Genomic DNA, 47585 nt, shown 5'->3' on the forward strand with positions numbered 1-47585 from the left:
ATCGTCGCTTAACCTGTTTCGCCTCTGCCTATGCTCTGGGCATAATGTCCATTGCCGCCACTAAAAAAGTGGATGGGAGATTATTATTCTCTTGACTGGTGACAACCATATCAGGTCGGATTAGGACGCCCTTTGTCCGTAATCCGACGTTAAGCCGAGTGCCTCCGGCGGGTCGCTTTTTGTAAAAAGCTCCGCAAAAACTTTATGGTTTTGTTAGTAGGCAAAAAACTGATAATTTTAGAGTTTTAAAAATGTTAAGCCCATGAACTTTCAAATGTTACTGAGAATTGAGCATAAGCACATTATCTTATAATTTATTAAAAATCATATTAGATCTGGAAGTATTAAAATAATTTCAATATTCTTTCAGCAGCATAAAACATACTAAGCCAATTCTGAACTCGAAGCAAATTCAACTATCAATTGAGCATTGGGTATAATCAAAATAAGCTAACAAGCCGCCGAAATATAACGATTCCACCAGTAAATTGCGGCGCAGCCTATCTACCGTAGTTTTATTAACACTCTAATATTCATAAGGAGCAATCCAAGATGATTTGGAAATATTTCTTGGATGCCTGCTTGTATTGATTGGCACAATTTGGCGTCTTCTTAGGTCAAGGGAGTACATCAGTGATACCGAATACTTGTATATGGGTATAGTTTTTTGTCTGGTTTTGCTATAATGATGCTTGCAGCGGTTTTGTTTAGAATAATCAAGTAATTGTCGGGCGAAATGCTTTTAGTACTATTCGATATAGGAGCGTAATCATGAAACAAATACGTTGTTTTATCATTTTTATATCTTTCATTTTATTGGTTCAGTTTCTTGTATCCTGCGCCCCTCCTATAGGGAGAGCTTACACAGGATCATCATTACCAAGGAACAACGTTGCATACTTAATCTCATCAATGTCTGGAAATTATGTTGAAAGCATTGATGGTGTCATCGTGTCGAAAATAGACGAAAGAAATGGAAATTCATGCGGAATATATGAGATTTCGGTTGGCAAACATACAATTAACGCATCTTTCTGGCAGCAAATGCGAGGTACCAGCGGATGGGACAAGACAACTGCTGGAGGTGACGAGGGGCTTCCACTCACTTTTGTTGCCGAGCCGAGGCACATATACAGGCTTGCCAACAAACCATCTTGCCCAGAAGGGAAGTGGTGCCCCTTTGTAAAAGACATAACCGACAAGGTTGATGTCCCCAGCAATTACGAGTACGTTTATCAAAAGGCACAGGAACAATAACTATGCATTATAAAGAGCTGGATCAAAAATCGAGGGGTTTATCTGTTTGGTAAAATCCAGCATAGTCCCACCCACTGGTTCTTGTTGATTCGGCCGCATCAAGGACAACCTCACCGCAGGCAGGGCAAAAGTCGCCGATCACTGTCGGAATAATAGTTGCTTCGCTCTTGCAGAGCGTATGATAAAAAGCATAAGCACAGCAATTTTTACACCAAGTTTTCTACACACAAGCCATCAACTCTTTCAAACTCACGAATGTTATTAGTTACAAGAATAAGTCCTTCGCTGCGTTCGTGCCCGGCTATATGAATCCGGCTCTCTTTTTCTGGCCGTTTTTTACGATTCATGGCAATCTTTTTTCAAGGCAAGTGAATCCGCTCACACGCCATGGCCAACCATGTCCTCTACTTCAAGGAATGCGGGTCAACATATCAGCCCAAAATCAGAAATGCTCTAAAATCGAATGATAGAGGAAAAGATTTCAAACCAGTCACAAACAAAAAAAGAAATATTGAGTTTTACTCCTGATTTCATGTATTCTACTTACAAGAAAATCAAATCTTAAAAGAATCATTCTACCAAGTCTTTCAAGTTGCTTCGTTCTAAACGCAATACAGTTCGATATTTTCAGCTCTGAAAATCCAAAATCTCCGTATGGAGTCCTTCATGAATAATAAAAACAATAATCTGCTAAAAAGAATAAAAGAACTTGAGAAAGAAAATCTGGAACTGAGATCCCAGCTTTCCAGGAATATAAATGCGGAATACGAATCAACGCAAATCGACCAGAAATTCATGGACTGCGAAGACAGATTTCAGGCCGTTGTGGATCACTCCCCGCTTGCCATTCTTTACACAGATAAAAATGGCATAATCACAACCTGCAACAGAAAAGCCGAAATCCTTTTGGGGACAACAAGGGAAAAGCTTGTTGGATTTTCATATAAAAACGTAGCTGATCTCAAAATCAAAGATTCAGTCAAAAAAGCTCTCGCAGGTGATCAAAACCATTTTGAGGATGAATATATTACTATCACAGGAAATAAGACCTTCAACATAAGCGCCATTTTCAGCCCGTCTTTTTCCCATGATGGTTCAGTATCCGGCGTAATAGGAATTTTTGATGACATTTCCGAACGCCTTCACATGGAAAAAGAAAGAAATCTGCTGATATGCGAACTCAGGTCATCCATTTCAAAGGTAAAATCCCTAAGCGGTCTTATTCCGATATGCGCTTCCTGCAAAAAAATAAGAGATGACAACGGATACTGGAATCAGCTTGAGGAATATATTCGCAAACATCCTGATGTAGAATTCACAAACGGGGTATGCCCTGAATGCATGAAAAAACTTTATCCCGGAGATTCAGGAAAATAGATTCTGCCCCATCCTTTCATCACGAAGATGCAATAAATGGAGTTAATATGAACAAAATAAGTCATTTAGTGATCATATCCCTGCTAATCATATCTGCACTTTTGTTTGCGGTGCCGCACGCATCATCAAAAGATCTTCAAGTGATATACCCGGCCAGGGAATCAGAATACGACACACGGGATGATGACCTTGTTGAGATTCTGAAGACTGCTCTTGACAAGACAATCCCGACAGACGGTCCATATACAATGAGGCCATCCATCCAGATGAATGAAGGCCGCTGCAGACAGGAGCTGAAATCAGGAGTTCTTGTCAATATCATCTGGTCTGTGGCAACAAAAGAGGCAGAAGCAGAATTCCTTTCCGTAAAAATACCATTAAGAAAGGGGATTCTGGGTTACAGGGTATTCCTGATAAGAAAACAGGATAAAGATAAATTTGCGGCAGTGAAAACACTGGATGATCTGAAAAAATTTTCTGTGGGTCAGGGGCATACATGGAATGATCTTGCCGTTTTCAAGGCGAATGGCATAGATACGGTGACAGGAAATGACTATGAAAGACTTTTTGAAATGCTTATGATTGGAAGATTCGACTATTTCTCAAGGGGTATAAATGAGGCCCCGGCAGAACTTGCAGACAGAAAGGACAAGTATCCGGATATGATGCTTGAGGAAAATCTCCTTCTTTATTATCCCTGGCCCAAATTCTTCTATGTTAACAAGCATGATAAAACCCTTGCTGACCGGGTTGAGAGAGGTCTCAAAATCATGATAAAAGACGGATCATTTGATGACCTTTTTAATAAATTCAATCAAAAACACATTGACGCTGTAAATCTTAAAAACAGACGGCTCATAAAACTTGACAATCCCATGCTGCCCTCATCTGTGCCGCTTGACAGGAAAGAACTGTGGTACGATCCTTTCAATAATTAGGTTTACCAGAAATATGGTCGAAAGCTTTTATGCCTGAAGGAAGATTTTCAAGCCTTTTTCCTGAAAATAATCCGCATTTTCCAACTTTGAAAGCTGATGGCAGATGCTTTTTTATTTCTCCAAAAACCTTTTCTTCGCAGCAAAAAAGAAGTTCGTAGTCTTCTCCGCCTTGAACAGCTTCTTTCAATGAATCAAGATTGTAAATATCGCAAAATATTTGCATTTCTTCATGAATCGGAAATCCTGAAGGATCAAGACTTATGGTTATCCCAGAAGCCTCGGCCATCCTGAAAACATCAGCTGCTATTCCATCGCTTATGTCCATCACGCAGTCCACATTGTATTTCTCAAGGACAGACGCGGCATCGAATCTGGCTCTGGGATTTCTGAACGCCGAATCAATAGATCCTCCATCAAAAAGGCCATTTACTTGATGGATGGAATTATAAAGAAGCCCACATCTTGAAAGGCCTGTAAATCCGGTTAAATATACCCCGTATCCAGGTTTTGCATTTGATCTTAAAGGGAAAATATCAGAGCCTTCACCAACCGCAAAAAGTTCAAGACTCAGAACCAAGCTTTTTGTGATATTGCCCCCTCCAAGCCCGCATCCGTATTTTTCCAGGGAATCCTGAATGCCGGAGTAAAGATCCCGCACCTTGGATTTTGTAAAACCTTCGGGAATTCCAAGATTAAGAAAAATGGCAAGAGGCCTTGCGTATGACGCAGCAAGATCGCTTAAACATACGGAAACTGCCTTTCTTCCTATTTCAAAGGGTGACTGCCATGAAAGCTTGAAATGGACATTTTCAATCTGGCTGTCAGTGCTGATTACAGGACGCATGATTTTATCAAGGAGGCAAGCGTCATCGCCGGGCTGAATCTTTATTATTCTGCTGAAATCCTCATGGCCGGGTGTCCTTTTCAGCACATCTTTCAGCAGTTCATTCTCATCAACATAAAACTCTTCACTGTTTCTGACAGTTCCGAGCGCAGAGCCAAACTCAAAAGCTGCTTTCAAAGGATCTTCGGCCCTTGATATGGCGCTTATCATGCAGACTCCGCAGGCTCCGTTTTCAATGCACTGTTTTGCCTTTTCAGGAGTAATTCCGCCTATGGCAACAACAGGCAAAGGAGAAACCTCGCAGATCGCGGCAAGGCCTGAACATCCGATGGCAGGACTGGCGTCAGTCTTGGTTCCTGTTGGGAATACTGGCCCTGCGCCAAGATAATCGCAATATTCTATTTCAGTCTTTTTATATTCCAGAAGCGAAGAAACAGAAATACCGATTATGGCATCTTCTCCCATGATTTCCCGGACGACATCAGGTGGATCGTCATTCTGTCCGATATGTACTCCGTCCGCGCCTACTGCCTTTGCGAGAAGAACATCATCATTAATTATAAAAAACACGCCTCTTTTTTTGCAGATAATTGCTGCTTCGAGGGCTTCTTTATATCTTGAAATAGCGCCGGATTTATTTCTGTACTGGATTATCGTTGCTCCGCCGTCAATGGCAGCTTTTATCTGATCAGCAACTGGAAGAGAGGCTGCTTCGTCAGTAATGAAATAAAATCTGAGGATTTCTTTATTAAATCTGCGAGGCATGGGATTCCCCAGAGAACATCAAATGCCATTGCCTGAACCGTTCGGCATTGTCAGCTCCGAATTTTGCCATTTCCTTCAAAACCTTATCATAGGATTCTTCCTGACCGAACTGCTTTGGATTTTTAGAAAAAAACTTATCTGAATAACAGATTATGATTTCTTCAATCGAAGTTGGCAGCATATCCCTATGTGGAATCGGCAGGTCATTTCTTATTATGTCATCTTTAGTAAGACCTGTTCCGGTGTGGTGCTCACTAACCAGGGCATGCCTGGGCAGACCTTCTTTTTCAAGAATTTCCCGGCCAAGATATCCGTGGCAGATATAAGGCATATCACCATGGCATCCTATATCAGGCGCGTGTGTCAGATAAACGCCTATGTCATGAAGCATGGATGCCTCGGCCACAAAGCCCACATCAACGTTTTTCATGGCTGAGGCTATTTTTACGGCCTTTCTGGTGACATCCTGACTGTGACGAAGAAGTATCTCAAATCCCAGACTTGAAGTGTCGTAGTACTTTTTCAGAATATTGTAGGCTTTTACTCTCAATTGAAAACCTTTTACTTAAATAAGCTGGAGCAATAATCAGCGATGACTCAGATTTTTTTGATATACTTCACATCGTCATAAATTGAACTCTTCTTTTAGATGAAAGGTCAAAGGCCGCTTTTTGAAAAAAGCTTGGCAAAAACTTTTCGGTTATGGATTCTTTTGCTTAAAAAACTTATGCTTCCAATCCGTAATAAAAAGCCATAAAAGTTCTGGGCAAGATCTGGAAAACCCTTTTTCAAAAGGGGTTTCCAGTAATAATGCAAAAACAGGCTGACTCATTTCAAATGCTCAGGCTATGACATTGATGAGTATATTAAGCTTTCCCAAGACAGCATTTTTTATATTTTTTCCCGCTTCCGCATGGGCAAAGATCATTTCTGCCGGTTTTATTGTCATTTCTTACGGACGCATTTTTTTTAGAAGAATTTCGATCTTTTTTGTTTTCTGGCTGATTAAAACAAGCCCAACCTCTTAATTCGCTGATCGTGTCGTCTATTGATCGGTATTTATAGGAATTTCTTTTTTCAAGGTCATAAAGAATCTCATCCTTACCCTTTCCTATGGCCTCCTGGATACTTTCAAAACCCATGAAAAATGGATCAACAAGACCTTCATCAAATGCTCTTTTTATTTCAGAAAACACTTCTTCAGGATACAGGCGGCAGCTGTAACTTGCCAGAGCATCCCATACATGGGAAGCATGTCTTTCGAGCTTAGTATTGAAAAGCTCTTTATAATAATCAATTATTTCCGAGCGGCTTTTTTGCCCTGTGGCAACCATAATTAAGAGACATTTGAGGCCTGCTGCCCTTACAAATTCGTTAGCATTACTGTTTTCTACCAGTGATTTTAAAGGTTCTATATCTCCGTGGCACACTGAGTAAAAAATCTTCCCAAGATCCTCGGTAACGACATCACCTGTAAAATCAAGGACTGAGTCCCCTGGAATCGAAAACAATCTTATGAGGAGGGGGTACGCCTTTTTCTCCCTGAACTGGGCAAGAAGATACATGGCATAAATATGTGCAAAATACGCGTCTTCCATAACCAGACGGTCAAAATTTTCAATGGAGTATTCAATAACGCCAAGCAGAAGAGGGATGGCCTCATCACGGTTATCGATGATCTCAATCAAAGCCCCACGCGGAAAAGCACCATCATTATTATAACTAAGTTTTTCCAACGCTTTCTGAATACTCATTGTGATCCCTGCAAATACTGCTTAATCATTTTAAATTTTTAGGTTGAAGCCTGTCAAAGATTTTGAACGAATTATTAATTTGGGGCGAACAATTCATGCCACCCCAAATGAATCATTATTAAGTCTTCATTGTTTTGTTGCCTTGGAGAGCAACACGCCTTCAATAAAAGGATCAAGATCCCCGTCAAGAACAGCCTGAACATTACCAACCTCAAGACTTATCCTGTGATCCTTTACAAGCTGGTAAGGATGCATCACATAGGATCTGATCTGGCTTCCCCATGCTATATCGTCCTTGCCGTCATGCATTGCCTGAATTTTTGCGTCCTGCTTCTGCTTCTCGTGCTGATAGAGCCTTGATTTAAGAACGCTCATGGCTATTTCACGGTTTCTGTGCTGGGAAGATTCCTGCTGACACTGAACAACAATGCCTGTGGGAAGATGTGTAATGCGGATCGCACTGCTGGTTTTGTTTACATGCTGACCACCTGCTCCGCTGGCTCTGAATACATCCACTCGCAGATCTTTTTCTTCAACATCCACGACTATTTCCTGATTAAGCTCAGGATAGACAAAAACCGAGGCAAAGGAAGTATGGCGCTTGCCTGCGGCATTGAATGGAGAGATTCTGACCAGTCTGTGAACTCCGGTTTCAGCTTTCAAATAACCAAAGGCATTATCTCCGCTTGCCATGAAAGTAACGCTCTTTATACCAGCCTCATCGCCAGGCTGATAATCGATGAGTGATTTTTTAAAGCCCTTGCGTTCAACCCATCTTGAATACATTCTAAAAAGTATTTCAGCCCAGTCCTGGGAATCTGTTCCGCCAGCGCCAGCGTTTATGGAAATTATGGCGTTGCTGTTGTCATCCGGATCATCCAGCATGAGTGACAGATAGAATTTATGGAGTTTGATCTCCATTTCAGAAACCTGGGACGATATTTCCGCAATGGAAGAAGCATCGTCTTCTTCAACGGAAAGTTCGAGAAGCTCGTCACAGTCCGTAATTTCTGTATGAAGACCTTTCCAGACATCAAGGATACCCATTATATGGGTTCTTTCCTTAAGAACAGGCTTTGCCTTTTCAGGATCATCCCAGAAATTTTTCTGGGAAATCATTGCTTCTATTTCTCGCAGTCTGTGACTCTTGCCTTCAAAGTCAAAGAAACTCCTTGAGCTGATTTGTTCTCTGCGCGATTTCCTTAATTTTCTGCTTTATTTCCGTAGACATAGCCATATCCTTTCTTTATTCAGCTTGGAAGAATCCTTGAAAACAGCCTTTTCACTATAAAAGGCATGGAGATTCTATTTTTTTGATAATCGTACTAACAATCCTGATGCAAAACACATGATCAAAGCCGCAAAACAGACAGCAATGAACAAATCGCCGTGTTCAGTATAAAAAGAAGCTTCCTTTAGAACCGGAACATCTCCGACTCTTATTGCATCTTCATAAAGGCCAGTTACAGAACGGACCTGACCAGATGGAAGCACAAAGCCTGTATATCCCGTATTTGCGCATCGTATCAGGGTTCTTCTGTTCTCTATTGCCCTGAAAGCACTGATTGCAAAATGCTGGGAAGGTGCGCCGGTTTTGCCGAACCAGGCATCATTGGTCACATTCACGATAAGATCTGCACCATTTTTTACCATTAGCCTTGAGAGTCTTGGAAAGATAACTTCATAGCATATCTGGGTACCAATTTTCAAGGAAGCGGTTTCAAGAATCCGTCCTGGATCACCAGTTGAAAAATCGCCCTCAAGCGGAACTATCTTCCCTATAAAAGGAATCCAGTCCTTTAGAGGTGTGTATTCTCCAAATGGAACGAGATGGGTTTTATCGTATCTGCCCTTTATTTTTCCTTCTTTATCCATTGAATACACGCTGTTGAAATATTCGGGCTCTTTGTTTTTGAAAATAACGTAAGGACTTCCAAAAACAAGATCAACACCGATATCTTTCACAGAATCGAGAAATGCCTTTGTGAGCGACTTGTCAAAAAGAAAATAAAAAGGTGCCGCCGTTTCGGGCCAGACAACAAAATCAGGCTTTTCCTCCGCAGCCCGTTTAGTCATGGCAACATATTTTTCAATTGTGAATATCTGAAAAGCAGGATCCCATTTTACTGACTGATCAATATTCCCCTGGATCATGGCAATTTTTGATCTGCCCGCATTCGATTCTTTTGCCGATATTTCTTGAAGTCTTGACTGTCCGTAATAAAAATAACCCGCAAAAAATATGGCAAAGAATAATAGAACACACGAGCCTGAAACTCCAAAAGCACGACATCCAATAGTTTTTGCTTTTGCGGCAAGGCTGATAGCCCAGTATATGAAACCATTAAACAAGACAATTCCGAAGGTCACGGCATAAACACCAGCGAGGTCAGCCACCTGTATCAAAGATAGCTTTTCATGCTGGGAATATCCAAGGAAGCCCCATGGAAATCCTGTGAAAATAATCCCCCTTGCATAGTCCGTGCAAACCCATACAAGAGCAAAAGCAAGAGCAGTCAGAAACGGCCTGCCCTTGAAAAATGACGCGGCAAAAACAGACAAAGAAGAATACAAAGCTATATAACTGGCAAGAAGAACAAGAACCGGAATACAGAATATATAAGGAAGAAACCCGTAGACATGCATTGTGTATACAATCCATGAAAACAGGGTCATGCTGTGAAAAAGCCCCATGACAAAACCCTTAAGGGCGGCCTGCCTGTGGCTGTCTTCTGATATGGAAAAAAGAACAGGAACCAGGGCTATCCATGCGACATAAGACATGAATCCGCCACTGAAAGCAGACGTAAGCATTATCCCGCTTAAAGCAGGCCAAAAATATTTGCGCAGACCTGTAACAATAATATTATTAAAGTGCATTAACTGCCTCGTTTATGGGTTATGCCTTTGTTTAATTTCATCTGTATGCCAAAAGCCTTTGGCACAGGCAATTTGAATGCCTTGTGGCCATAGGTTTGTCAATGGTTTTCACCTGTATTATATAATGAAGTTACATAACGAGTCCTTTACAGAAATTTTAGCGTATGTTATTTTTTGGAGTAAATTCAGTCCTTCTTTTTATTCCTGTTAAAGCCTTCGCAGCCATCATGACCATCCCAATAAATCCAAAAGGAGCTTTATATGAGCGATAAAGAATTAAAGATAGAAGCTACTCCCCAGATTATTTTCACAAAATACAGCCCTTACATGATCACTGATCTGAAGTCCCTGAAAGATGAAAAAGGCGATGCCCTTGAAACAGGTTCGGTTATTTCCCTTTGCAGATGTGGATATTCCGCATACAGGCCATATTGCGACGGTTCCCATGCCAAAGTTGTCTTTGTAGGTGAAAAGGCTGATGACAGAACCCCTAATAAATTAAAGGATTACAAAGGGAAGGACATTACAATACACGACAACAGAGGCGTCTGTTCCCATGACGGCAGCTGCATAAAGCTGCTTCCCTCTGTATTCAGAAGCAAGGAAAGACCATGGATCAACCCGGATGGAGCAGGCGTTGCTGAAATCATCAGCGCCATAGAAAAATGCCCTTCAGGTGCTCTCAGCTATACAATAGGAAGCAGAAGATACCAGGATCTGGATCAGATTCCATCCATAACTGCTCTTGATAACGGACCTTTAGTGGTAACCGGCGGCATAATAATAAAAGATGACATGGAATCGAAACCAGAATGCTCCGAACACTACACCCTTTGCGCCTGTGGCAAATCCAAAAACAAGCCATTCTGTGACGGTTCACACGAATAAAAATTTATCAGGAGCTCTTTTAAGCCTGGGGGCTAAGAGCTCCATGACTTTTCAAAGTCTTCTGCTATCTTTCAGTCTGACAAAGTCTCAAAAAATCCTATTCCTGTCATTCCGGCGCAGGCCGGAATCCAGAAGTGTCTGAAAATACAAAGATGCCGGATCAAGTGCGGCATAAAGATGACGACTTATTCTGACTTTTTGCGAATCCATCAATCTTAAACCATTGGATCATATAAAAACACATCAGACATAACTAATATTTATTCTTATATATTAAGGAGCATATTATTATAGACATGTGTTCACCTTCCACACAAAAATTTTTCATTAAAAATAAAATTTTCAGGAATAAATCGAGACTCTCGATATTTTGATTCTATTTTCTGCAAAATCATCAAGCACTGTTCGAATCCCTAATTTCCCACACATCATACTTTTGTATGACACTTAAAAATCCAGTAAAAAAACGGTCAATAGGCCGAAAAATATTTTATGATTCATTTTATAGAATATTAATAACAACTAAACAATTGACATTCCGAAACACCGATACTACAGCACCCATAACAGTGAACATGAGTTCACCATTTGAACCTGAAACAAGCAGAGGTTTTACGATTCAAAAAGTAATCGCAATATGAAGCTGATAACGGTTTTAGAAAACCGAAAATAGATAAATTCAAGGGGGAAAAGTGATTAAGAGAAGTTTTATTTTTACGATTATGGCGCTGTTGACCACGGTCAATGCCTCGTACGCAGGATGCGTACAGACATTTGGTGTCGGTTCTACGGCAAAAGGGCAGGCAGAAGCATTTACAGCAAAAGCAGATGACTATTCAGCCTGTTATTACAATCCTGCGGGCCTTACCCAGATCAAAAGCCCTACCCTTTCTGCGACTGTCAATTTTTATGATGCAGAAGCTAAAATTAAGAATTTCGAGATTAATTCAAGCATGACTGGCAACGCAAACCTTAACACATTTGGAGCATCAAGAATGCACTCCACTGGAGAGCCTCTTTTTACCCCAACCATGGGTTTTGCCATGCCGATAGACAATAACTGGAGTTTCGGTATTGCGGGATACTCACCATATGGTCTTCGTGTTCTCTGGGATCATAACCCGGCTAAAAACTCTACAGCTCTCTATGCATGGGAATCTACATACTACAGAACAGTAATCAACCCGACCGCAGCATACAAGGTTAACGAGACTCTTTCTCTTGGTTTTGGCGTCAGCATGGGCCACTCCGTAGCAGATGCGGGAAGAACTCTTCCTCTGAATCCTCTTACCGGCGCGCCAGGACTCACTGCAGTAAAACTTGAAACAGAAGATGACTTCAACTATTCGTTTAATGCAGGCGTTCTCTACAAACCGAACAAAGACCTTTCCATGGGACTCACATACAGAAGCGTCACAAACACGGATTTCGAGGGTGATTTCTATGTTGGAGGAAAAAGAGTTGCGCCTGCCGAGATGCAGTATGACCATCCTCAGTCAGTACAGGGTGGTATCCGCTACAACTTCACCAATACCCTCGCAGTTGAAACAGACCTTGTATGGACAAATTGGGACATAAACAGAATGCAGGTGGAAAAAACCCCAATGTCACCAACCGGAGCCATAGTATATGATCGCGACTGGGAAAATACGGTACAGTACAAAATAGGTACTGAATGGAAGGCGACAGAAGCGATCGCACTCCGCGCTGGTTACGCCTATGACCCCACTCCTGTTCCTGAAGAGACTTTTGATATTGGCTGGCCTGACACAGACAGAAGTATGTATACAATAGGTCTTGGCTGGACAATGTCAGAAAAATGGAGCCTTGACACAGCGCTTCAATACATCAGAAGTACACCGATGAGAAGCATAAGCGGAAGCTCGAACCTCAACCATGTGTACGGTTCTCTCATAGAAACTTATACAAAAATGAATCCGTCCATCCCGGATATTCCTGCTGACACAGTAAACACCACAATGAAAATGGAAGGGCTGATGGTTGCATACAGCCTAACCATGAACTATAAGTTCTAATAATACTAAATGTATAACTATAAAAACGGGGGGCTGCTGCCTCCCGTTTTTAATTTGAATCGGTCGACCATTTTTTTCATATAAAAAGCCGCTACCACCAAAAGCAAGCTCATTTCCAATTTTTTTATCAATCACAAATGCCGGGATCTATAGATGAATATCATTTTTCCTGAACCCCATATATTTGCCCTCAACAGATAATTCCAATTTAAAATCAAGAGCGCAATGATTTGGAAGGCCTTGTATGGTGTATTTGCCTTAAAAAAACCAATTCGGAGGTCGGATTAGAGCGTCCTTTGCTCGTAATCCGACATTGATCCGAATGCCTTGCGGTGCGCTTTTTGAAAAAAGCTCTGAAAAAACTTTCATGATACTGATCCACCAAAAAGCTATGAAGACAGCTCTTGAAAAACATGAAGTTTGGGGAGAGGTCTCTAACAACGTTTTTTCAATTAGATGTTTCCCGAAATAATATCTTAAATACAAACATTGATGGACTCGCAACAACTCAAAAAAGGCAGCGGCGTCATGCCGGACTTGATCCTGCATCTTTGTATTTTCAGATGCTTCTGGATTCCGGCCTGCGCCGGAATGACGGTAATCGGACTTTTTGCGACCTTGCCCAATATTGATCCTTTGGAATAGAAATGGAATAAGACATAAATCGATTCCTGAAACACAAAAATAACTCGTGAACAAGAAAAACAAAGATTTATAATAATTTAAAACCAGACAAACGGTTCATATTAGTAAAACAGTAAGTTCAAATCACACTCATTCATCCCAAGAACTTTTTTTCTCCCCAGCGACCATCGCCTTGCACACAAGCTAAATACAGGGCGATCTTTTCATTTTATAGTGGCTGAGAACAGTTCGATTATTAATCATAAAGACCTGTTATTTAAATATAAAATACTAAAATCAAAGAAAATAGGCCTCCCGGCCGAATCCATGAACATAAATTCATTTAATGAATATTTAATTCATATTAGTAATTGACATTACACAGACCCAATAATAAATCCGCCTTACTAACCGGTGTTTAGAGATTAAATCCCTACTTTTTTCAGGATTATCCGGTTCAGACAGCAAGCATTACCACGAGCTGATAACGGTTGTAAAAACCGGGAATACATAACAAGGAGGAGGACAAATGTTAAAGAAGAGCTTTGTTTTTTCACTACTGGCAGCACTTACTGCCGCCAACACCGCATATTCGGGATGTGTCCAGTCGTTCGGGACAGGCGCCGTGGCTAAGGGACAATCCGAGGCTGTCGTTGCCCAGGCCAATGACCCTTACGCAGTATATTACAATCCTGCCGGTCTCACCCAGATAGACAGCCCCATGCTGTCAACTTCGATAAATATTTATGATGCTGAAGCAAAAATCAAAAATTTTGAGATAAATTCAACAAAGACCGGGGACACGAACCTCAACACAATGGGGCCTTCGAGGATGCACTCAACTGGAGAGCCGCTTGTAACTCCAACCATGGGCTTTGCCATGCCAATAAATAATATCTGGAGTTTCGGCATAGCAGCTTACTCACCATACGGACTGAGGGTTTTGTGGGATCATGATCCGAACCAGAACTCAACTGCGCTTTACTCGTGGGAATCAACCTACTACAGGACTGTTGTCAGCCCAACCGCAGCATACAAAATAAGTGACAAGCTCTCTGCCGGGCTTGGAGTGAGTCTCGGACATTCAGTCTTCCACACAGGAAAGACTGTCCCTGCCAATCCGCTTACAGGAGCCCCTGGCCTGACCGCTCTGAAGCTTGAAGCTGAAGACGATTTCAATTATTCCTTCAACGTCGGAATTCTTTACAAACCAAACGACGATATATCCATGGGACTAACATACAGAAGCGTTACAAACACTGATTTTGAAGGAGACATTTACATTGCAGGCAAAAAAACCGCGCCTGTAAGCATAAAATATGACCATCCGCAATCTGTTCAGGGCGGGATACGCTATAATTTCCTGAGCGACCTTGCGATTGAAACAGACCTTGTCTGGACAAACTGGGATATTAACAGAAACCAGATAGAAAAAACCCCAATGGCTCCGGGCGGAGCTTTCCATCATGCCAGAGACTGGGAAAACACAGTCCAGTACAAGATAGGAGCTGAATGGCAGGCCACAGAATCAATTATCCTAAGATCAGGATATACCTATGACCCAAGTCCTGTTCCTGATGAAACCTTTGACATAGGCTGGCCAGACACTGACAGAAGTGTTTACAACATAGGCATGGGCTGGATGTTCAATCAGTCATGGAGCGTAGACAGCGCACTCATCTATGTAAGAAGCACACCGATGAGAAACGTCTCGGGCAGTTCTGAACTAAATCATGTTTATGGAACCCTGGTTGAAAAATATACCCAGGGAGCTGTTCCATCAGATACTGTAAATGTAAAACTCAAGGATGAAGGACTTCTTGTGGGTTACAGTCTCACAGTCAATTATAAATTCTGACAAGGCCACAAAAAAATACGGGAGGTTTCCAAGGAAGCCTCCCCACTTATCACGAAGGCTTATTTGAGCAAACGCTCAACGAGATCCCAGAAACCTTTATCCGAATCCTTTTTAGCATGCCTGAATTCCCAGGGAGGCAAAGGGTCAGAATCATTCCACAATCCTTTTTTGTCCCTTTTTGCTTCTTCTTCGAGGTCAATCCACTTTCTGCATTCAGATTTGGAGCAATATCTTCTGTAAACCCAAGCGTGGCCTTTTTTAACCATTTCTTCATTAATGGTCTTGTTGCCAAGATAGATTATTCCCACAGAGCGGCCATATTTATCTCCGGCTACTATTTCAATATCAACCTCTTTCCTGTTAATCATTCCTGAAAGAGCCTTTTTGGATTTTTGACCATAGGCCTGATTTTTTTCAGGAGCATCGATGCCGAAAAGCCTGACTTTAAGTGGTTGACCATCTTCTGTCACAGCAGTGACCGTATCTCCGTCCGCAACCTTTATTACCCTTGCGCTAAAAGGATATCCATATCCTGATGAAAGCATTAAAAATATGGATGTAATACTGACAAGCCTAACCAGATTTTGCCCCAGTTTTTTTACAATTCTATTCATTTTGTCTAAAACCTGAAAATAAAAAGGGGCGCACGGCTTAAAACCGCACGCCCCTTAAAAGTTAAAAATTATCTTATCCAGAAAGAAGCAGGCGAAATCTTCGTGTTCCTGCACCCTGGACATTTACCTGGCTTTGATGGTCTTGACCTGTCTTTAAAAATAAAACCGCAGATTCCGCACTGGGATGGGTTAATACGGAGTTTTTTGTTCTGGGTTTTCACACTGATGCTTATGTGTGAAAGATGATCCATAACATCTGTCTCACTGACATGAAGTGTTTTTGAGAGGTCACGCACAGTCATTTCCCGATCCTCAAGACACTCCACGATTCTCTGACGGACGGTTCCCATATTCCGGCCTCCATAAAAAGATTATATGTTCGCGATCAAAACTTTAAGTTTTAATCCGCCGTGAAATACATCATGTAATCTCATTTCTTTGAAAGGCAGTCTTACTGAGAAAAAATCTCCGGGAGCGATAATTGCGAGCTTCCATCCTTTAAAATCAAGTTTCAGTTTCCGGCATACATTGATAAAAAACTGTTTCCCCTGATAAATATTTCCTAAACGCTTACCATAGGGCGGATTCAGGACTATGAGTCCTTTCTCTCCGGAAAAATTTTTCCCGCTTATCTCGAAAAAATCCATCTGCACAGGCAAAACGATATCATAGAGATCTGATTTTTCAATATTTCTTTTAAAAAGATCAAGGCTCCTGGAATCCAGATCCGAAGCATAAATTATTTTTTTATCAGCAGGTATAATTCCTTCTCCGGCCCTTGAGCGCATATGCTCCCATCGCCTTTCCATGAAAGATGGCCAGTCAGTGAATGCAAAATCCCTGAAATAACCGGCTGGTATTCTTTTAGACATCATTGCCGCTTCTATGGAAAAAGTACCTGTCCCGCACATGGGATCCACAAGAGTCATCCCCTCAATATACCCGGCCATTGACAATACGCCTGCTGCAAGCGTTTCCCTGATCGGAGCCATGCCTGAGCCTTCCTTTAAACCTCTTTTATAAAGAGGCTCACCAGAAGTATTCAGGGAGATGACAAAATTATCGTTATTACCTCTTACAAAAATATGCTGCTTTTTTTTTGTTTCGTCCACAGGGCCAAGAATATCAGCAAGCCAGGAAGTTATTCTATCAGCCAGAGCATCTGAATGATATATTCTGCATTTTGAGCATTTCACAGACACTTCGGGCCTGCAACCAGACGCAAGATAAAGCTCCCACGGAATATTAAAAAATTCTTTTTCAAATTTTGAAAATGACTGGGCATCGAATTCATCTACACGCATCAAAATCCTTGTGGCTGTTCTGAGGTGAAGATTTGCGGCATAAATATCAGCAAGGCTCGCATCAAATTCTATCCCGCCGTTCTCAACTGACTTTATATCTATTGACTTCGCTTCTGGCGACCTCGTTTCTGGTGACCTAATGTCTATTTCAGCAGACAAGGCTTTCAGCTCGTCAACGCACAGTTCTTCGAGTCCAGGAGCGACTACGGCATAAAAGCTGTGAGGTTTCCCGACTATTCTTCTTTTTACCCTTTTTTCAAAGGCTGTTCTTGATATGTCAGACATGCTTAATGTTTATCAGTCGCGCCAAGAAAGGTTTTTGCAATATTTGATGTATAAACGATAATCTGGGTCATCAGATTCATAAGCTCCATATGGACTTCGTGGGTTTCCCTTGATTCAATTCTATTATTCATTATCCTGTCAAGGTGCTTTATTCTGTACTGGGACTCAAGGGAAAGATATTTTCTTTCCTTGGCCATGATAATGCCTGCCTTTTCGTAATCTCTTTCAGAAAATGCCTCTTTCAGGAGTCTTATCTGTTTGCACATTTTCTGATGGTATATCAGAAGCTCTTCCCTGCCTTCTGGTGAAAAATCTTTCTCAAGCGCTTTTTTCTTTGGAATAAGTGGTATCACATTCCTTGATATCAGATTGGCCACGCTTTCCATATCTTTTACTATTGAAATCATTGCATAGACATTCTTGCTTTCACTCTCTGAAAGAGTTTGCTTAGCCATTTTTATGAGATAATCACTTATGACATCTTCAAGATAGTCAACTTCCTTTCGCCTCATTTCTATACCATCGACAAGGGAAAGATGGGGGTATTCCTTATCTTTTTTCTCTTCATTCACAGCAAACGGAACGGCCGAAGCCTTTATCATCTTTTCAAGGGTGGCCGCCATTCTTGAAATTTCGACCCTTGCAAGGTCTATTGCAGTTGAAGGGGCTACAATTTTGCTTTCATCAAGGAAAGAAACATACATTTTGGCATCTCCCGGCTCCTCAATGGCAGGGAAGATCCTTATCATGAGCCTCGCAAGCAGCTCTGTGAAAGGAATAAAAAGAACTCCGATTCCAATATTGAAGAATGTATGAACATTCGCAATCTGACGGGACAAATCTGATCCGAATAAAGACGCAATCCATCTGATAAATTCTGAAAACTGAGGCACAAAAGGCAAAAATATCAGGGCTCCTACAAGTTTAAAGAAAAAATAGGTCGCAGCCACCCTCTTCCCTTCCCTGCTTCCTCCGATCCCAGCAAAAAATGCTGTTATGCATTTTCCAAGATTTGAACCTATAATAAGAGGAATACTGGCTTCAAGACCCACAAGTCCCTGGGAAGCCATTATCATAAGAATTCCAGTAAAAGCGTTACTGCTTTGAATAACAGCCGAAACAAATGCCCCTGCAACAAATCCTACAAATGGGTCATCCAAACCATTCAGAAAACCAACTATAGGCTCGTATGTCTTTAATGGAGACATGGTCTCAGCCATTATTCTCATGCCATAAAAAAGCAGACCAAAACCAAGTGCTGCCTCTCCATAATTCTTATATCTGTCATTCTTGGCAAAAAGCCGTGCAGCATAGCCGACGGCAATAAGTGCAAGGGCATAGTCTCCGAGATTGAAGGCTATGAGCTGGGCATTCATGGTCGCGCCAATACCTGCGCCAAGTATGATGCTTAATGTCTGGGCAAACCGCATCAGACCGCTCTCTACAAAGCTGACAAGCATTACAATTGCCGCGTTACTGGACTGAATAACCATTGTGACAAAAATACCGGCAAAAAGTCCTCGCACAGGATTTCTTGTAAGATCTGCAAGAAGCTCGCGCATTCTTCCGCCAGCAGATTTTTTCATCCCGTTTTCCATCAATTCTATGCCGAGAAGAAAAAAAACAAGTCCGCCCACAAGCCCCATGGCTATCAAAAACCATGAAATACCATGACCGATCTTATCGTCCGCAAAAACTGGAGCTGCCATGACCAAAAGAAATAAAGTCAGGAAAAACAGCCATTTATTATTAAGTATATTATATATTTTCATTAACTCTCTCGTTTAGTCTTTACAAATAGCCAGATTGACACCCGAAGCATTATACAGTATTAAAAAAAAGTTTCATACAAGCTTGCATTCAAAAACTGAAAATTATCCGCCTAAAACCGCTTCTGACTTCTCGTTCTAATGATTTCAGGGATTAACGGGCAATACGGCCACAGGAATGCGAGATTCTCTATTAAAACAAATCCCGATTCAGGAGGAATATATGGCTGGTGTCAATAAAGTTATCATCATGGGGAATCTTGGTCGTGACCCTGAGCTTTCGTATACCCAAGGCGGCATGGCTGTATGCAAGTTCTCCATTGCCACTTCAAAAAGAAAAAAAGATGGCACAGATGTGACTTCCTGGCACAGATGTACTGCCTTCGGAAGGACAGCTGAAATAATCACCCAGTATGTCGGCAAAGGCAGTCAGCTTTATGTCGAAGGGGAACTTTCGTACGGACAATATGAAAAAGACGGGATAGTGCGCTATACCACAGACATCTACGTAAACGAATTCGCATTTGTGGGAGCAGCCAAGGGTGGCCAGCAAAGCTATGACAGCCAGATGGGCCAGCCTCCTCAGCAGAGCTATCAACCGCCCCAACAAAATTTTCAAGCGCCTCAGCAGCAGTATCAGCAGAGACCAAACCAGCAACAGGCATTCAATCAGCCACCACAGCAGCAGCAGAATTACCAGCAGGCTCCGCCTTCATATCCTGAGGATGATTTCACTTTCACCCCTCCCAAGGATGACGACATTCCTTTTTAAAAGGCTATGCTCCCCTTAGATGTTGAAAAGCGAAATAATAATCCTTTTTGGATTTATGGATCCTGGGGAACTTTTTGTAAAAAGTTCCTTAAGTCCCCTCAAAAACTTTATTTTTTTATTATTATCAGACGCAAGTGCCCTAAAACTGTGCATACACTGTCTAATTACCTGAAAGTTTTTGCGGAGCTTTTTTCAAAAAGCGACCCGCCGGAGGCAGCTTTTTATTAAAAGTATTAGTTAGGTATTGGAATGATAATAATATTCCTCACTTAACGGGAACAGAGCCTTTTAAAAAAGTCATGAAGAGCATGGGGTATTTCATACCCTGTGCTTCTATAAACTTCTATATCCCATACCCAGTATTGAAACAGGAAAGCCCCTTTACCGGGATAGGCCTGAAAGACTTTGTTTCAGGATCTGCGACCCAGGCATTAAGCACATCAGTGGAAATTTCTTTTTTGCCGGAATGTCTAACAATGGCAATAATGTCGTTTCTGATGACGCCGTCAAGTTGGCATTCTCCGTGATTCAATTCATATCCTTTGGACAGTCTTGGTACTGGCATCGAGGCAATTATTTTCCCGGAATAATCCACAATTCGGAATATTTTTTCCTCCCCGCATTCAACTTCCTGAACTACCGGACTATTTTCCTTTTCAGGATAGATAAGCCAACCTGATAATTCGTTGCAGTCTTTATCCTCAGCACAAACAAACGAAACAAAACCATTTATAAAAAAGCCGCACAGAACAGTAAGTACAAACAATTTCCTCAAGAAGATTCTCCCTTTTTTGACTTTGCCTTGATAGCGAGCCATCCTTCGAGCCTCTGCTTCACGAGCTTTTCGTATCCTCTTTCCGTGGGTATGTAGTATCTTTTGCCTTCAAGGCCTTTCGGCATGTATTCCTGGGAAGCATATCCATCTTTAAAATCATGGGCATATTTATAATCCTTGCCATAGCCAAGCCCTTTCATCATGGATGTGGGAGCGTTTCTTATATGCATGGGGACAGGAAGATATCCGGTTTCCTCAGCCTCTGCCGCGACTTTTTTGAAAGCCATGTACAGACTGTTGCTTTTTGGTGCAGTGGCAAGATATACGGCTGCATGGGCAAGAGCCAGATCTCCTTCCGGATGACCGAGAAACTTGAAGGTCTCAACTGCGTTCAAGGCTACCTGAAGAGCTGAAGAGTCCGCCATCCCTATATCTTCGGATGCAAATCTGACCATGCGCCTTGCTATGTAAAATGGATCCTCACCAGATCCAAGCATCCTTGCAAGCCAGTAAAGCGCTGCGTCCGGATCACTCCCCCTGAGGCTTTTATGAAATGCTGAAATAATATTATAATGCTGCTCACCGGATTTGTCGTAGAAAGAGCTTTTTCTGCTTAGAGCCGTTTTTACAATCTCTTCTGTCGCTATTTTATCCTCATTTTCAAGGGATGAAACATAGGATGCGGTGGCTTCGAGGCTTCCCAGCGCAAATCTTGCGTCACCACCTGAAATGGACGCGATATATGCAATGGCTGAATCCGTAAATGAAGTTCCTGATGATGCGAGACCATTTGAGGAATCTTCCAAGGCTCTTTTAAGGATTTTTATTATGGATCCATCCGAAAGGGATTCCATGACAACAATCCTGCACCTTGAAAGAAGGGCCGGAATTATTTCAAAGGACGGATTTTCAGTTGTTGCGCCAATGAGGGTTAGTAGACCACTTTCGACGTGGGGAAGAAAGGCATCCTGCTGGGATTTATTGAATCTGTGGATCTCGTCCACAAAAAGAATTGTTCTTTTTCCTGATGTGCGCCTGGCTTCATTTGCCTCATCAATTATCTGGCGGACATCTTTTACGCCCGAAAGAACCGCTGAAATCTGGATAAATCTGGATTTTGTTTTTTTAGCGACTATCCTGGCGAGAGTGGTTTTTCCGCATCCTGGAGGCCCCCATAGAATCATGGAAAAAAGCTGATCATTTTCTATGGAGAGCCTTATTATTGAACCGTCCGCAACAACCTGCTCCTGACCTGAGAACTCATCCAGGGATGCTGGCCGCATTCTTTCTGCGAGGGGAGCGTAGGTTTCTCCCCTGTTCTTTTTAACGTCAAAAAGATCACTTGAATCAGGCTTCAAGGACTACACCTCTGCGTTTCTTCCAATTTTTCTCTTTGCCTGATCCTTGCGCTCTGACTTTTTCTTTTCTTTGTTGCGGCAGTATTTTTTGGTTCTGTCGTCTTTATTTTTGCTGTGGTACTTTTCATTTTTGACTGAAGCAAAATCTATTCGCCCGGTTTTTTCCCTGAAAATAAGCTTTATGGGAGTCTGATCCAGCCCGAGAGTTTCCTTGAGCTGATTGGACAGATATCTTTCATAGGAAAAATGAATTCCGCCGGGAAAATTGACAAATATGACAAATGACGGCGGCTTTGAGGCAACCTGGGTCGCATAAAAAATTTTGACCCTTTTACCTTTATAAAAAGGAGGTTCCCTTCTTTCTGTTGCTTGTTCAATGATTTTGTTCACTGCTGATGTTGAACTTCTGCTTGTGAACTGCTTGTGAACTTCATTGATGATTTCAAAAATCTTTGGAACTCTCTGACCAGTTACGGCAGAAACCATCGCAACCGGAGCGAATCCAAGAAACTTTGCCTTATATCTGAGATCCTCGGTAAATTCTTTTGCAGAATGAGTATCCTTTTCCACAAGATCCCATTTATTGAATACAAATATACAGCCACAGCCTCTTTCATGGGCATAGCCAGCTATGGTTATATCCTGCTCGGTAACACCTTCGGACGCATCAATAAGAATCAGGGCAACATCGCATCTTTCAAGGCTTTTCAATGTTTTCAGAACGGAAAATTTTTCGAGCTTTTCAGAAACTCTGGCGCGTCTTCTTATGCCCGCAGTATCAATGAGAAGATATTCCCGGCCAGCGACGTTACATATTGTATCTATACTGTCTCTGGTTGTTCCGGCAACCTCACTCACGACAAGGCGCTTTTCATTGAGTATTTTATTGATTATTGAAGACTTGCCTACATTAGGTCGTCCGACAACAGCTACCTTTATTGGCTTATTGGCGTCATCAACATCTTCTTCAGGCTCTTCCGGGAAATCCGCAATCAGATCATCCAGAAGGTCATTCATTCCGAAACCATGCTCTCCTGAAACAGGATAAAACTGGTCAAGGCCAAGCTCATAAAAATCAGACAGCTTGCCTTCTTCCGAAGGGCTGTCAATTTTGTTCACAACATAAAAAACCGGCGGGGCGGCATTTCTTAAAAGGCCTATAACATCAGCATCAAATGGAGAAATTCCGGTCTTTCCATCAAGAACCATAATAATTGCATCTGCATTCTCTATGGCCTGATTTACCTGAAAACGTATTTCAGCCGCAAATGCATCTTCGTCATCCACAAGATATCCGCCTGTATCGACAAGGGTAAACCCAACGCCATTCCAGAAGGCTTCACTGTAATGCCTGTCCCTTGTTACTCCGGGAATATCATCGACAAGCGCTGTTCTTGATTTGGTTATTCTGTTGAAAATTGTGGACTTGCCAACATTGGGACGTCCGATTATCGCTACAACCGGTTTCATTTGATACCTCTCGAATGCTTTTATTCATGCAGCTGTAATTAATTCGTTGTTCTTCCGGCTGCTTTTAGAGCGCCTCTAAAATTGCCTTTTTGCGCGTTAACTGCGTCAGCGTCGTACTCGAAGCCTCATTTATACCGCATAAACTCCGGTTCTCCGTGCGCCGCTTCCTTGTTAACACTTCAAAAATTCTAATTGCTATAGGCACCCTTTAGTATAAAAGATGGGCAGGAGATTTGAAAATCAACACAACGCATTAGCATTATTCAGAAAAAAACATAAAAAGCAAGACTTGCCGTGCTATAAAAATAAAAAAGCATCTGGCTTTGCCAGATGCCTTGATATCTTTTTGGCGTCCCCAAGGGGATTCGAACCCCTGTCGCCGGCGTGAAAGGCCGGTGTCCTGGACCGGGCTAGACGATGGGGACGCAAAGTAAACGTTTTTTTGGTGGGTCGTGCTGGACTCGAACCAGCGACTCTCTGCTTAAAAGGCAGATACTCTACCGACTGAGTTAACGACCCGAGTACACGCTTAGAGTACTTAAACTTCTTTATCGGGTCAAGTTTTTTGTTCGAAGTCACCAACAACCCGTCGAAGATGTGAGGGTATTTACATGGGTTGCTTATTCATGTCAATATTTTATTTTCATAAAATTATATTTTTTAAAAAAATATCCAAAAAAAGCATGGCGGCCCAGCAAAAGATCTTTAGAATCAGATACTTATATCGCAATACGAATGAATGCAATCACCAGACGCAACACTTATGATATCTCCGCCCCCTGTCCTTACAAGCAATAATCCAAATTCATCAACACCAATGGCCTCACCGGATAAGACGCCTCCAGGCCTTTCAATAGTCACCTTTCTGCCTATTGTCGCTGAATACGCCCTTGTTTCAGAAATCCAGTCTCTTGAGGATAATTCAGAGTATGCTTCATGCAGCCTTAGAAGAAAGTTATCAAAAAACTTTTTTCTTGCGACTTCTTTTCCAAGAATGCTCCTGACAGAAGAAACCGGCTGATCAACTTCAGGCAGAGCATTGTTAACATTTATTCCAAGGCCAATTATCACATATTTGACAGTTGCGCCTTCGATCACAGAATCTGATATAATTCCGGCAAGCTTACCGCCTCCAGCCAGAATATCGTTGGGCCATTTGCAGAAAGCATCGACTCCATACACACCCCTTAATAATGAAGCCAGAACCGCACATACCATGAAGTTGACCCTGAAGCTTAACCCAGGTGCAATATCCGGCCTCAGAATTATCGAGCAGTAGATCCCGCCCGGAGATGAAACCCATTGCCTGCCGTTTCTGCCACGACCGCCCCCTTGCGATTCTGCAACAACGACTGTAAAATCCAAAGCGCCTACTGATGCCAGTCCGGCCGCCACGTCCATCGTACTTGAGCATTCAGGATAATAATAATATCTGCCATTAAGCCTGGGGATACTGCCAGATGAAATGTCATGCTCTCCTTTTCTTTGAAGAATCAGGTCTTCACTGATCTCGGACAACCCGAGAAACTGTAGTCTGTCAATCACATCCCAGGGTCTATCCGTCATTCTGCCGAGAAGTTCATAAAAATACGTCAGGGGAAATCCTTCTTTTTTTGAAGCAAGAATTTCATATGCATAATTGACACAGAATCTGAAAGGGTCTTCAAAATGTCTTTTCATGACTCGCATGACTCATACTTAAAATCAAAATATGGATTAATATTCCTATCAACACTTGTAAAAAGACTTTTTTTCGAATAAATATAATACATAATATTTTCCTTTTTAGGCATTTTACAAGGAATTATGCTTGGCCAGCATCGTATATACCATATAGTTACCTATATAGCGGCTGATTCATAATTTCAGGATACCAGTAATCATTCCCGGCTGACAGGCTTTATTACATTGGCGCCAAACAAATAAAAATCCGGCCAAGATACAGGCCATCGCTCAGACCGGACAAATATCCCTAATAAGACAGATCCCAAAGAATGCCTTACTTTTTTTTACGGAGGAATACTGATTGGAAAACGTAATAAAAATCGATACAACGAGATTCGGAGAGCTTCAAATAGACGGGAAGGACATATACACAATGCCTGAAGGAATTCTGGGTTTTTCCTCCCAGCGCAGATACGTCATCATAGATCATCACAGCAACAGCTTTTTCAAGTGGCTGCAATCTGTTGACAAACCCGATCTTGCTTTTGTAATCGCCAATCCAGCCACTTTCATGCCTGATTACAGTTTTGAGCTTAGCCAGAACGACATGGATAAAATCAAGGTTGAAAAAGAAGAGGACTGCATCGTGGCTGTCATTCTCGTTATACCAAGCAATCCTGATCTGATAACAGCAAATCTTAAAGGCCCCATAGTATTCAACGTAAAAGAGAAACTGGCCAAACAGATTGTACTTGCTGACAGTGAATACAGTGTGGAATACAGGATTTTCGGGGACGCGGAATAAAAACAGGCTCTATTTAAATCAAGGAATATAAAATGCTCGTTTTATCAAGGCAAATCAATGAAGCCATTACAATCGGGGATGAGATAGAAATATCCGTGATAGAAATAAAGGGCGGAAAAGTGCGCATAGGTATTAATGCGCCTAGAAACATCGCTGTTTACAGAAAGGAAGTGTATCTCGAAATAAAGGCGCAGAACTTGGCCGCCGCTTCACAGGGTACGGATATGAACGAGCTTGACCAATTATTTAACACAAAATTAAAAAACAGGCTGAAATAGACTTTAAATTTTTAAGAGTTTTATACCTTATCATTGATAAGGAGACCTTCGATTCTGCCGCTAATCTGAAATTTTTCCACCATTTTCAGAACATACTCTTCAGGGATCTGCCTAACAACACTGCCGTTATTCTTATCTGTCACAGTAACCACCATTTGCCTGAGATCCTGGTTATAGGAAAATTCCACCTGCCGTTCCTCCATATTCAGATCCTGGCGCAGCTCTTCCATGAGAGCTTCAAACATATCCTTCGTATCAGCCTTAGCAGACTCATAATTTTCAGAGCCATTCATCTGGGCCGCACTATTTGAATCATGCTGAAACTGGACATTACCCCCGGCCACAACATCCCTGTTTAAGACCCTTCTTACATTATCAGCAGCCTTTGGATTTTCTGCTGAGACGTCAAGCCCATAGCCTGACCCTCCGGCTAATTTTATCATACTCATGGCGACCTCCTGTTAATACCCTGCCAAAAACCCGTAACCCCATTTGAAAATCAAAGAACCTATTTAATTTATGATGAACCCGCAAAAAGCAGAAAAGAGCTTCATAGCTATGCTGAATTTGATCCGATCCAGTTTTTCAGATACTTATGGATTCCGGCCTTCGCAGGAATGACGGCAATCTGGCTTTTTGCGACTTGTCCTTGTTTTAAAGAAATCAAAAACCTGAGCTGCCGTATCCCTTTAAGGCCTTTTTACCATGATTCATTCTGTCCAGGGACTCCTTAAGGCCAGCCCTGTATTCCTCAACTCTTTTTTTTATAACATCTTCCCGCTCAAGCACCCGCGAAAGCCTCTGTCTCAAGCCTTCAAGGCCCTCCAGATCTCCCTCCACCACAGCCATATCACCAAAGGCATTCTGAAGATTCCTGAAAGCTTGCTCCCTGTCATCAGTCATTATATCCAGATCAGGAACGTCATTTGTTTTATCACGAATACTTTCTATCCCGCCTTTTATGAGGGCTTCATGCTTTATCTGAAGCTTTTCAAAGGCATCAATCACATCATTGAGGGTCTGAATTTTCATACGGCAAACGACAGACCATGCGTCCTCTGTCCCTCTGAAGAAGGCGAAGCTGATCTTATTTCAGCGCCTGCTTCTCCGCGTCCCATCACCCTTTGTTCCCAAAGCTTTTTAAGCTCTTTTAGATATCTCATGCTCTTGTCAACCGTCTCAATATTATTATCCAAACTTACCTTGGGAAGTTCTGTCAGCATATACATATATAGGCCACGAAGGAATTCGGCTGTTTCTCCGCCTGCATCCATATTAAGACAAGCGTTAAGCTCGCCAATTATGGCCAGAACCTTTGAAAGATTTTCCCCGCGCCTTCGAATATCACCAGAAACAACGCCAGCACGCGCCTGCTCCAGAAACCTTATTGCTCCATCATAAAGCATGAGAATAAGCTGCTTGGGATCACTGCTCGTAACAAGCTCTGTTTTTCTATATGCACTTGCTGCTGATCCATAGGTCATGGTAAATCCTCCTGCTACTTATCTAATTCTAATTATTACTGCTTTGCGCATTACTTAATGAATCAAACTGACTGGTCAAATATGAAGACATTGAGTTCATACTGCTAGAAAATTTATCAAGCGCCTGAAACTGTTTTGTAAGAATCTCATACCTTTTATCAAGAAGAGCCTGAGCCCTCTCAATCTGAGTGTCAAACATGGCAAGCTTGGTTTCAGCAGCAGCCTTTTCAGTCGCAATCAGACCAGAACCTGTTCTTGTAGCATACCTTAAGGAATTATTTATTGTGTCCGCCCATCCGGTGATATCTTTGTCAGGATCACCAAGCATGAGTTTTTTGACATCCTCAAAATTATCCTTTATGGCAGAATCCAGTGTGTCCGTATCAAGGGAGATTGTCCCGTCGCGCGCAACATCAAGACCAAGATCCACAAGAGACTTTATATTGCTTCCTTCGATATCAACCGATGACAAAACCTGATTCACAAGCTGCCGCCTGAACGATGAAAAGGATGAAAGACCGAAAAGAGAACCGCCAGTTTTTGTATCCTTGTCATAATTATCATTTTCGTCAACTTCATTCAAAAACTTAACTAAATTCGAAATAAAATCTTTAATATTTGTCCCGACATCACCCGCGTCCTGGGCGATTTCGATATTTGTCTGCCCTGTGGCCTGAAGCTTTATCGTAAGGCCTTCGACAATATCGGTAATTGTGTTGGAAGCCCTTGTATATGAAACTCCGTCAAGCTTTACCACAGCATCAAGGGAAGCGCCGGAAGCGCCTGCTTCTTCAGCAAAAGACATGGCTGAAGATGCGTCTGTCATCTCCATTCCTGTCCATGTAGATGTGACATTAACGTCTGCACCAAACGTATCAGCAGCAAGCTTTAATTTAAATGAGCCATTTCCTGAATCAACAAGACTCGCAGTGACTTTTGAACCTGCCGTATTTGCGGGATCATTATTTATCAGGTCTGCAAGGTCTCTTAAGTCTGAACCGTTCGGCACAGCTACGCTTCGTGTGGCTCCATTATAAGTATAAACAAAATTAGTATCAGCTGAATTAATCGCTGAATTTTCAACCTGAACCTCATATTCTTCTCCGCCTGCAAGAACTTCGGCAGGAGTAAACGCAAACTCCATACCGTCCGGGCCGCTGATCTTTGTGCCTGCAGTATATCCTGCTGGGACCACAATGGAGCCGGTTGTTGCTCCTGGGCCTGTCCAGTTCAGGGTTATTTCGTCAACACCAATTGTCTTTGCAGTGCCGCTTGATTCTGTGAAAGCATATGTTCCTGCAGAGGCTCCGTTCCATGTCCCGCTTAAAACAGGGTTTGTGGGCCAGTCAGAATCGGCATCCTGTACCGTCATCTTACCTGTTGTGAAAGCCGAATTTGAATTCCATTGCTCGAGTCCTGCCATGGAAACATCTGAAATCCTGCCAGCCTCACCCAATGTATTTGACTGAAGAAGCAGTTTGTAAGGAGTTGCCCCTGAACCATCTTTTGAGACAGTTGCCTTGATTCCAAGATTCTGGGCATCATCATTTATTGCTGCGGCAAGCTGTGATATTGTTGTACCGCTTGCCACGTTCAGAGTTCTGGTTTTTGTTCCCACAGAATATGAAAATTGCATGTCTTTTCCTGTGGAATTAACATAGCTGTCTGCGGCTGCTACTCCGGTGGATGTCTTCCATGAACTTTTCTGGGCAAGACTCGTTACTTCCAGATTATAGCTGCCGGTATCAATCCCGTCCTGGGCAATTACAGAAGCTGGCTTTGTATCGCTCAGAGATACTTTTCTCTTTAGATATGTCGAACTCAAGCTGAGACCAAGAGCCTTGTCCTTCATACTCAAAAGGCTTGCCTGGAGAGTGTCGAACTCGGAGATCCTGTCCTTGATAACAAGCTGCTCAGCCTTTTTTTTGGTAATGGGTGCCTGTTCGCCAGCCTTTAGCTGATCGAGTATACTCTGTAGTTCAAGCCCTGATCCTATGCCGAGTGTTGAGATTGTACCTGCCATAATGCACCTTTTTATTCCGGGTTTAAACCGGTTTCAGCCGGAAAAAATTGCCCGCTGCCTAAGTTTCTGATGAATGGAAAACCTGCAATGTCTATCATTTTAAATCCCTCTACTCCCTAAAAAAAGGGGAATGTTTGAGGAAGCGTAGGTCGGATTAGCTCATTCGTCGGATTACGGGATCAAAACATAAAACTTTTGATCCCTAATCCGACCTACATTTAAAGATAACCACTCCTCTCCCGTAAGGGAGAGGAGGTTTTCTTTATTTACTCAGACCAATTCAAGCAAGTTCCACGCCATCAGGTTATGAGTTTATTTTACTGAAGCAGTCTCATAACATTCTGGCTCATTGCATTTGCCTGGGACTGTGCATAGGTACCAGCCTGCATAAGAACCTGCATCTTGGAGAATGTTGTACTTTCTGCAGCAAAGTCAACGTCACGGATTGTACTTTCAGTTGCCTGTACGTTGATCTTGGTTACAGACAGGTTGGCGATGGTACTGGTGAGCTGGTTCTGGGTAGAACCAAGGCCAGACCTTAATGAATCGAGGCGCTTGATCGCATAGTCAGCGGACCTGATGGCCATTTCGGCGCCTTCCTGGGTTGTTACGTCAACCTTTGCTATTGCGCTGTCATAGTTCACGCCGGCAATAAAAGTACCGTCGCCCTTAAGGTCACTTGTTGCCTTGGTTGAAGCACCGCCGCCTGCAAGACCCATCTTGAGAAGACTGATTTCCTTTGCAGCGTCGCTGGAACCTGCGCCGTCAACCTTGAAGCTTGCATCAGCAACAAGCCTGATATTACCCATGTATACTGAATCCTGGGCAACACCCTTGCCTTCGCCAAAGTCAGCCTCGAACTTGCCGAGCTTGTTACCGTTTGCTGTTGACTGAACATGGATGTTTCTGCCGTCTACAGCTGAAAGAACAAGCTTCCCAGCATCATTGATGCTTGCTATAACGCCGGTCTGATCCTTGTATTCATTGATTGCGCTCATGAGGGTATGGTCAGCGTCGCCATCAAGTATGGCCATGCCATTACCACCTGTGTTGTCACGAACTATATCAACACCATTGATCACAAGGTCTCTCTGCTGGAGAGTACCTGCCGCAACTGTGCCTGCGCCTTCCTGAACAGCCTTTATAACGTCAGCCTCAACACCTGTGGCTGCCTTTACAAGATTAACAGCTGCTGCCAGAGCCGCCGCGCTTTTGTCACCAAGAGCGTGGGATATGCCGTCATCCACTGTTTCGCCGACTTTGTAGCCGTTGATCTGGACATCACCGAAGTTATAATTCAGCCTGTCTTTTCCGAACACAAGCCTGTCATTGCCACCTGTGTTATTCACGCCGGTAGCTTCTGCGGTTCCATACTGAGCACCATCAAGACCTATTGTACGCAGATAATTATCCTCTGTCAGATTTGAATCAACAAGAGCTCCTCCAAGATTAATCTCTGTGGACATGGTACCTGATGTTGTACCGCCAACCATCTTTGCGACCTTGTTCGGATCAGTGCCACTCACAGTTATTTCATCACGATCAGAAATAAGGCGCAGGCGGAAGTTAGTATCACCAGCAGCCTTGTACAACTCTCCTCTGATGCCCATCTTCTGGAGGTCTGCGTTATTATTGATTGCATCGACAAGTGTGCGATCTGCATCTCCTGCTTTAATCGTAAGGCTGCCGCCCTTTGCTATATCAACACCATTAATAATAAGCTCACCTTCATTGAGGGTATCAGCAAGAATAGCACCTTCACCATTAACCATAGCTCTTGAGTTTGTAAGAGTAAGAGTTCCTCTCTGTGTATATGCTCCACCAGAAACATTTAGGCCATTTACATGAACTGCGGCTCCGGCACTCAATACAATATTACGGCCATCAGCAGCAACGATACGTACCTGAGATCCAGTTACAAGTTCTGCCCTGAGTCCCTGAGCTTTTGCATTGGAATTATTGTTAATAACGCTAGCTGCCATTGCCGCAGTACTAGCTGCCGACAAAGAAATATCATTTATACTTGTAGCAGTAAGTGCGCCTCCAACCCTGAAAATCAATTCTGTAGTAGCTTTTGCAGCAACACCTGTCTCATTGGTCTTTGCATTTATCGCAGCTGCTTTAGCAAACGCAGTACCATACGAACCAAATGTTGTGGCCTGATTGATAGTAGAACCAATCTGAATTCCATTTACAAGAAGATCACCTTTTTTAATCGCCTCTGCTGTAACCTGGGAGGACTTAAGATATGCTTTACTGACCACAGCTACATCATTTCCACCTGAATTAGAAGCCCCGTCCAATTCCCCTGTTCCAAACTGTGCTCCATCAAAACCAAGCATCCTGAGATAATTATCAGTGCTTGGACTTGAATCTGTTGCAGCTCCTTCAAGAACAACACCCGTGGTTTTCAAACCTTGCGTTGTACCTGAAACGAGCTGAGCGACCTTATTTGGGTCAGAACCTGAGACTTCTATAGGTGCGTTATCGGAGATAAGGCGAAGTCTGAAATTTGTATCTCCTTTGTCCTTATAAAGCTCAGCCCTTATTCCCAAAGACTGGAGGTCTTTGTTATTGTTTATAGTATCAACGAGAGTATGATCCAAGTCTCCGTTCTTAACTGTGAGAGCGCCGCCAGCAGCTATGTCAACACCGTTAATGACCATTTCACCTGAACTTATTGTTCCTGCTTTGACATAAGCCTCTCCATTAGTCATAGCCCTAGCGTTACTGAGTGTCAGAGTACCGCGCTGGGTATATGACGCGCCAGAAACATTGGCTCCATTCACGTAAACTGCAGCTCCTGCACTTAGCACCAAATTACGCCCATCAGTTGCTATGACACGAACCTGGCTTCCTGTAACAAGCTCAGCCCTTAATCCTTGGGCTTTTGCGCTTGAGTTATTATTAATAACACTGGCTGCCATAGCCGCAGTGCTTGCAGCAGAAAGAGAAATATCATTCATGCTTGTTGCTGTAAGTGCACCGCCAACTCTGAAAACCAGCTCTGTTGTTGCTTTAGCAGCGACACCTGTTTCATTGGTCTTTGCATTTATAGCTGCGGCTTTTGAAAATGCAGTCCCAGTTGAACCAAAAGTAGCGTCCTGAACAATTGTAGATCCGATCTGAATTCCATTAAGCCTTACATCACCCAGTTTCAAAGCCTCTGCGGTAACCTGAGACCCACGCACAAAAGGATTCGAAACAGCGGCTTCCGCTTCCTTATTTGTTTCTGCATAAGCCATTGCGCCTATCTTTGTTCCTCTCGCGTCGCCTATGTTTACGCCAACAACCTGATCCTTATATGCGCCGACATGGAAGGACTTGTTGATGAATCCGCCGTCAAGAAGGCTTACGCCGTTGTATGCGGTGGTGTTACCGATCATTTCAAGTTCTTCGAGGAGTTTGTTAACGTCAGCCTGGATTGCCTTTCTTGATGTTGCGCTCTGTCCGTCTGAAGCTGACTGGATTGCCTTGGTTCTGATTGTGTTTACTATGTTAAGGGATTCTTCCAGAGCGCCGTCTGCGATCTGGATGATGTTAACGCCGTCGTTGGCATTTGCTATTGCCTGTCCGATACCAGTGTGCTGGGCGCGGAGAGTATCTGCAATGGCAAGACCAGAAGCGTCATCAGCCGCCTTATTAATGCGCAAACCGCTCGAGAGCCTTTCAAGAGACGCGCCGAGGGTCGAGTCTGTCTTTGTAAGGTTCTTGTGAGCGTTGAGTGCCTGTATATTGGTATTTATTCTAAGACCCATAGTATTATCCTCCGTGATTGATTATTCCGGGCTATCCTTGCCCTTTTTGTGACTGTTTTCTTTGTGACTGTTTTTTTAAAGCGGATTTCTAAAAAGTTTATTTGATTTGGCTGCTTCACCTCCCTGCAGATATTTGAAGTGCTTTTTGCTACGTCTATTCTATCGGCAGACGGGGGAGAACCTTTAAGAAAAAAATCATACTAAGAAATATTTTTTTAGATGGGATATTGAAAGAGTCGCAAAAACTAAAAAAGGCAACGGCGTCATGCCGGAATTGATCAGGCAGCCAGTATTTTCAGGCACTTCTGGATTCCGGCCTGCGCCGGAATGACGAGAATCGGACTATTTGAGACCTTGTCAGATCTTGATCTTGGGGAACTTTTTGAAAAAAGTTCCCCAAACCCCTCAAAAGCTTTATGTTTTTATTATTGTCAGACGCAAATATCCTAAAGTTGTGTATGCGCTGTTTCCTTACCTGAAAGTTTTTGCGGAGCTTTTTCCAACAAGCGACCCGCTCGAGGCACTCGCCCTATCATTTTCAAAACAGCCGAACGAATACGCTTCATCTGATTTTAGTCTATTGGGTTATAAAGCCTCGCCGGAGGCATTCGGATCAATGTCTGATTACGAGCAAAGGACGCTCTAATCCGACGAATTGGCTTTTTTTACGGCAATTTAACCATACAAGGCAGCTTTTAGATTTGAATATCAAGTAGTTATTGTATATATCATTCTCCACACTTAAGGGGAACAGAGCCATTTTCAATTATTTCTTGATTCCGGCTCCAGATTCTCACAGGGACAGACCACAATATTGTTGAACGATCACCGGTAGGGTGCGTGCCGTCCTTGCACGCACCATTTGCCTGACGTAAACGGTGCGTGGGAAAGCGCCGCGCACCCTTCTTTTGCCTTATTTCAACAATAATCAGAATACCGCGAATTCTGCAATAACCGGCAGATGATCAGACCCCACAGATCCGGCGACTCTTACGTCAACCACCTCAAAGCCAGGGCCGAACAAGAAGTGATCCAGAGGTATCATCATTGCCGGAAACATGGTGGGCCATGAAGGTAAAAGCCCGAATCCTTTTCTGGCATTTTTCAGGCCTGTCTTCTCAATCATTTTTTTGTAATACGAAGACCACATTGTGAGATTCAGATCACCTGCCAGAATAACGGGAGTTGGCTGTTTCTCTATAAAAGAGCTTAATTCTTCTATATGATCATTCCTTAGGTCAAACAAATCCTTATTGATCGGCGGCGCGGGATGAGTCCCTATCAGTCTGAATTTTTTGCCATTCACATCGATATCGGCAAACACGCTTGGAAGATCAGCCTTGCCCAAATAGATGACCTCGGCCTTTTTCCATGGAATCCTGCTGAACATGGCTATTCCAAAATTATCCTGGCGAGGTCTGGATATTTTAAAAGGAAAATGTTTCTCAAGTTCCGAAACCTGCCTGAGACATTCATCAGTCACTTCAAGCAGAATTACAATATCAGGCTTTTCCTTTTCAACCAGCATGAGTATGCCTGAATAGTCAGTATTTTCAGCATGAACATTTGAAAGAATGATCTTCAGATAGTCTCCAGGGTAAGAACTGCTTCCATCTTTCGGGGATAAATACCATGGAATTACAAAACAGGCATTCACCGCAATGCAGATAATACAAATAACAAGCCATGCATACATGCGGCAAAACAGAAAAGAAAAAAAACACAGCAATGATATGACAAGGTACTGCAGCTTGAAATGTGTGGACAGTTCAAAAAGCAAATGAGCATGATCAAAGTATCCAAAGATGCTTAAAGCCGAAACAGTGGCTGTCGCCAGTATGGATAAACGGATGATCATATCTTTTATTGCCAATACTGAACCTCACACAGTGAAAAGATGGGTACTGGGTCTTTCGGATATTTCAGGCGCAGGATCAAGAATCTCCATCAAATTTTTCCTGATCTCGTCCATATTCTCCCCTCTGCAAAGCTTGGGCCTTATGGAATGCCCGTATACAAAGCTGGCTGCAAAATAAACCGCCCATTTTTTAAAAAGCCTTACAGCCCTCACAGGCTCATTATATTCTTCGAGCAGATATGTCAGCCTCATGGCCACCCTAAGATATATTTCAGGGCTTAGATCAATTCCATTTATCCATTCCTTAAAAATCCAGGGTTTTGCAATTGCGGCCCTGCCCAGAGCAATCCCGTCGCAGCCTGTTGTTTCAAACATTTTATGGCAGTCCTGCCTTGTAAAAACATCTCCGTTCCCGAAAACAGGTATATTAACAGATTCTTTAAGAACCCTGATATGATCCATCCTGGGCGGCCTTGTTCTTCTGTCAGGGGCGACCCTTGGATGAAATATAAAAAAATCAGCCCCGGCCTTTTCCATTCCCTGACCAAGCAGAGCCGCTTTTTCAGGGTCATCTTCCCAGCCTGTCCTGAATTTGACAGACAAAGGAATGGAAACAGACGACCTGACAGCTTCCACAATTGCGACAGCCCTATCAGGATCCCTCAAAATATCAGCGCCACTGTTCTTTTTGCATATTGCAGCCACAGAGCATCCAAAATTCAAGTCCACTCCGAAAAAGCCTTCTTTTTCTATTCTTTCAGCAGCATTTGCCATGATGCCTGGTTCTGATCCGACTATCTGGCATACGAGGCGTGGTGCTTCTTCATCTCTCCATTTAAAGACAGGAGAATGGTTTCTGTTTTCATTGGGAAGCGCGGACGCGCCGCACATTTCCATATACATGAGTCCGCATCCGCCTATCTCCTCAAGGAGAGCCCGGAATGCAATATGTGTTAGCCCTGCCATTGGAGCGAGAATCAGACGGTTTGGAATTATTTTCCCGCCAAGTATAATAGGTTTTGCAAGCTTTTCTATAATATTCAAATGTATTGCCTGTTTAATACAACGTCGGACGGATGATCTTTTTGTGAAAAGCGCCGTAAAAAATTATCATTGATGAAACAGCAAAAAATAGATTTACTGTCATTCAGGTGCAGGCCTGAATCCATAATTGTCTGAAATAACTGGATGCAGGATCAAGTCCGGCATGACGTAGGCGCACTTTTTTGACTTTTAATAATACCAGCTACTATACCTTGAGATCCGCTGTTTTTAAACGTGAATGAAAAAATCCTTCCAGAGCATACAATAAAAGGGCCGCCCAGACTATCCCGAATCCGATGAATCTGTCTTTTGTAAAAGATTCATTGTAAACAAAAATGCCTATTACAAGCTGTAAGGTCGGAGATATGTACTGGAACAGGCCTACTTGGGAAAGAGGAATCCGCACAGCTGCAGACGCAAACATCAAAAGAGGAAGAGAGGTCATGATTCCTGCCCCTGCCATGAGGATATCCGACCCTGGGGAATGGTTAAGAAACGCTCCCGTACCATTAAGGCCGCACCATATCAGATAAAACAGCGCTGGTAATCCAAGTATTGCCGTTTCAATGGTAAGCCCGAACAAAGAGCCGAGCCTGGCCTTTTTTTTGGCAAAACCATAAAAAGCGAAAGAAAAAGCCAGCGTCAATGCAATCCAGGGAAGAGAACCATGGGCAAATGTCAGAAATATAACGCCGGATGCAGCAACTGCGACCGAAGCCCATTGAAAAGGCCTCAATTTTTCACTAAAAAAAACGACGCCGATAAGTACGCTTATCAAAGGATTAATAAAATACCCTAGGCTTGCTTCAATTATATATCCTGAATTTACAGACCATATATAAAGCAGCCAGTTGATACTTATCAAGGCCGAGGCCGGAATAAACGAAAGAAAAACGCCGGGCTTTCTGACAGACTCAATCATGTTTTTAGCCTGACCAGATACAATGATTAGAATCGACAGAGACAGAAAAGACCACACAATTCTGTGGCTTATCAGCTGGACAGCAGAGACATGGCCAAGAGACTTCCAGTAGACAGGAAGAATCCCCCAAAGAACATATGCGGCTATTGCGTAAAGACTGCCTGAATTCATTAAATAAAATTTCCGGCCTGATTCAATTAGGCTTTAACGATTTAATACAAAAATGGACAAGGTCGCAAAAAGTCCGATTCTCGTCATTCCGGCTCAGGCCGGAATCCAGAAGTACCTGAAAGTACTGGATGCCGGATCAAGTCCGGAATGATGCTAAAGCCATTTTTTGACTTTTTGCGAGTCCATCAATATGAATCATAGGGCAAAAGAATAAGCTTCATCGCCCCCCTTGATCATTTGCCCTTACCGGTCGCATGAAAATCAAGAATACGCTTAAGATTCTCCCTTAAGGTATCTGATTCTTCGGCACTCAGACATGAAATAAACTCATTATGGGCCTTGTCAAAAAGCACGTCCAGTTTTTCGGCCTTTAGTCTGCCATCTTTTGTAAGAAAAACAAGAATGGTGCGGCGGTCTTTGGGGTTCTGTTTTTTTTCTATAAGTCCAAGGGCTGCAAGGCGATCCAGAAGTCCTGTCATCGTGGCGCTGTCGAGCTGGGTCTGTTCCCCAAGCTCTTTTGATGTTACGCCTTCCTTCCGGTTCAGAAGAATAAGCACCATGGCCTGTACAGTAGTTACATTCATCTCTGAAATAAAATTGCCCCAGAATCTGTAACCGGCCTGGCTGGTCTTTGCCAGAAGAAATACTATGCAGTCCTGTAGTTCCATTTTTTCCATTCAAAATATTAAAAGGTTCAATTTTTATTGGTAAATATGCAAGACATTCATTATTGTCAATGAATCGATGTTTTTTATTATTAAAAGCTTTCCAGTTCAATCGTGCGCGGTGATCTGCCACGCTTCAATCGACAATACGACCACACATTTTTTAAAAAGAACGAGGAAACACAAATGTTCTCCAGATTATCCAACAGCTTAAGAGAGCCCATGAACGGTTTGACCCATCTTGCAGGAGCTATTTTCGCTGCCCTGGGCACAGTACTGATGATCTATAAAACCTGCATGCCTCTTGATCCCTGGAGGCTCATAACATTCTCCATTTTCGGGGCGTCCATGACTGCAATGTATCTGACAAGTTCCTTTTACCACATGCTGAAAGTCGATGAAAAATGGATAGCCCTCCTAAGGCGAATTGATCACATAATGATCTTTATCTTCATTGCTTCGACATACACACCGATCTGCCTTATTTCAATAAAGGGCAGCTGGGGCTGGAGCCTTTTCGGAGTAGTCTGGGGAATCGCTCTTTCGGGCTTTTTCATTAAAGTTTTCTGGATGAACGCTCCGAGATGGCTTTCGACCTGCATTTATATTGCAATGGGGTGGGTGTGCGTGGTTGCAGCATACCCGATGGTCAAGGCACTTCCAGCAGCCGCATTGACATGGCTTGTAATTGGCGGGGTTGCCCATACTATCGGAGCGGTTATTTACGCGCGTAAAAAACCGAATCCCATTCCTAATATTCTCGGTTTCCATGAAATATTTCATCTTTTTGTTATGGCCGGAACGTTTTCGCATTTCATGGTCATCTACAAATACGTCTAATACCATTTTCAAATCAAAGATGAAATCAAGGCGGCAAGGAGGAAACGACGCAAACGTACGTAGTTTGTACGTTGAGGAGGTGACGACGAAGCCAACGCAGATAGCGCTTTGATTTGGAATTGGAATAACCTTAAGGATAAGGGAATAAATCATGATCATAGGACTGGATATAGGCGGAACTCACGCTGATGCTGTACTCATAGACAAAGACAGAATTCTGAAACAGGTAAAAATCCCGACGGATCATTCGGATCTATTCTCAACAGTTCTGGAAGGGCTATCAAAACTGACAGAAGGAATAAACACATCAGAAATATCCAGGGCTGTTCTAAGCACGACCCTTACAACCAACGCAATCGCAGAAAAAAAGACAGATAATGCAGGAATGATTATAGCTGCTGGGCCTGGCCTTGATCCCGAGCTTTTCAGGATGAGCAAAAATTATTTTATTGTTGAAGGCGCTCTTGATCACAGGGGACGCGAGATAAAAAAAATTGACAAGAATCAGGTGCTGGCTGCTGCAAAAAAAATGAAGGAAAAAGGCGTTCAGCATGTTGGAATCGTGACAAAATTCTCCACAAGGAATCCTGAGCATGAGAAAGAAATAGCAGCTCTCATAGCCAAGGATTTCGACGCTGTATTCATGGGCCACAATGTTTCCGGCAACCTCAATTTCCCTCGCAGAATTGCCACAACTTATCTGAATGCGTCTGTATATCCTGTTCACAAGGCTTTTTTCGAGGCAGTGATAAAATCCCTGGATGAAAAAGGCCTGAAATTTCCGATACATCTTTTAAAGGCTGACGGCGGAACCATGCTTTTCGAGGCGTCCATAAACCAGCCAGCCCAGACTATTCAGTCCGGCCCTGCCGCAAGCGTTATGGGAGCACTTGCATCAGCCCCAAAAGACAAGGACATTATAGTTCTTGATATCGGCGGAACAACAACAGACATCGCAATACTTATCTCTGGTGTTCCGGTTCTGGAACCCGCCGGAATAAAAATAGGCGCATACAAGACGCTCATCAGATCACTCAAGACAAAATCCATAGGAATGGGCGGAGACAGTTTTGTAAGGGTGGAAGATGGTGAAGTAAAGATAGGGCCTGAACGTAAAGGCCCGGCAATGGCTTTTGGAGGATCATCGCCTACTCCCACAGACGCGCTTTTCGTTCTTGGCCTTGCATCAGATGGAGACAAGACTGCCGCTGAAAAAGGAATATCCGAAATTGCCGAAAAAACAGACAGAACCCTGATCGAAGCTGCTGATGAAATATTCAGGTCAACTTGCAGGCAGATTATTGAATGCGCCGACGAAATGATAGACGAGATAAATTCAAGGCCTGTTTACACAATCCATGACTTCATTGAAAGCTACCAGATAAACCCTGGACTCATTATGGTTATGGGCGGCCCTGCCAGCCTTTTCGCTCCGATGCTTGAAGAAATGTCAGGAATAGAAACAGTAGCGGTTCCATCATGGGGTGTTGCAAGCGCACTCGGAGCTGGTCTTTCAAGACCAACCTGTGAGGTTACGTTCTTTGCTGACACGGAAAGAGGAATTGCCATAGCACCAGAAGAAAATTTTTCTATGGAAGTGAAGCACAATTTTGTAAAGACGGACGCATACTCAAAGGCTTGTGAGCTTCTGAAGAAAAAAGCCGCACTTCACGGCGGGCTAATGGAAGATTCCCAGATTGAGACACTGGAAGACCTATCCTTCAATATGATCAGGGGCTACAGAAGCTCAGGCAAAAACATAAGAATCAGGGTGCAGATAAAACCTGGACTAATGCCTGGATTTGAAAGCATTGCCCAATCGTAGGATTAAAGAGTCTTTTACTCGTAATCTTACAAAAACCGAGCCTCCGGCGGGTCGCTTTTTTGAAAAAAAGCTCCGCAAAAAACTTAAAATATTTTTGATTATAAATGTAGGTTGCGTGACGCTTTTCCACGCACCGTTTTTGTCAGCCAAATGGTGCGAACAATGAAAACACACACCTTACATGGCTGAAGCCTGAATATATTTGGTCAACAATCAAATAATTGGAGCCTGATATGAAAGCTTTGAAAAAAACAGGACTTGTATTTTTCCCTGCATTTGACTGGGCGATTGATCCGACACATCCTGAAAGGGAAGAACGCCTTTTATACACCCAGGATCAAGTTTTTGAGGAAGGGCTTCTCGACATAGACGGCATAATCGAATACAAACCTGGTATGATAACTGACCATGAAGTGGGAAGAACCCATTTCTGTCTTACCAAACCCAAGCATGTCATGACCGAATCCCATTATATAAGCGCAGGAGGCGCTAAAACCATTGCCAGGGCCTTCATGGAAAAAGAAATAGATAACGGGTTCGCGCTGGTGAGACCTCCGGGGCATCATGCGATGAGGATGGTTCATGGTGGCCGGGGCTTCTGTAATGTAAATAATGAAGCCATAATGATCGAAATCTTAAGAAGCGAATACGGAGTCAAAAGAATCGCCATTGTTGACACAGATTGTCATCATGGGGATGGAACCCAGGATATTTTCTGGCATGATCCTGACGTTCTTTTCATTTCGCTTCACCAGGATGGGAGAACTCTTTATCCAGGATCAGGCTTTACCAACGAATTCGGCGGCCCGAATGCCGCAGGATACACCATAAATATCCCTCTGCCTCCAGGCACTTCAGAAGAAGGTTATCTTTATACAATTCAAAACTGCGTACTGCCCATTTTAGAGGATTTCAAGCCTGAAATAATCGTCAATTCCGCTGGTCAGGACAATCATTATTCAGACCCTATCACGAACATGAATTTCTCGGCCCAGGGTTACGCAAAACTCACAACAATGCTCAAGCCCGACATTGCGGTACTTGAGGGCGGATATTCCATCGAAGGCGCCCTGCCATATGTTAACGCCGGAATAATTCTTTCCATGGCAGGCCTGGATTACAGCAAAGTTACAGAACCTGGATATGATCCTGAAAGAATCAAGGAAGACTTAAGAACCCTTGATGCAATCAAAAAAACCTGCGATCAGGTTCTCCAGATATGGGATATGAGGGATGAACTTAAGATAAAAGCATACGGCGAGAAACCATTTTATGAAAGAAGCCGAAGCATAACATACGACACGGACGGAATATGGGAGCGACAGTCTGAAATTCTGAGGTCATGCGAAGAGTGCGGAGGGACTTTCAAGATAAGATCATCATCAGACAGGGATTACAGCATGGCAGGAATCCATATTCCTGTGGGAGCCTGCGACAAATGCAAGGAAATCGGCTACAGCTGGTATGATGCAGAAAACGGCGACGGTCATAATATTGTCTGCCTCCAGGACAGGCCAAAGGACGAGTTTCATAAGAAAAAAGGTAATAAAAAATAAAATTCAAATGAAACAAAGACCATATTACCGTCAGGCAAAAATAATTGAAAACCTGAAACTCAGGGCAAAGCTGATTCAGGCTGTCCGGGATTTCTTCACGGAAAACGGCTATCTTGAGGTTGAAACGCCTGTGAGGCTGCCGTCACTCGCGCCAGAAGTACATATAGATCCTGTGGAATCTTCGGAATGGTTCCTCCAGACATCACCAGAGATCTGCATGAAAAGGCTTCTTGCTGCCGGATATGATCGCATTTTCCAGATCTGCAAATGTTTCAGAAAAGGTGAAAGGGGCAGAAAGCATGTTCCTGAGCTTACGATGCTGGAATGGTACAGAAAAGGAGCCGACTACAATATTCTGATGGATGAGACAGAAGCTCTGGTGAAATTTGTGGCTGAAAGACTGGGCTCAATAAAGACGGTTTCCTTCGACGGCCATGAAGTGAATATTTCAGGAGACTGGCAAAGAATTACCGTTAATCAGGCCTACGAAAAATATTCTGAAATATCTGCATCAGAAGCACTTAAAAATGACAGATTCGATGAAATCATGGGACTTGAGATAGAACCCAATCTTGGAACCAAGGCCCCATGTTTTCTTCATGATTATCCGTCAAGCTGCGCTGCTCTTTCACGCATTTCAAAAAAAGACCCGTCCGTTGCTGAAAGATTCGAGCTTTACATTGCAGGACTCGAGCTTTGCAACGCATTTTCTGAGTTGACGGATCATGTCGAGCAGAGACAGAGATTTGAGGCTGATTTCGAGGAAAGAATGAAAACAGGAAAAATTACAGCTCCAATACCTGAAAAATTTCTCGAAAGTCTGCCAATGATGCCGGTCTCCGCAGGCTGCGCACTTGGAATAGATCGGCTCGTGATGCTGTTTGCAGGTGCTTCAGACATAGACAGTGTTGTCAGCTTTACGCCTGAGGAGCTATAAATGTTTTCTACGAGCTGGTTGGTGCGCAACCCTTGCGGTTTGAGCACCCTACATATGGCATCTTCACTCAAAAACCTAAAGACCACCTCTAAAATCAATGAAATTTTTTAAGGGCTTCTTTACAAAAAAGGCGACCAGCCGGAGTTCTCCCATACAAACCAACGCTATGCTTGGATCTTTTCTATCCTGCATGGCACATATCTGTGAAAAGGAGTCGCAGCAAACCTGTCTCTATGGGTATTTTTTGTCAATCTGTTGACATTAACTCCGTATTCAACACCTTTATATTTAAGGCCAAAACCGTGGGGGATAAGAACCTGACCTTTTCTTGCGTCTTCTGTAATTTCAAGTTCGAGATCAGCGCATGATGCTTCAGTCGTTATTCTAACCTTTTCTCCGTCGATCATATTGAGTAAGGCAGCATCATCAGGATTCATGGCAAGAGTGCAGGCTCTTCTATCCTTATTCCAGTCAGGCTTTCGCATTAAAGTATTTGCGTTGTTTGGGGTATGACGACCGGCATTAAGAATAAAAGGGTATTCAGGATCAGTGGCAACAGCTTTTGCTTCAGATTCAGGGGTTATTTCTTTCATCCATTCTTCCATCTCAGGAATATAAATATTGATTTTCCCATCTTCAGTTTTTATTTCTTTCAGATTGTTTTCAAAGACAGATTTTCCAACCCATAATCCTTCAGGATGACTGGTAATCTCATTGAACATTTTTTCTGCCCATTCAATTCTTGGAGATAGTATGGCTAATGGCGCAAGGCTCTGATATTTTGCAGCCCCTATCATGGCTGTATATAAAAGCTTGAGCTTTAAACTGATCCCAGGACTACCTGAGCGGAGTACTTCTGCCCTTGAAGCATTTTTCATAACATTACCAGGAGCTGAAAGAAGAAGAGCCCAAAGCGCAGCCTTGTTTCCTGATTTCATTTCTTTACCAAGGGTTTTTGATATGACATGGGGCATGACTTTTATCACTTGTTTATTCTTTGCGGCAAAAGAAAAAAGGGCTGTGGCATAGGTCATTCGGTCATGTTTTGCTGCTTTATACAAATAATCTGGAATTTCAGGTATAAGACCGGCAGCTTCAGCAATACCTGTCATTATTTCTCCGGCTTCAAGTGCTTCTCCTTCTGCCTCCAGTATTGGGTGCCTCATCTGAAAAAAGACTTCAGGGTAATGCCATGCAAAAAACGTCGCATCCCATGCTTCATATCCTGATTTTGATGGAAGAACATAGTCTGAAACCTCGGCCGTTTCAGTCATTGCAAGCTCAATGGTAACAAGCAGATCAAGCTTTTTGAACGCGTCTTCGAATGCGGTTGTGTCGGCATAGGATCTCAAGGGATTGGAGCCTGATGCTATTACTGCCCTGAGTCTTTCCGGGTGTTCGGATAATATTTCTTCGGGCATGACATTAGGCGGGAATGCCCCATTTATTGCCGGTATATCTGTTGCCATGGTTCTCCAAACTTTAGGATCACGTTCATCAGTATGGGAGCCGAGAGGAACAAATGTTCCTGGAATTACATTCCCGCCTGGGACACATATCCTGCCGCAAATTGTTGCGAGAATCATGTATAAATATGCCGTCATAGTGCTATGGCGGTTCATATGAACCCCCAAATCAAAATGCATACACCAGTTTTTTGTTGTAAGTTTTCTGCAAAGATTCTTTACATCGTTGTAATCAACATCACAGACTTCAAGGGCTTTTTTAACATCAAAATTTTTGAACCAGGGTCTTATACTCTCAAAACCAGAAACATTATTTCCAATATAGTCCTTCTTCTCCCATCCTTCTTGAACTATTAAGGCAATCATTGCTCTGGCAAGAAGCGCATCGGTTCCAGGCTTCAATGGAATATGAATATCTGCAATTTTTGCTGTTTCAGATTTCCTAGGATCAATTATGGCTACGATCTTATCAGGATTTTGAGAAAACTCTTTTAAAATGATCGGTGCTCTTGGCATCTGGTGGCTTACCATTCCATTCCATCCAATTCCAAGAATCATGTCACCATGATGTTCATCAGGTATACAGAATCTGTTCTGGCGACCTGTCATTCTTCCGCAAACCCAGAAATAACCAGTAAGTTCCTGGGCAAGAGGGTTGTAATTATATCTGGAACCAAGATTTTTCATGAGATTCATGCCAAAGGCAGCCTCAAAATGGCAGCCCTGGCCACCTCCGCCCATGTATGCGAAGGTTTTGGGGCCATGCTGATCAATGATCGATTTTAGTTTTGCCCCTATTTCTGAAAAAGCCTGCTCCCAGGATATTCTTACAAATCCATCAGGTGTTTTTTTGAGCGGATATTTAAGCCTGTCATCATGGTGCTGATGATTGGCAATGTTCATCCCTTTTCTGCATACATATCCAATGCTCTTGAGATTATCTTTATCAGGTCTGACCTTGACGATTTTATTGTTTTCTACCTGCACCTCAAGGCCGCAATTCTGGGCACAGAGAACACAGCTTGTTTTTCTAAATGATGCCATAAATCCCCCGGTATCATACCGTATTGATTAAGGTTTTATTTATAAATTTCGATTATCCTATCAAAAAAACGGTTAATGATTTCTATTTCTTCCATTGTAAACTGGCCGGTAAGTTTTCTGTTATTTTCTTTGACCATAGGTAAGGCCTGCTCACTTATAGTCCTGCCTTTTTCTGTTAAGAAAATATGATAGGCTCTACCGTCCTTTTCAGAGGCTACTTTTTGAATAAGACCATTTTTGCCCATTCTTTCGATCAGAGTCGTTATTGCTGATTTATTCTGGGATAATTCAATGCTTAGATCTTTAAGCAGACAACCATCATTGCTGCGCAGATAAAAAAGGGTCGCAATCTGTGTAATGGAAACACCGAACAGATCTGTAGCTTCGTGGTCAAAATAGTTAAGCAGTAGACGCTGTGCCTTATTTAGCTTAAAAAAAAGTCTTTTATCTTCAGTCATTTACGCTCTCTTTTCATGGCACGTATAAATTCCTAATATTATTTATATGCCGCCTTTCCATGTACCTGTAGAGAGACGGCAATGATCAACTTTATTTTTTATTGCTGACATTCATAGTGATGGCAGCAGTAAAAACTTCTTTTCCATCGGCGTCATATATAACAACCGGTACATCAATATTGCCTGTTGAGTTCCAGTCTATGCTATCTCCTTTTGCAATGGCCCTTAAATCAGTTTTTGCCTTCGCAAGATATTTTACTGTCATTCCAGTCGGAATCCACCTGGATGTATCCGGAATAGAAACATCTGTCATCATTCCTGCAACAAGCTCAGCAGCATTACACATTGCAATGGCATGAACAGTGCCTAAATGATTATGAATCTTTTTCTGGTTTGGAACATTAACTTCTGCGTAACCTGGCCTGAGGTCAACAAACATAGGGTCTATTGTACTGAAATAAGGTGCGAATTCGGTTGCAAGCTGCGTAAAAGCTTCATTTCCTGATGCTTTGTACATTTCTAATGTCTGGCTCATCTTGATTCCCTCCATTTATTATTATTTTAATAATCAAACTCAATCTTTTAAATTAGTACACATGCAAACTATATAGTTCACACACAAACTAATTGTCAAACACTTTTTATTTTTCAACAATACAAATTAAAAATTCAGGATTTTAATGAAATAGATTCGTAACAGAGCTGGTCTGGAAAAATTGGATGGCCATTTAAGAAGCGGCCAAGGCAAAGCTTGAAAAAACAAGGGAATCCATTGACAAGATCACCCTCAAAGTCGGGTACGAAAACGCTAATTCGTTCAGATAACTTTTCAGAAAAAACACAGGACTCTCGCCCAAAGAATATCGAATGCAGTTCAGCAGATTACATGACCAAGTCAGAATATAAAAGACTATATTCCCTTACGTACGAAAAAAATAATATGAATAAAGAGCTGGTCTGGAAAAATTGGACAGCCATTTAAGTGAAAATCTGCTTTATTAGAACATCAAAAAAAAGGAGCAGAAGAATGGCAAAAGGAATCAGAAGAAATCACGGACCAGCATTCAAGGCTAAAGTGGCGTTAGCGGCTTTGAAGGGAGACAAAACCCTCTCGGAATTATCCGATCAGTTTGGTGTGCATTCCAATCAGATATCAGCCTGGAAGAAAGAGCTTGAACAGAATGCCTCAGAACTGTTTGATCGTGGAAAAAGGAATGA

40 protein-coding genes, 2 tRNA genes and 1 pseudogene are annotated in these 47585 nt (G+C 42.7%); 15 read left to right on the forward strand and 28 right to left on the reverse strand.

The window, feature by feature from the left end; genetic code table 11:
- Window positions 1-771 precede the first annotated feature (771 nt).
- Window positions 772-1257 carry a hypothetical protein gene (locus K245_RS23935; RefSeq protein ID WP_027359278.1) on the forward strand — a complete coding sequence of 162 codons (486 nt, stop codon included), beginning with the start codon at window positions 772-774 and terminating at the stop codon, window positions 1255-1257.
- A gap of 22 nt (window positions 1258-1279) precedes the next feature.
- Here K245_RS23935 and K245_RS28555 read toward each other — a convergent pair.
- Window positions 1280-1420: pseudogene (locus K245_RS28555) on the reverse strand (YgiT-type zinc finger protein); the annotation flags it as partial.
- Window positions 1421-1923: 503 nt separating this feature from the next.
- Between K245_RS28555 and K245_RS26575 the strand changes: the two are divergent.
- Window positions 1924-2634, forward strand: coding sequence for a PAS domain S-box protein (locus K245_RS26575; RefSeq protein ID WP_027359279.1), 711 nt, complete (start codon window positions 1924-1926; stop codon window positions 2632-2634).
- 47 nt (window positions 2635-2681) lie between these two features.
- Window positions 2682-3572, forward strand: a complete 891-nt coding sequence (locus tag K245_RS0110600; protein ID WP_027359280.1) for a substrate-binding periplasmic protein — start codon at window positions 2682-2684, stop codon at window positions 3570-3572.
- On the opposite strand, the gene thiE is transcribed toward K245_RS0110600, so the two are convergent.
- The 5 genes from thiE to lnt form a co-directional block, all read right to left on the reverse strand.
- On the reverse strand, window positions 3562-5181 hold the full coding sequence (thiE, locus tag K245_RS26580; RefSeq protein ID WP_051284031.1) for a thiamine phosphate synthase: 1620 nt from the start codon (window positions 5179-5181) through the stop codon (window positions 3562-3564). The genes K245_RS0110600 and thiE overlap by 11 nt on opposite strands.
- A complete protein-coding gene (locus tag K245_RS0110610) occupies window positions 5165-5731 on the reverse strand; it encodes an HD domain-containing protein (protein ID WP_027359281.1) in 567 nt (188 codons plus the stop codon). The genes thiE and K245_RS0110610 overlap by 17 nt, the downstream gene beginning before the upstream one ends.
- Before the next feature lie 316 nt (window positions 5732-6047).
- Window positions 6048-6935, reverse strand: a complete 888-nt coding sequence (locus K245_RS27720; RefSeq protein ID WP_051284032.1) for a DUF1186 domain-containing protein — start codon at window positions 6933-6935, stop codon at window positions 6048-6050.
- A gap of 126 nt (window positions 6936-7061) precedes the next feature.
- Window positions 7062-8166, reverse strand: a protein-coding gene (gene prfB, locus K245_RS0110630; protein ID WP_408605757.1) for a peptide chain release factor 2 whose coding sequence is annotated in 2 segments (ribosomal slippage) — window positions 7062-8096 and window positions 8098-8166 — 1104 coding nt in all. Because the reading frame shifts where the segments join, the coding sequence is not laid out codon by codon here.
- A 74-nt stretch (window positions 8167-8240) separates the two neighbouring features.
- Window positions 8241-9749, reverse strand: coding sequence for an apolipoprotein N-acyltransferase (gene lnt, locus K245_RS23955; protein WP_232223818.1), 1509 nt, complete (start codon window positions 9747-9749; stop codon window positions 8241-8243).
- Window positions 9750-10076: 327 nt separating this feature from the next.
- On the opposite strand from lnt, the gene K245_RS0110640 reads away from it, so the two are divergent.
- The 3 genes from K245_RS0110640 to K245_RS0110660 all read left to right on the forward strand — a co-directional run bounded on the left by K245_RS0110640 (window position 10077) and on the right by K245_RS0110660 (window position 15221).
- Window positions 10077-10703: a CDGSH iron-sulfur domain-containing protein gene (locus K245_RS0110640; protein WP_027359283.1), complete on the forward strand. Its 627-nt coding sequence runs from the start codon at window positions 10077-10079 to the stop codon at window positions 10701-10703.
- 722 nt (window positions 10704-11425) lie between these two features.
- Window positions 11426-12739, forward strand: coding sequence for an OmpP1/FadL family transporter (locus K245_RS23960; protein WP_408605759.1), 1314 nt, complete (start codon window positions 11426-11428; stop codon window positions 12737-12739).
- Window positions 12740-13892: 1153 nt separating this feature from the next.
- Window positions 13893-15221: an OmpP1/FadL family transporter gene (locus K245_RS0110660; protein WP_027359284.1), complete on the forward strand. Its 1329-nt coding sequence runs from the start codon at window positions 13893-13895 to the stop codon at window positions 15219-15221.
- Between the two features lie 59 nt (window positions 15222-15280).
- On the opposite strand, the gene K245_RS23965 is transcribed toward K245_RS0110660, so the two are convergent.
- The 4 genes from K245_RS23965 to K245_RS0110680 form a co-directional block, all read right to left on the reverse strand.
- Window positions 15281-15835: a thermonuclease family protein gene (locus K245_RS23965; protein ID WP_051284035.1), complete on the reverse strand. Its 555-nt coding sequence runs from the start codon at window positions 15833-15835 to the stop codon at window positions 15281-15283.
- A 68-nt stretch (window positions 15836-15903) separates the two neighbouring features.
- Window positions 15904-16185, reverse strand: coding sequence for a transcriptional regulator (locus tag K245_RS0110670; protein WP_027359285.1), 282 nt, complete (start codon window positions 16183-16185; stop codon window positions 15904-15906).
- A gap of 21 nt (window positions 16186-16206) precedes the next feature.
- Window positions 16207-17424 (reverse strand): THUMP domain-containing class I SAM-dependent RNA methyltransferase, encoded by a 1218-nt coding sequence (locus tag K245_RS23970; RefSeq protein WP_051284036.1) that lies wholly within the window; start codon window positions 17422-17424, stop codon window positions 16207-16209.
- 2 nt (window positions 17425-17426) lie between these two features.
- Window positions 17427-19196 (reverse strand): Na/Pi cotransporter family protein, encoded by a 1770-nt coding sequence (locus K245_RS0110680; protein WP_051284037.1) that lies wholly within the window; start codon window positions 19194-19196, stop codon window positions 17427-17429.
- A gap of 220 nt (window positions 19197-19416) precedes the next feature.
- On the opposite strand from K245_RS0110680, the gene K245_RS0110685 reads away from it, so the two are divergent.
- Window positions 19417-19965: a single-stranded DNA-binding protein gene (locus K245_RS0110685; protein ID WP_027359287.1), complete on the forward strand. Its 549-nt coding sequence runs from the start codon at window positions 19417-19419 to the stop codon at window positions 19963-19965.
- A gap of 343 nt (window positions 19966-20308) precedes the next feature.
- On the opposite strand, the gene K245_RS0110695 is transcribed toward K245_RS0110685, so the two are convergent.
- From K245_RS0110695 to K245_RS26585, 6 genes are all read right to left on the reverse strand, one after another.
- A complete protein-coding gene (locus tag K245_RS0110695) occupies window positions 20309-20740 on the reverse strand; it encodes a hypothetical protein (RefSeq protein WP_027359288.1) in 432 nt (143 codons plus the stop codon).
- On the reverse strand, window positions 20737-22098 hold the full coding sequence (locus K245_RS23975) for a replication-associated recombination protein A (protein ID WP_035276986.1): 1362 nt from the start codon (window positions 22096-22098) through the stop codon (window positions 20737-20739). Before K245_RS23975 ends, K245_RS0110695 begins: the two co-directional genes overlap by 4 nt.
- A gap of 3 nt (window positions 22099-22101) precedes the next feature.
- Window positions 22102-23568 (reverse strand): ribosome biogenesis GTPase Der, encoded by a 1467-nt coding sequence (gene der / locus K245_RS0110705; protein ID WP_027359289.1) that lies wholly within the window; start codon window positions 23566-23568, stop codon window positions 22102-22104.
- A gap of 347 nt (window positions 23569-23915) precedes the next feature.
- Window positions 23916-23993, reverse strand: a tRNA-Glu gene (locus K245_RS0110710).
- A gap of 18 nt (window positions 23994-24011) precedes the next feature.
- A tRNA-Lys gene (locus K245_RS0110715) sits at window positions 24012-24087 on the reverse strand.
- Between the two features lie 192 nt (window positions 24088-24279).
- A complete protein-coding gene (locus K245_RS26585; RefSeq protein ID WP_051284038.1) occupies window positions 24280-25248 on the reverse strand; it encodes a biotin--[acetyl-CoA-carboxylase] ligase in 969 nt (322 codons plus the stop codon).
- 346 nt (window positions 25249-25594) lie between these two features.
- Here K245_RS26585 and fliW point away from each other — a divergent pair, with 346 nt between their 5' ends.
- Together fliW and csrA are read left to right on the forward strand one after the other, a co-directional pair.
- Window positions 25595-26038 (forward strand): flagellar assembly protein FliW, encoded by a 444-nt coding sequence (gene fliW / locus K245_RS0110730; protein WP_051284039.1) that lies wholly within the window; start codon window positions 25595-25597, stop codon window positions 26036-26038.
- A gap of 32 nt (window positions 26039-26070) precedes the next feature.
- Window positions 26071-26316 carry a carbon storage regulator CsrA gene (csrA, locus tag K245_RS0110735; protein ID WP_027359291.1) on the forward strand — a complete coding sequence of 82 codons (246 nt, stop codon included), beginning with the start codon at window positions 26071-26073 and terminating at the stop codon, window positions 26314-26316.
- A 20-nt stretch (window positions 26317-26336) separates the two neighbouring features.
- On the opposite strand, the gene K245_RS23985 is transcribed toward csrA, so the two are convergent.
- From K245_RS23985 to K245_RS0110770, 5 genes are all read right to left on the reverse strand, one after another.
- Window positions 26337-26765 (reverse strand): flagellar protein FlaG, encoded by a 429-nt coding sequence (locus K245_RS23985; protein ID WP_035276988.1) that lies wholly within the window; start codon window positions 26763-26765, stop codon window positions 26337-26339.
- Between the two features lie 214 nt (window positions 26766-26979).
- Complete coding sequence (locus tag K245_RS0110750; RefSeq protein ID WP_027359292.1) at window positions 26980-27348, reverse strand: flagellar protein FliT; 369 nt, start codon at window positions 27346-27348, stop codon at window positions 26980-26982.
- On the reverse strand, window positions 27345-27800 hold the full coding sequence (gene fliS / locus K245_RS23990) for a flagellar export chaperone FliS (protein WP_051284040.1): 456 nt from the start codon (window positions 27798-27800) through the stop codon (window positions 27345-27347). Before fliS ends, K245_RS0110750 begins: the two co-directional genes overlap by 4 nt.
- Before the next feature lie 28 nt (window positions 27801-27828).
- Window positions 27829-29823, reverse strand: a complete 1995-nt coding sequence (gene fliD / locus K245_RS0110760) for a flagellar filament capping protein FliD (RefSeq protein ID WP_027359293.1) — start codon at window positions 29821-29823, stop codon at window positions 27829-27831.
- A 317-nt stretch (window positions 29824-30140) separates the two neighbouring features.
- Window positions 30141-33581: a flagellin N-terminal helical domain-containing protein gene (locus tag K245_RS0110770; RefSeq protein ID WP_027359294.1), complete on the reverse strand. Its 3441-nt coding sequence runs from the start codon at window positions 33579-33581 to the stop codon at window positions 30141-30143.
- Window positions 33582-33963: 382 nt separating this feature from the next.
- Here K245_RS0110770 and K245_RS0110775 point away from each other — a divergent pair, with 382 nt between their 5' ends.
- Window positions 33964-34227 (forward strand): hypothetical protein, encoded by a 264-nt coding sequence (locus K245_RS0110775; protein WP_027359295.1) that lies wholly within the window; start codon window positions 33964-33966, stop codon window positions 34225-34227.
- 282 nt (window positions 34228-34509) lie between these two features.
- On the opposite strand, the gene K245_RS23995 is transcribed toward K245_RS0110775, so the two are convergent.
- The 4 genes from K245_RS23995 to K245_RS0110800 form a co-directional block, all read right to left on the reverse strand.
- The gene (locus K245_RS23995) at window positions 34510-35277 is read right to left on the reverse strand and encodes an endonuclease/exonuclease/phosphatase family protein (RefSeq protein ID WP_198013876.1); all 768 of its coding nucleotides are present in this window, start codon (window positions 35275-35277) and stop codon (window positions 34510-34512) included.
- Window positions 35278-35463: 186 nt separating this feature from the next.
- Entirely contained in the window at window positions 35464-36483 is a 1020-nt protein-coding gene (locus tag K245_RS0110785) for a tRNA dihydrouridine synthase (RefSeq protein ID WP_027359296.1), read from the reverse strand.
- Window positions 36484-36688: 205 nt separating this feature from the next.
- Window positions 36689-37576, reverse strand: a complete 888-nt coding sequence (gene rarD, locus K245_RS0110790) for an EamA family transporter RarD (RefSeq protein WP_027359297.1) — start codon at window positions 37574-37576, stop codon at window positions 36689-36691.
- A gap of 233 nt (window positions 37577-37809) precedes the next feature.
- Entirely contained in the window at window positions 37810-38244 is a 435-nt protein-coding gene (locus tag K245_RS0110800) for a MarR family winged helix-turn-helix transcriptional regulator (protein WP_051284043.1), read from the reverse strand.
- Window positions 38245-38427: 183 nt separating this feature from the next.
- Between K245_RS0110800 and trhA the strand changes: the two genes are divergently transcribed.
- From trhA to epmA, 4 genes are all read left to right on the forward strand, one after another.
- Window positions 38428-39081: a PAQR family membrane homeostasis protein TrhA gene (trhA, locus tag K245_RS0110805; RefSeq protein WP_027359299.1), complete on the forward strand. Its 654-nt coding sequence runs from the start codon at window positions 38428-38430 to the stop codon at window positions 39079-39081.
- Window positions 39082-39232: 151 nt separating this feature from the next.
- Window positions 39233-40906: a hydantoinase/oxoprolinase family protein gene (locus K245_RS0110810; RefSeq protein ID WP_027359300.1), complete on the forward strand. Its 1674-nt coding sequence runs from the start codon at window positions 39233-39235 to the stop codon at window positions 40904-40906.
- 233 nt (window positions 40907-41139) lie between these two features.
- A complete protein-coding gene (locus K245_RS0110815; protein ID WP_027359301.1) occupies window positions 41140-42462 on the forward strand; it encodes a histone deacetylase family protein in 1323 nt (440 codons plus the stop codon).
- Window positions 42463-42469: 7 nt separating this feature from the next.
- Window positions 42470-43399: an EF-P lysine aminoacylase EpmA gene (gene epmA, locus K245_RS0110820; RefSeq protein ID WP_035277014.1), complete on the forward strand. Its 930-nt coding sequence runs from the start codon at window positions 42470-42472 to the stop codon at window positions 43397-43399.
- 164 nt (window positions 43400-43563) lie between these two features.
- On the opposite strand, the gene K245_RS0110825 is transcribed toward epmA, so the two are convergent.
- From K245_RS0110825 to K245_RS0110835, 3 genes are all read right to left on the reverse strand, one after another.
- Entirely contained in the window at window positions 43564-45909 is a 2346-nt protein-coding gene (locus K245_RS0110825) for a molybdopterin-containing oxidoreductase family protein (protein WP_027359303.1), read from the reverse strand.
- 35 nt (window positions 45910-45944) lie between these two features.
- A complete protein-coding gene (locus K245_RS0110830) occupies window positions 45945-46367 on the reverse strand; it encodes a MarR family winged helix-turn-helix transcriptional regulator (RefSeq protein ID WP_027359304.1) in 423 nt (140 codons plus the stop codon).
- Window positions 46368-46458: 91 nt separating this feature from the next.
- Entirely contained in the window at window positions 46459-46902 is a 444-nt protein-coding gene (locus K245_RS0110835; protein ID WP_027359305.1) for a hotdog fold domain-containing protein, read from the reverse strand.
- 492 nt (window positions 46903-47394) lie between these two features.
- Between K245_RS0110835 and K245_RS0110840 the strand changes: the two genes are divergently transcribed.
- Window positions 47395-47585 (forward strand): helix-turn-helix domain-containing protein (locus K245_RS0110840; protein WP_027358655.1); only part of this gene is annotated, 191 nt, incomplete at its 3' end.

It is taken from the genome of Desulforegula conservatrix Mb1Pa, assembly GCF_000426225.1.
GTDB lineage: Bacteria > Desulfobacterota > Desulfobacteria > Desulfobacterales > Desulforegulaceae > Desulforegula > Desulforegula conservatrix.

Excerpts from the sequence above, each read along its gene's own strand:
- K245_RS23935 (WP_027359278.1), top strand. The coding sequence starts at position 772 with ATGAAACAAATACGTTGTTTTATCATTTTTATATCTTTCATTTTATTG.
- K245_RS26575 (WP_027359279.1), top strand. The coding sequence starts at position 1,924 with ATGAATAATAAAAACAATAATCTGCTAAAAAGAATAAAAGAACTTGAG.
- K245_RS0110600 (WP_027359280.1), top strand. The coding sequence starts at position 2,682 with ATGAACAAAATAAGTCATTTAGTGATCATATCCCTGCTAATCATATCT.
- thiE (WP_051284031.1), bottom strand. The coding sequence starts at position 5,181 with ATGCCTCGCAGATTTAATAAAGAAATCCTCAGATTTTATTTCATTACT.
- K245_RS27720 (WP_051284032.1), bottom strand. The coding sequence starts at position 6,935 with ATGAGTATTCAGAAAGCGTTGGAAAAACTTAGTTATAATAATGATGGT.
- lnt (WP_232223818.1), bottom strand. The coding sequence starts at position 9,749 with ATGCTTACGTCTGCTTTCAGTGGCGGATTCATGTCTTATGTCGCATGG.
- K245_RS0110640 (WP_027359283.1), top strand. The coding sequence starts at position 10,077 with ATGAGCGATAAAGAATTAAAGATAGAAGCTACTCCCCAGATTATTTTC.
- K245_RS23960 (WP_408605759.1), top strand. The coding sequence starts at position 11,426 with ATGGCGCTGTTGACCACGGTCAATGCCTCGTACGCAGGATGCGTACAG.
- K245_RS0110660 (WP_027359284.1), top strand. The coding sequence starts at position 13,893 with ATGTTAAAGAAGAGCTTTGTTTTTTCACTACTGGCAGCACTTACTGCC.
- K245_RS23965 (WP_051284035.1), bottom strand. The coding sequence starts at position 15,835 with ATGAATAGAATTGTAAAAAAACTGGGGCAAAATCTGGTTAGGCTTGTC.
- K245_RS0110670 (WP_027359285.1), bottom strand. The coding sequence starts at position 16,185 with ATGGGAACCGTCCGTCAGAGAATCGTGGAGTGTCTTGAGGATCGGGAA.
- K245_RS23970 (WP_051284036.1), bottom strand. The coding sequence starts at position 17,424 with ATGTCTGACATATCAAGAACAGCCTTTGAAAAAAGGGTAAAAAGAAGA.
- K245_RS0110680 (WP_051284037.1), bottom strand. The coding sequence starts at position 19,196 with ATGAAAATATATAATATACTTAATAATAAATGGCTGTTTTTCCTGACT.
- K245_RS0110685 (WP_027359287.1), top strand. The coding sequence starts at position 19,417 with ATGGCTGGTGTCAATAAAGTTATCATCATGGGGAATCTTGGTCGTGAC.
- der (WP_027359289.1), bottom strand. The coding sequence starts at position 23,568 with ATGAAACCGGTTGTAGCGATAATCGGACGTCCCAATGTTGGCAAGTCC.
- K245_RS26585 (WP_051284038.1), bottom strand. The coding sequence starts at position 25,248 with ATGAAAAGACATTTTGAAGACCCTTTCAGATTCTGTGTCAATTATGCA.
- csrA (WP_027359291.1), top strand. The coding sequence starts at position 26,071 with ATGCTCGTTTTATCAAGGCAAATCAATGAAGCCATTACAATCGGGGAT.
- K245_RS23985 (WP_035276988.1), bottom strand. The coding sequence starts at position 26,765 with ATGAGTATGATAAAATTAGCCGGAGGGTCAGGCTATGGGCTTGACGTC.
- K245_RS0110750 (WP_027359292.1), bottom strand. The coding sequence starts at position 27,348 with ATGAAAATTCAGACCCTCAATGATGTGATTGATGCCTTTGAAAAGCTT.
- fliS (WP_051284040.1), bottom strand. The coding sequence starts at position 27,800 with ATGACCTATGGATCAGCAGCAAGTGCATATAGAAAAACAGAGCTTGTT.
- fliD (WP_027359293.1), bottom strand. The coding sequence starts at position 29,823 with ATGGCAGGTACAATCTCAACACTCGGCATAGGATCAGGGCTTGAACTA.
- K245_RS0110770 (WP_027359294.1), bottom strand. The coding sequence starts at position 33,581 with ATGGGTCTTAGAATAAATACCAATATACAGGCACTCAACGCTCACAAG.
- K245_RS23995 (WP_198013876.1), bottom strand. The coding sequence starts at position 35,277 with ATGTATGCATGGCTTGTTATTTGTATTATCTGCATTGCGGTGAATGCC.
- rarD (WP_027359297.1), bottom strand. The coding sequence starts at position 37,576 with ATGAATTCAGGCAGTCTTTACGCAATAGCCGCATATGTTCTTTGGGGG.
- K245_RS0110800 (WP_051284043.1), bottom strand. The coding sequence starts at position 38,244 with ATGGAACTACAGGACTGCATAGTATTTCTTCTGGCAAAGACCAGCCAG.
- trhA (WP_027359299.1), top strand. The coding sequence starts at position 38,428 with ATGTTCTCCAGATTATCCAACAGCTTAAGAGAGCCCATGAACGGTTTG.
- K245_RS0110810 (WP_027359300.1), top strand. The coding sequence starts at position 39,233 with ATGATCATAGGACTGGATATAGGCGGAACTCACGCTGATGCTGTACTC.
- K245_RS0110815 (WP_027359301.1), top strand. The coding sequence starts at position 41,140 with ATGAAAGCTTTGAAAAAAACAGGACTTGTATTTTTCCCTGCATTTGAC.
- epmA (WP_035277014.1), top strand. The coding sequence starts at position 42,470 with ATGAAACAAAGACCATATTACCGTCAGGCAAAAATAATTGAAAACCTG.
- K245_RS0110825 (WP_027359303.1), bottom strand. The coding sequence starts at position 45,909 with ATGGCATCATTTAGAAAAACAAGCTGTGTTCTCTGTGCCCAGAATTGC.
- K245_RS0110830 (WP_027359304.1), bottom strand. The coding sequence starts at position 46,367 with ATGACTGAAGATAAAAGACTTTTTTTTAAGCTAAATAAGGCACAGCGT.
- K245_RS0110835 (WP_027359305.1), bottom strand. The coding sequence starts at position 46,902 with ATGAGCCAGACATTAGAAATGTACAAAGCATCAGGAAATGAAGCTTTT.